Annotated in this window: 51 protein-coding genes (1 of these 51 running past the window's edge); 16 read left to right on the forward strand and 35 right to left on the reverse strand. The window is 44.9% G+C overall.

The genetic code is table 11. The features are described from left to right. Nucleotides 1–479: 479 nt before the first annotated feature. From AACW75_RS09525 to AACW75_RS09540, 4 genes are all read right to left on the reverse strand, one after another. Nucleotides 480–683, reverse strand: a complete 204-nt coding sequence (locus AACW75_RS09525; RefSeq protein WP_017090521.1) for a hypothetical protein — start codon at nucleotides 681–683, stop codon at nucleotides 480–482. Nucleotides 684–887: 204 nt separating this feature from the next. Further along, a complete protein-coding gene (locus AACW75_RS09530) occupies nucleotides 888–1,370 on the reverse strand; it encodes an arsenate reductase/protein-tyrosine-phosphatase family protein (protein WP_048606608.1) in 483 nt (160 codons plus the stop codon). 410 nt (nucleotides 1,371–1,780) lie between these two features. Further along, the gene (locus AACW75_RS09535) at nucleotides 1,781–3,409 is read right to left on the reverse strand and encodes an ABC transporter ATP-binding protein (RefSeq protein WP_145571420.1); all 1,629 of its coding nucleotides are present in this window, start codon (nucleotides 3,407–3,409) and stop codon (nucleotides 1,781–1,783) included. A 12-nt stretch (nucleotides 3,410–3,421) separates the two neighbouring features. Next, nucleotides 3,422–3,916 carry a hypothetical protein gene (locus AACW75_RS09540; RefSeq protein ID WP_017075296.1) on the reverse strand — a complete coding sequence of 165 codons (495 nt, stop codon included), beginning with the start codon at nucleotides 3,914–3,916 and terminating at the stop codon, nucleotides 3,422–3,424. Between the two features lie 240 nt (nucleotides 3,917–4,156). Between AACW75_RS09540 and AACW75_RS09545 the strand changes: the two genes are divergently transcribed. Further along, a complete protein-coding gene (locus tag AACW75_RS09545) occupies nucleotides 4,157–6,517 on the forward strand; it encodes a Lon protease family protein (RefSeq protein ID WP_017075295.1) in 2,361 nt (786 codons plus the stop codon). 158 nt (nucleotides 6,518–6,675) lie between these two features. Here the strand turns inward: AACW75_RS09545 and AACW75_RS09550 are convergent, their stop codons facing one another. Next, on the reverse strand, nucleotides 6,676–7,422 hold the full coding sequence (locus AACW75_RS09550; protein WP_135458829.1) for a flagellar brake protein: 747 nt from the start codon (nucleotides 7,420–7,422) through the stop codon (nucleotides 6,676–6,678). A 270-nt stretch (nucleotides 7,423–7,692) separates the two neighbouring features. Here AACW75_RS09550 and AACW75_RS09555 point away from each other — a divergent pair, with 270 nt between their 5' ends. Continuing rightward, nucleotides 7,693–7,977 (forward strand): GNAT family N-acetyltransferase, encoded by a 285-nt coding sequence (locus AACW75_RS09555; RefSeq protein ID WP_029225088.1) that lies wholly within the window; start codon nucleotides 7,693–7,695, stop codon nucleotides 7,975–7,977. Between the two features lie 10 nt (nucleotides 7,978–7,987). After that, nucleotides 7,988–9,133, forward strand: coding sequence for a phosphotransferase (locus tag AACW75_RS09560; RefSeq protein WP_145571422.1), 1,146 nt, complete (start codon nucleotides 7,988–7,990; stop codon nucleotides 9,131–9,133). Nucleotides 9,134–9,214: 81 nt separating this feature from the next. On the opposite strand, the gene dsbD is transcribed toward AACW75_RS09560, so the two are convergent. The 18 genes from dsbD to AACW75_RS09650 form a co-directional block, all read right to left on the reverse strand. After that, nucleotides 9,215–11,011 (reverse strand): protein-disulfide reductase DsbD, encoded by a 1,797-nt coding sequence (gene dsbD / locus AACW75_RS09565; protein ID WP_237297788.1) that lies wholly within the window; start codon nucleotides 11,009–11,011, stop codon nucleotides 9,215–9,217. Next, nucleotides 11,008–11,967 carry an FAD:protein FMN transferase gene (locus AACW75_RS09570; RefSeq protein WP_145571426.1) on the reverse strand — a complete coding sequence of 320 codons (960 nt, stop codon included), beginning with the start codon at nucleotides 11,965–11,967 and terminating at the stop codon, nucleotides 11,008–11,010. Before AACW75_RS09570 ends, dsbD begins: the two co-directional genes overlap by 4 nt. Beyond that, a complete protein-coding gene (locus AACW75_RS09575) occupies nucleotides 11,957–13,183 on the reverse strand; it encodes a DUF3570 domain-containing protein (RefSeq protein WP_004732807.1) in 1,227 nt (408 codons plus the stop codon). The genes AACW75_RS09570 and AACW75_RS09575 overlap by 11 nt, the downstream gene beginning before the upstream one ends. A gap of 51 nt (nucleotides 13,184–13,234) precedes the next feature. Next, nucleotides 13,235–13,726: a DUF4266 domain-containing protein gene (locus AACW75_RS09580; RefSeq protein WP_145571428.1), complete on the reverse strand. Its 492-nt coding sequence runs from the start codon at nucleotides 13,724–13,726 to the stop codon at nucleotides 13,235–13,237. Next, the gene (locus AACW75_RS09585; RefSeq protein ID WP_004732809.1) at nucleotides 13,726–14,190 is read right to left on the reverse strand and encodes a TlpA family protein disulfide reductase; all 465 of its coding nucleotides are present in this window, start codon (nucleotides 14,188–14,190) and stop codon (nucleotides 13,726–13,728) included. Before AACW75_RS09585 ends, AACW75_RS09580 begins: the two co-directional genes overlap by 1 nt. Nucleotides 14,191–14,274: 84 nt before the next feature. Then, on the reverse strand, nucleotides 14,275–15,489 hold the full coding sequence (locus AACW75_RS09590) for a VWA domain-containing protein (RefSeq protein ID WP_145571430.1): 1,215 nt from the start codon (nucleotides 15,487–15,489) through the stop codon (nucleotides 14,275–14,277). Continuing rightward, nucleotides 15,482–16,042 (reverse strand): tight adherence pilus pseudopilin TadF, encoded by a 561-nt coding sequence (gene tadF / locus AACW75_RS09595; protein ID WP_054541441.1) that lies wholly within the window; start codon nucleotides 16,040–16,042, stop codon nucleotides 15,482–15,484. Before tadF ends, AACW75_RS09590 begins: the two co-directional genes overlap by 8 nt. Further along, on the reverse strand, nucleotides 16,029–16,478 hold the full coding sequence (locus AACW75_RS09600) for a TadE/TadG family type IV pilus assembly protein (RefSeq protein WP_004732812.1): 450 nt from the start codon (nucleotides 16,476–16,478) through the stop codon (nucleotides 16,029–16,031). Before AACW75_RS09600 ends, tadF begins: the two co-directional genes overlap by 14 nt. Further along, nucleotides 16,478–17,218 carry a tetratricopeptide repeat protein gene (locus AACW75_RS09605; RefSeq protein WP_145571432.1) on the reverse strand — a complete coding sequence of 247 codons (741 nt, stop codon included), beginning with the start codon at nucleotides 17,216–17,218 and terminating at the stop codon, nucleotides 16,478–16,480. Before AACW75_RS09605 ends, AACW75_RS09600 begins: the two co-directional genes overlap by 1 nt. Next, entirely contained in the window at nucleotides 17,215–18,066 is an 852-nt protein-coding gene (locus AACW75_RS09610; protein WP_145571434.1) for a type II secretion system F family protein, read from the reverse strand. Before AACW75_RS09610 ends, AACW75_RS09605 begins: the two co-directional genes overlap by 4 nt. Next, nucleotides 18,063–18,977, reverse strand: a complete 915-nt coding sequence (locus AACW75_RS09615) for a type II secretion system F family protein (protein ID WP_145571436.1) — start codon at nucleotides 18,975–18,977, stop codon at nucleotides 18,063–18,065. The genes AACW75_RS09610 and AACW75_RS09615 overlap by 4 nt, the downstream gene beginning before the upstream one ends. Continuing rightward, nucleotides 18,977–20,320 carry a CpaF family protein gene (locus AACW75_RS09620; protein WP_102496183.1) on the reverse strand — a complete coding sequence of 448 codons (1,344 nt, stop codon included), beginning with the start codon at nucleotides 20,318–20,320 and terminating at the stop codon, nucleotides 18,977–18,979. The genes AACW75_RS09615 and AACW75_RS09620 overlap by 1 nt, the downstream gene beginning before the upstream one ends. Beyond that, on the reverse strand, nucleotides 20,320–21,480 hold the full coding sequence (locus tag AACW75_RS09625; RefSeq protein ID WP_104214405.1) for an AAA family ATPase: 1,161 nt from the start codon (nucleotides 21,478–21,480) through the stop codon (nucleotides 20,320–20,322). Before AACW75_RS09625 ends, AACW75_RS09620 begins: the two co-directional genes overlap by 1 nt. Beyond that, a complete protein-coding gene (locus tag AACW75_RS09630; RefSeq protein WP_102496181.1) occupies nucleotides 21,477–22,100 on the reverse strand; it encodes a CpaD family pilus assembly lipoprotein in 624 nt (207 codons plus the stop codon). The genes AACW75_RS09625 and AACW75_RS09630 overlap by 4 nt, the downstream gene beginning before the upstream one ends. A gap of 7 nt (nucleotides 22,101–22,107) precedes the next feature. Next, nucleotides 22,108–23,505 (reverse strand): type II and III secretion system protein family protein, encoded by a 1,398-nt coding sequence (locus tag AACW75_RS09635; RefSeq protein WP_145571438.1) that lies wholly within the window; start codon nucleotides 23,503–23,505, stop codon nucleotides 22,108–22,110. Next, on the reverse strand, nucleotides 23,498–24,379 hold the full coding sequence (gene cpaB / locus AACW75_RS09640; protein WP_145571440.1) for a Flp pilus assembly protein CpaB: 882 nt from the start codon (nucleotides 24,377–24,379) through the stop codon (nucleotides 23,498–23,500). Before cpaB ends, AACW75_RS09635 begins: the two co-directional genes overlap by 8 nt. 30 nt (nucleotides 24,380–24,409) lie before the next feature. Beyond that, nucleotides 24,410–24,589: a Flp family type IVb pilin gene (locus AACW75_RS09645; protein WP_145571442.1), complete on the reverse strand. Its 180-nt coding sequence runs from the start codon at nucleotides 24,587–24,589 to the stop codon at nucleotides 24,410–24,412. Between the two features lie 64 nt (nucleotides 24,590–24,653). Beyond that, entirely contained in the window at nucleotides 24,654–29,498 is a 4,845-nt protein-coding gene (locus AACW75_RS09650; protein WP_145571444.1) for a DUF1566 domain-containing protein, read from the reverse strand. A gap of 242 nt (nucleotides 29,499–29,740) precedes the next feature. Between AACW75_RS09650 and AACW75_RS09655 the strand changes: the two genes are divergently transcribed. Both AACW75_RS09655 and AACW75_RS09660 read left to right on the forward strand, forming a co-directional pair. Further along, nucleotides 29,741–31,726 (forward strand): hypothetical protein, encoded by a 1,986-nt coding sequence (locus AACW75_RS09655; RefSeq protein ID WP_237297789.1) that lies wholly within the window; start codon nucleotides 29,741–29,743, stop codon nucleotides 31,724–31,726. A 206-nt stretch (nucleotides 31,727–31,932) separates the two neighbouring features. Continuing rightward, a complete protein-coding gene (locus AACW75_RS09660) occupies nucleotides 31,933–33,114 on the forward strand; it encodes an MFS transporter (RefSeq protein WP_145571446.1) in 1,182 nt (393 codons plus the stop codon). Nucleotides 33,115–33,224: 110 nt separating this feature from the next. On the opposite strand, the gene AACW75_RS09665 is transcribed toward AACW75_RS09660, so the two are convergent. From AACW75_RS09665 to AACW75_RS09680, 4 genes are all read right to left on the reverse strand, one after another. Continuing rightward, nucleotides 33,225–34,571 carry an MATE family efflux transporter gene (locus tag AACW75_RS09665; RefSeq protein WP_004732825.1) on the reverse strand — a complete coding sequence of 449 codons (1,347 nt, stop codon included), beginning with the start codon at nucleotides 34,569–34,571 and terminating at the stop codon, nucleotides 33,225–33,227. Nucleotides 34,572–34,672: 101 nt separating this feature from the next. After that, entirely contained in the window at nucleotides 34,673–35,515 is an 843-nt protein-coding gene (locus tag AACW75_RS09670; RefSeq protein ID WP_108175139.1) for a helix-turn-helix domain-containing protein, read from the reverse strand. A gap of 272 nt (nucleotides 35,516–35,787) precedes the next feature. After that, a complete protein-coding gene (locus tag AACW75_RS09675; protein WP_145571447.1) occupies nucleotides 35,788–36,705 on the reverse strand; it encodes a DMT family transporter in 918 nt (305 codons plus the stop codon). A 265-nt stretch (nucleotides 36,706–36,970) separates the two neighbouring features. Then, a complete protein-coding gene (locus AACW75_RS09680) occupies nucleotides 36,971–37,873 on the reverse strand; it encodes a LysR family transcriptional regulator (protein ID WP_145571449.1) in 903 nt (300 codons plus the stop codon). Nucleotides 37,874–37,987: 114 nt separating this feature from the next. Between AACW75_RS09680 and AACW75_RS09685 the strand changes: the two genes are divergently transcribed. Both AACW75_RS09685 and AACW75_RS09690 read left to right on the forward strand, forming a co-directional pair. Continuing rightward, complete coding sequence (locus tag AACW75_RS09685; RefSeq protein ID WP_145571451.1) at nucleotides 37,988–38,296, forward strand: putative quinol monooxygenase; 309 nt, start codon at nucleotides 37,988–37,990, stop codon at nucleotides 38,294–38,296. After that, nucleotides 38,296–38,691: a RidA family protein gene (locus AACW75_RS09690; RefSeq protein ID WP_017096165.1), complete on the forward strand. Its 396-nt coding sequence runs from the start codon at nucleotides 38,296–38,298 to the stop codon at nucleotides 38,689–38,691. Before AACW75_RS09685 ends, AACW75_RS09690 begins: the two co-directional genes overlap by 1 nt. Before the next feature lie 107 nt (nucleotides 38,692–38,798). Here AACW75_RS09690 and AACW75_RS09695 read toward each other — a convergent pair whose 3' ends face one another. The 4 genes from AACW75_RS09695 to AACW75_RS09710 all read right to left on the reverse strand — a co-directional run bounded on the left by AACW75_RS09695 (nucleotide 38,799) and on the right by AACW75_RS09710 (nucleotide 43,175). Beyond that, on the reverse strand, nucleotides 38,799–39,452 hold the full coding sequence (locus AACW75_RS09695) for a hypothetical protein (RefSeq protein ID WP_121602792.1): 654 nt from the start codon (nucleotides 39,450–39,452) through the stop codon (nucleotides 38,799–38,801). Between the two features lie 73 nt (nucleotides 39,453–39,525). Further along, complete coding sequence (locus AACW75_RS09700) at nucleotides 39,526–41,043, reverse strand: hypothetical protein (RefSeq protein ID WP_108214136.1); 1,518 nt, start codon at nucleotides 41,041–41,043, stop codon at nucleotides 39,526–39,528. 170 nt (nucleotides 41,044–41,213) lie between these two features. Beyond that, nucleotides 41,214–42,137 (reverse strand): LysR family transcriptional regulator, encoded by a 924-nt coding sequence (locus AACW75_RS09705; RefSeq protein WP_076647319.1) that lies wholly within the window; start codon nucleotides 42,135–42,137, stop codon nucleotides 41,214–41,216. Nucleotides 42,138–42,281: 144 nt separating this feature from the next. Further along, nucleotides 42,282–43,175 (reverse strand): DMT family transporter, encoded by an 894-nt coding sequence (locus AACW75_RS09710; protein ID WP_017083049.1) that lies wholly within the window; start codon nucleotides 43,173–43,175, stop codon nucleotides 42,282–42,284. Between the two features lie 123 nt (nucleotides 43,176–43,298). On the opposite strand from AACW75_RS09710, the gene AACW75_RS09715 reads away from it, so the two are divergent. Both AACW75_RS09715 and AACW75_RS09720 read left to right on the forward strand, forming a co-directional pair. After that, nucleotides 43,299–43,781: a MarR family winged helix-turn-helix transcriptional regulator gene (locus AACW75_RS09715; RefSeq protein WP_004732835.1), complete on the forward strand. Its 483-nt coding sequence runs from the start codon at nucleotides 43,299–43,301 to the stop codon at nucleotides 43,779–43,781. Between the two features lie 364 nt (nucleotides 43,782–44,145). Continuing rightward, nucleotides 44,146–44,583 (forward strand): DoxX family protein, encoded by a 438-nt coding sequence (locus AACW75_RS09720; protein ID WP_145571453.1) that lies wholly within the window; start codon nucleotides 44,146–44,148, stop codon nucleotides 44,581–44,583. Between the two features lie 122 nt (nucleotides 44,584–44,705). Here AACW75_RS09720 and AACW75_RS09725 read toward each other — a convergent pair whose 3' ends face one another. Continuing rightward, nucleotides 44,706–45,146 (reverse strand): GlcG/HbpS family heme-binding protein, encoded by a 441-nt coding sequence (locus AACW75_RS09725; protein WP_016795812.1) that lies wholly within the window; start codon nucleotides 45,144–45,146, stop codon nucleotides 44,706–44,708. 103 nt (nucleotides 45,147–45,249) lie between these two features. After that, nucleotides 45,250–46,875, reverse strand: coding sequence for a malate synthase A (gene aceB / locus AACW75_RS09730; protein WP_145571455.1), 1,626 nt, complete (start codon nucleotides 46,873–46,875; stop codon nucleotides 45,250–45,252). Between the two features lie 314 nt (nucleotides 46,876–47,189). On the opposite strand from aceB, the gene gcl reads away from it, so the two are divergent. The 5 genes from gcl (at nucleotide 47,190) to AACW75_RS09755 (ending at nucleotide 53,164) form a co-directional block, all read left to right on the forward strand. Then, nucleotides 47,190–48,962 (forward strand): glyoxylate carboligase, encoded by a 1,773-nt coding sequence (gene gcl / locus AACW75_RS09735; RefSeq protein ID WP_145571457.1) that lies wholly within the window; start codon nucleotides 47,190–47,192, stop codon nucleotides 48,960–48,962. Between the two features lie 117 nt (nucleotides 48,963–49,079). Further along, complete coding sequence (hyi, locus tag AACW75_RS09740; protein ID WP_145571459.1) at nucleotides 49,080–49,856, forward strand: hydroxypyruvate isomerase; 777 nt, start codon at nucleotides 49,080–49,082, stop codon at nucleotides 49,854–49,856. A 37-nt stretch (nucleotides 49,857–49,893) separates the two neighbouring features. Next, nucleotides 49,894–50,790 (forward strand): 2-hydroxy-3-oxopropionate reductase, encoded by an 897-nt coding sequence (locus AACW75_RS09745; protein WP_017111423.1) that lies wholly within the window; start codon nucleotides 49,894–49,896, stop codon nucleotides 50,788–50,790. A 252-nt stretch (nucleotides 50,791–51,042) separates the two neighbouring features. After that, nucleotides 51,043–52,353, forward strand: coding sequence for a glycerate kinase type-2 family protein (locus AACW75_RS09750; protein WP_145571461.1), 1,311 nt, complete (start codon nucleotides 51,043–51,045; stop codon nucleotides 52,351–52,353). 193 nt (nucleotides 52,354–52,546) lie between these two features. Further along, nucleotides 52,547–53,164, forward strand: coding sequence for a TetR/AcrR family transcriptional regulator (locus AACW75_RS09755; protein ID WP_017111425.1), 618 nt, complete (start codon nucleotides 52,547–52,549; stop codon nucleotides 53,162–53,164). A 93-nt stretch (nucleotides 53,165–53,257) separates the two neighbouring features. Here the strand turns inward: AACW75_RS09755 and AACW75_RS09760 are convergent, their stop codons facing one another. Then, on the reverse strand, nucleotides 53,258–54,508 hold the full coding sequence (locus AACW75_RS09760; protein WP_145571509.1) for a sensor histidine kinase: 1,251 nt from the start codon (nucleotides 54,506–54,508) through the stop codon (nucleotides 53,258–53,260). Between the two features lie 56 nt (nucleotides 54,509–54,564). After that, nucleotides 54,565–55,263, reverse strand: coding sequence for a response regulator transcription factor (locus tag AACW75_RS09765; RefSeq protein ID WP_145571463.1), 699 nt, complete (start codon nucleotides 55,261–55,263; stop codon nucleotides 54,565–54,567). Between the two features lie 232 nt (nucleotides 55,264–55,495). Between AACW75_RS09765 and AACW75_RS09770 the strand changes: the two genes are divergently transcribed. Together AACW75_RS09770 and AACW75_RS09775 are read left to right on the forward strand one after the other, a co-directional pair. Beyond that, entirely contained in the window at nucleotides 55,496–56,329 is an 834-nt protein-coding gene (locus tag AACW75_RS09770; protein ID WP_145571465.1) for an efflux RND transporter periplasmic adaptor subunit, read from the forward strand. A gap of 2 nt (nucleotides 56,330–56,331) precedes the next feature. Further along, nucleotides 56,332–57,671, forward strand: partial view of an efflux RND transporter permease subunit gene (locus AACW75_RS09775; RefSeq protein ID WP_145571467.1) — the beginning only. It continues 1,681 nt past the right edge of the window; the window shows 1,340 of its 3,021 coding nt (coding positions 1–1,340); the start codon lies at nucleotides 56,332–56,334; its stop codon lies off the right edge, out of view.

Here is a 57,671-nt window from a genome sequence, read left to right on the forward strand (position 1 = left end):
TCCCTGCAATTAACAGCACCGAGTTAGATAGCTTATTTGAAAAGTGGAAAGAGCAAGGAGTGAATTTTGCTCAAGAGCGCGAAGAGTCTGTATATGGTATCAATTTTGTTGCGTTAGACCTTGATGGACATCGATTGCGAGTATTTGCTTAACGTTACCTTGTTTTTCTTAAAAGCCAGCATCATTGCTGGTTCATCTAAGTCCAGAACCTTCATAGGTCGAATTTTTACCCGTGGCACTTTCTAGCTCAAAAGTGCCCCATTACTGGTTACGGCTGCACGTTAGCGTTTTTAGACAATCTGGATTTCCCCAAATACAATTCATGTGAGATCCAAAATTTATAAAGCGTCAATTATAGGCCGCATGATGTGTGTAAGCGCAAAATTGTAATGTCCAGTCAAGCTAGACACTTCACTAAGCGATATAGGTTTTATATAAACATCTATTGAAATATAGACACTTAGTTTATGACGGTCGTCTTAGAGGTTCATGAGGCTTTCAATGGACTCCTCAATCGAATCAAAATGATAGGAGTGAATCTCATAACCATCACTAGCATCTATTTTAACTTTAGAAATACCATTGTTAATTTCAGTTTCAAGAAGGCCGAGAGAATGCTCGACTGATTGACAAATAAAGATATTTTGATTGGTTAGAGTGATGCGGCATGATTGTAAAACCATAGTGTGTCCCTTTCTAGCCTAGGCGACAGAATCTTTGTGTTCTGATTGCCAGTTGATGACATTGTTAGAAGAATCCTTTCTATTTTTAACAGTAGACTAGATTGTAAAAAAATGTAGTTTATTTTTTAGTGGACACCGAAAGTGTGACATTGGAAAAAATAAGGCTCTATTATCGCGGGGTTTAACACGCTGTTAAGCGAAGCATTATTCGGTACCTTGGCTTTTTATTGGAGTGCTTGCTACGAGTTGCCCCACTTCAAAGGTTATTTGGTCTACGACTTCTTTTATAAATATGGTTCTGTCATTCCCTGATAGTTCTAGGGCGGCTCCAAGGTTGGGGATACTCCAGCGAAGCCTATTTGGTATGTGTGAACAAACCACGTTTACGCATTCAACAAACAAATTACACTGCTCATTACTTATTTGGTCACATAGTGTAATCACGTAATCGAAGTTTTCATTTGTCTTTTTGTGTTCAAAAATAGTTTTGCTTTCGGTCTGTATAGGTACATCAAATAAGTTAGACAATTCGTCTAAGATAGCTTGGGGTGTTTCTCCGGGCTCAAACCCTGAGCAAGTTGCTTGTATCATCCCATTAGATTGCTGCTCCACAATTGCTTTAGCGATAGCCGCCCTCACGCCTTTTTTAACGCAAACAAATAGAACTTTAATAGGGGGTGTATTCATACCAAAAATAGTCCTTACAAATTAATATCGTATATTAAACATAGATATTTTAAGGGACTTTTCAACATAGTGATTTACCATACCTGTAGTTATCCATGAATTGCTAATTTAGAATAACCACTGACACGTTTCTGTCCAAAAACGAGTTGAACGAAGCCACTCTGCGACTGTGACCCGACTACCAGCTAACCCTGTTTAAAGTCCGTCAATTTTAGCAAACCTTCATAATCACTGGCATGAATCACTGCGTTGATTTTTCATATACGCCAGAAACGAAAAATGTCGCATCCATGCGACATTTTTCTTTTGGCGGCCAAACCAGTTTTTGCTATATCCATTCTAGATTTCAATCCATTAGGAGATTATTCAGAATGTAGTTATAAGACGCTGTTAATGTTGATTAGTTCCCTTTACGCTGCATTTTTTTTCGATTTATTATCCAGGTCGAACGACGCTGAGATTAATTTCTTGGTGTAGTCGTTTTTCGGGTTGTTAAAAATGTCTTCTGCTGTCCCTTCTTCCATCACTTGTCCTTTTTGCATTACCAATACACGATCCGACAGCGCTTTTACTACCGAAAGGTCGTGGCTGATGAAAAGGAAGCCGATGTTGTGCTTGGCTTGAATATCTTTCAACAGGTCGATTACCGTGAGTTGCACCGAGCGATCGAGTGCTGAAGTGGGTTCATCGAGAAGAATGAAAGAGGGTTCAAGAATTAGCGCACGAGCAATCGCGATACGTTGTCTTTGCCCGCCAGAAAACTCATGCGGATAACGGTTAATTGAACTCTGTTCTAAGCGAACTTCAATCAGCGCTTTACGAGCTCTTTCTAATCTTTCTTTCTTGGATAGATGAGGTTGATGCACCGTTAAGCCTTCGGTGATGATTTCCCCAACTGTCATGCGTGGTGACAAAGAACCATAAGGGTCTTGGAACACCATTTGTACATCTTTCTTAAGTTTGTGACGTTCTTTATCAGTCAACAAACTGACATCTTGGCCTTTGTAGACAATACGTCCGGTACTTGGTAACAAGCCTATTAATGCACGTCCTAGTGTTGATTTACCTGACCCTGATTCACCCACAATACCCAAGGTTTCGCCTTGCTTTAGGTTGAGCGAGATGCCTTTTACTGCCTCGAAATACTGGCTTTTGCTCTTGATGAAGTGCGACTTAACTAAGAACTGAACTCGGATATCATCTGCGGACAACAACTCCGAAGCTGACTCATGGACTGGAACCTTAGCACCTGTTGGAATTGAATTGATCAACATGCGCGTGTAATCGTGTCTTGGGTTGTCGAACAAGGCTTGAGTCAATCCCTCCTCCACTAGTTCGCCTTTACACATCACCAGAACTCGGTCAGCAAAGTGTTTTACGACACCAAGATCGTGGGTGATGAACAAAATCGCCATGCCCATCTTGCTTTGAATCTCTTTGATCAAAGAAAGCACTTCAGCCTGAACCGTTACATCTAATGCTGTGGTGGGTTCGTCGGCAATCAAAATGTCGGGCTCGTTAATCAGTGCCATCGCGATCATGATACGCTGCAGCTGGCCGCCCGAAAACTCGTGCGGGTATTTGCTATATGCTTGCTCTGGCATGGGTAAGTGAACCAGTTCAAATAGTTCCAGCACACGTTGTTTTGCCTTCGACTTCGATACCTTACGGTGACACATAATCGCTTCAGCCACTTGAGTCCCAACACGCAGGTATGGGTTCAATGATGTCATCGGCTCCTGAAAGATCATGCCAATCCTGTCGCCGCGAATTGACTGCATTTCTCGCTCGGTCTTTCCAAGAACCGATTGCCCCTCAAACACAATTTCAGATTGAGCATCAATAATGGCGTTGTCTGGCAGTAAACGCATGAGTGCGTTGGAAGACACTGATTTGCCAGAACCCGACTCACCAACAATGGCCAAGGTTTCACTGGAATTAAGGGTAAAACTAACCTTTTTAACCGCATCAATGATTCCATCATTGGTTCTGAAACTAACGGAAAGGTTACTGACTTTGAGAATGGCCTGGTCCGACATGATATATCCTTATCAATTTAAGACATTAGGTGAAGATTGAACTTCTGACGTAGATTTAAGCTGCCCGAAATGGTGATGAGCACGTTGAATTTGTTCAAGCTCAAGCATCCAGTGTGAGCTGCGCTGAGCACTGCAAAAAGCAATCAAGTGATTGAGTAAATCTTCACTCTGCTTCTCTAAAAGCGAATAGGTCCGTTGAATCAGTTCAGTGTTTTCGAGGGAGATGAATTGCATCAGCGCGTATGACTGGTTCAAAGTGTCGAAAGCTTTCTGTTGTTGGCCTAGGCGGTTGAGAATCTCTGATTGGGCAACGCTTGCATCTCTAAGCCCTGCAAGTAAGCAAGCAAACTGGCAAGGTTTGATGTCGCTTTGATATGCAGCATCTTGGATGTGATGGGGAAGGGAAATAAGAACATCATTGTAAAGACGCTGTGCTTCTGGCCAGTGGCCTTGTTCCATTAACTGTTCAGCTTTTAGGTAGTGCATCCAGCATCGTTCAATTTCCATATCCACATCCTCAATCTATAGTAAATGTAAATGTTAATGATATTTATTATCAATTGCAAATTAAAATCATTTACATGTTAAGTTGATGAATAAAATGGTCTCTTATTAGTAAAAATGGCTCAAATTGTGTGTTATTTGTTCGGTTGAACAGCGGTGCAGCGTAAGTCACTAAATTGATAGGAAATTACATCTACACTGATTTTATCTACACCCAAGTAATGAAGGATTAAGGAGGCGGCGATGGCGATGCAAAGACTCAATACAGAACAGCTGTATAAGGTAGCCGATCTAGAAAAGCTACCCTGTAAGTCGACCAAAGAACTGGCTCCAATTGACGAAATCGTCGGGCAGGAACGGGCACAAAAGGCCGTTGAGTTCGCGATGTCAATCAAGGAAAAGGGTTACAACATTTATGCGATAGGGCGAAATGGTCTTGGTAAACGCACCATGATTTTGCGTTATCTAAACCGACACCCTCACGAAGTTAAGGAACTTTTTGATTGGTGTTATATCGCGAACTTTGAAGACATTCGTACACCGAAGGTACTTAAGCTTCCCAGTGGTGTAGGCAGCAGCTTAAAGCAAGATATTGAAAAGCTGATGCGTAAACTGCTCAAAGCTATGCCACTCGCATTCGACAATGAGATGTACTTTAGCCGCGCCGATAGACTTAAAAATCAATTGGCTGCTAAACAGCAAGCTGCACTAGAAGCGATTAGCCAAGAGGCAAAAGACAAAGGTATTAACCTGACGATTACTACTCAGGGTGATTATCAGTTTGTCGCGATGAATGGTGATGACCTTCATACCGAAGAGAGCTTTGATTTGCTTTCACAGGAAGAACAAGATCAGTTCGACAAAACCATTGATGGATTAGAGATTGGCTTGAGAACCATTTCTCGTGAATTGACGGAGCTTGAAGAGACCTACACAGAGAAAATCGAGAAGCTTAACGATGACACCGCGAGAGACGTAATCACTCACTTCATCAAGCAATTGAAAAAGGATTACAGTCAATATCCTGAGATCAAAAAGTACCTCACTGCGCTTCGTAAAGACATTGTTGATAACGCTGATATTTTCTTAGAGGAAAGCACGGAGCAAGCTGAAATTGCCACGGCTTCTCTTGATAAGAAAATGCCACGTCGTTATAAAGTTAACGTAATTGTTACCCAAAAAGAGCAGTCCCTGCCGATCGTGGTAGAAGAGAACCCTAACTACCATTCTTTGTTTGGTCATGTTGAAACCGCGACGTTTAAAGGCACGGTATTTACCGATTTCTCTTTGATTAGAGCGGGCAGTTTGCATCGAGCTAATGGCGGTGTATTACTGATGGATGCGGTGAAAGTTCTCGAACAACCTTATGTTTGGGAAGGCTTGAAGCGCGCGCTACGTTCGCGTCAATTGAGCTTCACTTCATTAGAAAAAGAGGTGACGTTGACAGGTGCTGTTTCACTCGATCCAGAACCTATCCCACTGGATGTGAAGATCATTCTGTTTGGTGATTACCGTACTTATCAACTGTTGCAACACTACGATGCCGAGTTTGGTGAACTGTTCCGTGTAACTGCTGATTTTGAAGATGAGATGAAGCGTACTGCGGATTCTGAAATGCATTATGCGCGCTTCATTTCAAGCATCGTACACGACAACAACATGCTGCATTGTGATCGTAAGGCGATTGCTCGCATCATTGAACACAGCTCACGTCAGGCAGGCGACCAAGGTAAGTTATCGTTGCACTCTGCACACATTGCTAATCTGCTTCGTGAGTCAAACTACGTAGCGAGAGGCTCAAAATCGAACTTGATTCGTGCAACGCACGTCGACCAAGCGTTATCTAACCAACAGATGCGTGTCGGACGACTGCAAGACAGCGTAATGGAAACCTTCACTAACGGTACAACCCTGATCCATGTCGATGGTCAAGCGGTTGGTCAAGTGAACGCTCTGTCTGTGTTAAGTACGACGGATCATATGTTTGGCGCTCCGAACCGAATCACGGCTACCACGGCTTACGGTGACGGTGAAGTGATTGATATTGAAAGAAACGTAGACCTAGGTGGCAGTATTCACTCGAAAGGGGTGATGATCTTGTCTGCTTATCTTTCTTCAGTGTTTGGTAAGACAGCGAAAGTCCCGCTCACTACCAATATCACCTTCGAGCAATCGTATGGTGGTGTGGATGGTGACAGTGCGAGTATGGCTGAGTTCTGTGCGGTAGTGTCGGCATTTTCTAAACAACCAAACCGTCAAGATATCGCAATTACTGGTTCGATGAACCAATTCGGTGAATCTCAACCTATTGGTGGGGTGAACGAGAAAATTGAAGGCTTCTTTGATGTATGTGAAATCAAAGGACGTTCAAATGAACAAGGGGTGATCATCCCGCGTTCGAATGTTCATAACCTAATGCTGCGTAGTGACATCGTGAAAGCGGTTGAAAAGGGTGAGTTTAATATCTGGGCGATTGACCATGTGACAGAAGCCATTGAGCTGTTCACTGGTAAAGCAGCAGGTGAAGCTAGCGACGAGGGAAGCTACCCTATTGATACTGTCTTTGGTATTGCTCAGGCTAAATTGAATGCTCTACGTAAATAGATAAATAGATAAATAGATAAATAGATAAATAGATAAAACGCAAAAGCCATCGATTTAGAGTCGATGGCTTTTTTATTTGGTGGCGACTTAGCGCGCGAATAAGCGGGTTGTACTTGGTCAGCTAACTGCATTAAATAACGATGTGGTGTTAAACGAAGTTATGCGTTTCGTAAGCAGAGCTTGGTTCCATTAAACTTCAGTTTTGCCAACAAGTGCTTAGCATTTGCTCGACCAATATCATCAAACTCCACGCCATATCGAGCGTAGTGCGTCGACTTTTGCAAGTTACAGATAATGCCTCTCAATGGTGGAATAAGTGGACCATTGTAGTTCTCAGGCGTTATCTCTATCGACACTCGGTCGGCAATTTGAATCGGACGAGAGGTTGGTGAAGTAACAAAGCGACAACCACTTTTAGATAAATCTCTTATCTCACAATTTGCTCGTTGGTCGTTGAAGATAATTCTTGAAGCTAAGTTCACTTCGTAGCGTGTTTCTTTACGCAGTTGAGTCACTTGCATCGTACTTGGTGTTGAAAGTACAAGGATAGGGAAGGGTTCACCAATTTTATGGTGAATTTGGCTCCTAAAGTGGATAAGCGCGCCTTCGCCTCGTAGGGAATAAGCACGAGCTGTCATCCAAAAACCTTCTTGAAAGAAAAAGTTCAGGTCTTCGTTAGATACCTCGGGTAACTCAACCACAATACAGTTATCACTGTGCGTACCAATAAACTTAGTGGTCGCGAGAAACTTAGTGCCAACCGGAGTCGAGACATTCAACGTCAGTTCACTGCCGTGTTCAATCATGGCCAGAGCATCAGTGCTGTTAATCGTAGAAACGGTGCGGTTACGAGGGTCTTGAAGTGCCTGATTATGCTCCAAAGGCTTCTTCAGTGGTGCGTTCATTTTGTGTTCTCCATGCGCCAACATGCGTCTGTTAGATATTGATAACTTGCTAACAAGGGGTTGTTACGTGCTAGATTTAATGTAAGTACTTTGAATTATTTATAGAGTGTTATTCTTTGCTTTTGATTTTATGTAAATCAGCGATCTCTAAAAATATCCGTTGTTTGAAGTACTTAGTTTTGTTTATATGCACTTGCGTTAGTTTATTACATGGAACTCATACTTCAAACTTTAATTGTTTGTCGTATCAATTATTTGTAGGAGTTGAGAATGAAGGCCACAAAATGGGTTCAAGACGAGAACCTGATCACAGTTGAGCTCGAACCAAACCAATTTGCAGTCGTTAAGTACCAAAAACAGGGTGATGTACTCCATATAACTTCGACTCGTATCCCTGATGAACTGCAAGGCAAAGGCTTTGGCAAAGTAATGATGGAGTCTGTATTAATTGAGATTGAACAGGCGGGTTTTAAAATTGTGCCAGTGTGCAGTTATGTGGTGCACTACATGAACAGGCAAAAGCAATGGTCGCATCTTTTAGCATCTGAGGCATAAAACAGTATTTATGTCTCGAACGATAGTGTCTCAATCAATGTCATCAAAACAGCTTAACCAAACTGAAGCCAGTTCGAATAAATCACTTCCTGCCCTTTATCAAAAAATAGCGGCTTCACTGGGCTGTCATGAGGGAGTTGATGTTCAAGTCATTCAACGTTTGTGGGGCGGATATGGTGAGTTAGTTCGCTTAGTCTTTTGTTACGAAGGCCATGCTGAACTGAAGAGTGTGATTGTTAAACATGTCGCACTGCCAGATAAAGCCGAACACCCTAAAGGTTGGAACACCAAGTTATCTCACCAGCGAAAGGTGCACTCTTATCAAGTGGAAACGGCTTGGTATCAGTCGTTCACTCAACAGTGGGATGAGCGTTGCCCTGTACCTGTAGGGCTGCATTGTGAGTTACAAGAGAACGAGTGGTTGATTGTGATGCAAGACTTAGCCGAAATCGGTTTTCCGTTAACTTCTCAGTTTGATGTGCTTGCTGTTTCTGACAATCTAGCAATCAAAGGTACTCAGTCTGAACTGGCGTCTGGTTACACACGAGAAGAGCAAAAACAACGCGATGCTTGCCTTAAATGGCTCGCTAATTTTCACGCAAAGCACATCAGTGACGATCAAGAACAGTCAGCCTCATTGTGGCAAGTCGGCACATACTGGCATCTAGACACACGCCCTGATGAGTTTAATGCCTTGGCTGATTTACCATTGAAGAACCAAGCCAAGCACATCGACCGTTTACTAAAAGAATGTCCGTATCCAACTTTGGTACATGGCGACGCCAAGCTTGCCAATTTCTGTTTTGATTCAGAAAGCCAAAACGCAGCTGCCGTCGATTTTCAATATGTGGGTCATGGTTGTGCGATGAAAGACGTAGCTCTGTTTATGAGCAGTGCGGTGAGGCCGCAAGATTGCGCAGAGCTTGAATCACAGATGTTAGAGATTTACTTCCGATACTTGGAAGAGGCATTGGCGTACTATCAGCCACAGCTTTCGTTTGATGAAATCAAAGCCGCTTGGCGACCAATGTTCTATGTGGCGTGGGCTGATTTTCAACGTTTTGTAAAAGGTTGGAGCCCAGAGCATTGGAAGATCAATCCGTATACTGAGCATTTGACTCAAACGGTTATTGAGCAGCTAGAAAGCCCAGAATAAATTGCCTCATATCTGCAAACCAAATAAGAAAAAATCGCCCAATTTATGATTGGGCGATTTTGATTTTATCTAGCGTAGGCCTTAGTTCGTTTGGCTATCAGCTTCTGTTGTTCGTGTGTAAGCGAGCTTATTGGCAAGTTTGAGTTTTTTATTGAACCCCTCTTTATCAATATCCCCCATGACTCGCGCAGGCTCTATTTCACCGCTGGCGGGTGAGTAAAAGAAAATCGCTGGAGGGCCAAATACATTCTTATCATTGAGCCACGCCATTTGCTCTGGAGAACTTTCTGTCACATCAAGCTTTATTGTCTTCCACTCTTTAAGTTTTTGGCTCACTTGTTGGTCGTTGAACACGTTGGTTTCAATCACTTTACAAGACACACACCAATCTGCGTAAAGGTCGATAAGCACCTTTTGGTCGCTGCTCGCTGCGGTTTGTAACTGTTGCTCTAGCTGAACAATAGAGTCTGTTTTTTCAAAGGGAGTGACGGCAATGGATTGAGTAGATTCTCTATTCGCAAGCGGGTTGAGAGGGTCAGTATTACCCAAGAAGAATCCGAAAAATAGAATTAACCCGTAACCCAGTGGCAGCAAAGCAGAAAACTTACGAGTACGCGCCCAACCCGGTTGTGCGGCTTCTAAAGCACCGAAATGCACACCGGAACCGATAGCAAGCAGCGCCCATAAGATCATAATAATCGATGGAGCGACAAAGCGGCTCAACAGGACAATAGCAACAGCTAACAACAGCACGCCAAACACTTGCTTAACTGAAACCATCCACGCGCCACTTCTTAATAACAGACGTCCACCACTTGCGCCGATAGCGATAAGCGGTATGCCCATACCAAGCGCCATAACGAACAGAGTCGCTCCGCCAAACACCCAGTCTTGAGTTGTTGAGACGTACAGCAACGCACCAGCCAATGGAGCACTGACACAAGGTGACACAACCAAGGCTGATATTGCGCCCATGGCAAAGACACTGGCGATCTTACCGCCTCCAAGCTTGTCTGAGCCGCTGTTGAGCTTTTGCTGCAGGGCGGCAGGCAGTTGGAGTTCATAGAATCCGAACATCGCCAATGCGAGCAGAACAAAAACCGCTGCAAAGCTACTTAACAACCAAGGCTGTTGCATCGCAGCTTGCAGGTTAACCCCTTTTGCCAAAGTGGTGACTAAGATCCCCGTCATGGAATAGCTGGTCGCCATACCCAAAACGTAAGAACTGGAGAGTGCCGCGCCTTTCTTGCCTGTCATCGCTTTTTCGCCACCGATGATGCTGGCTAAGATTGGAATCATAGGGAGTACACATGGGGTCAGTGATAAACCTAATCCAAGTAGGAAGAATACTAGGAGTGCTTGTAACTTGCCCGCTTGGGATAGGAACGAAGATAAGCTATTGGTATCTTCACTGATCTCACCTAGGGTTTGATATAGAGAGTTTGATGTCTCCTCAACTTGGGCTTCAGCTACGGTTTCGAACATCGGCAAATCGAGCACTAACTTTTGCGGCAGATAACAAAGTCCTTTGTCTGCGCAGCCTTGATAACGCACGGTGAGTTTCCCACTTCCTGAGTAAGGAACAGTAACGGTAACGGGCTCGTGAAATACGATGACGTTACCAAAGTTAGGATCCTCTTTCTTTTCACCTGGCAGCGAATAACTCGGTTCTAACGTAGATAATGACGACTCACCTTTGAACGAAAATCGAGATTGATACAGGTAGTAACCCTTGTGGGTATCAAAGCTGATTACCGCGCCTTGGTCTGTGGCTTCCCATGTGACGGGGAAGGCCTCTTCAACGGGAAGAAACTCGTTTTCTTGAGCATGTAACAATCCGCTAAACAATAGAATTAACGTAAGTAGGTAGCACTTCATGGATGAAGGAACTCCGTGTTTTGGTGAATGTGTAATTGATCGTCGATGTAGATAACAGCGCTATCTTCAGGCACTGATATGTTGGGATTCAATGTCAGTGAAGTGCTGAGCACGCCCGCTTCCAATGTGGACGACGCGATAGCAGTAACAGACATGATTTTCTTTTCAACATCCCGTTTCGACAGAATATGAGAGGTGGTCTTGTCACCAAATTGCACTTGGCGTTCACTGTGAGCCGAAGTCGTGAGCGCTGCGTTTGTTAACGGAACGGCGAAAAATGGGGTCTTGTTGTCTCTTGGATCCAATACAGCAATGTTGAATGCCGAGCCGTCCGGTTTGGTTCCCAACGCATAGATGTCACCACCAAAATTCACTAACATCGACGTCGCGCCGAGCTGTTTGCCGATCTCTACCGCTTGGTCGACGGCGTACTCTTTGATGACGCCGCCAAAATCGAAACGAGTGCGTGAGTCAGGGACGTGTAGCCTTGTCCTTTGTAGATCGAGGGTCCCTTGTAGATCTACGGTTCCTTTTTGATCCATTGTCCCTTTCAGCTCCCAAGCTTGCTTACCCAAAGCTGAAGACAAGGCTTGGAAGGCGTGACTGTGCAACATCTTCGGTTTCTGTTTTAAAAGATGTTTGATGCTGCCGACCGTGGTATCAAAGGTATCGAACGTCAGTTGACTTAATCGGTCGAGGTGTTGGAAAACCTCGGCAGATTCAGAATCGAGTTCGACATCACATGATGCTCGCTGATTAATGCGCTGTGTTAGCCACGAGTCGTCGCAGTAGAAGTTATATTTGTCTTCCAATCGGCGTGTGTTTTGCTCTATCTCAGTCGCTATTTCTGTTGCGCTTGCCTTTGGAAAGTTAGCCAAATCCATCGACAAAATTTGCACTTCACACGGTACGGTCATGGCATGAAAGCGATGTACAAAGGGCAAGTTAGAACTCATAGGTTGCTCCAACAGCCCACCACTGTGCTTCAAAACCGTTGCTTTGTTCGTAGTACGCAGCAAGCGCATTTAAGCGTAACTTCTTATGTACCTTGATACTCGCCCCTAGTTCATAGGCATTGGCCGTGAAGTTGCCTAAGCGAAGGTCTGAAGTCGCGTAGCCTGACGATGCAAAAGAAGGATCGGCACTACTTGGATCGCGATAGAAATCGGCTGCATCTTGCGTGTACCAGAAATAGCCCGGTGCCAAGGTTAACCATTCACTCACTCGCCAAGATAATTTACCGCCTAACTGGTGAGACATTACGCCCCAATCATCCATAAACCATTTGTATCTTGGTCGGATTTTTAGACTGTCGGACAATGAGTAAAAAGCTTGGATATTAATACCGCCAGAGAGTCGCGTATCCGGTCGAGAATCTTGTCCCAAGAACACTTCATCATCATCGATCTTTCCGTCGTCGTTGATATCGACTTCACGCAGAACCGTTAAATAGTGATTGCTCAAATAGCCACTACGGTAACCCGTGTAAGCAGTAAAAATGCTGTATAGGTTCGGCGTGAAGGTTTGTGATAATCCGGCTTCTAAACTGCCCGTGAAAATGTCTTCCCAGCTCTGGCTGTTTGATGAAGCCAACGAGTATTTGCCGAACGCTTGAGTCTGATCGAAAAGGGCAGAGCCACCTAGACTGTAAGAGCGGTTTTTAGTGCTATCGGCATAGACCAAACCTTTGGCATTGATACCAAGGCTTTCGTAATCTTCTTCTTGAGAGGCGTTACCACCGAGAGTCCATTCATTACGTAAGGTATCGCGATAGGTCGCGCTTAAGCTGATGGATTTTCTAGTGTCTTCAAGGCCTACTTTTTGGATTTCATAGCCACTGCGGTGAGGATCATAGCCTGCACGAATAACCTCGTCGGTTTTATTTTGTGCTTGTTGAGTTTTCAGGGCGCGGTTTACCTGATCCGCATTCGAAGCGGGAGGTGTCGTTGGTCCCCACGCTGGAGAGGCGCCTGAAACACTGTCGTAGCTTATCTCTGCGTTGAGTGTCCAATCTAAGCCGATACTTTTCTCAATCGAAACCATGGTGTCATTGGCTGATACTCTGTCATCGTATTCCTCATAGCTAAGGTAATGAACAGAGATATGATCTTCAGCTAATGCCACGTTAGCCACTGCCGCTGCACTCAGCAGCGTAATTGGTAATTTTTTCATTTTTTTCTTATTTTGTTTTTTTAAATACTGATTTGTTCGTTGATGGATCGGTTAGTTACAACCACAGCCACCGCCACCAACACCACTGCCGCCGACGGAACCTTGTTTGTAAGCGAACACCTTTTCAGAAAAGACGTCGAATTCAGGCACCGTGCCACCGGGTTTCATCTCTTTTTGAGCCAATGTGCCTTTTTCCCAAGGCTTTACGGGTTCAATACCAAGAAACTCATCAACGAAAGCCAGGGCAGAAGGTTTGTTACTCTCTTCTGGTGCTTCCTGTTCGATAACCAGTTGCTTTGCCTTGGGTTTAACCATTTCAATGTTTCGTCTGGTTGCACGTTTTACTTCTTGGTTTGAATAATCACCGCCACTTGAATAAACGGTGCTGGAGATGATCTCTTCTTCAACGATAGGACCTTCGTTTTTGTCAGTGGCTTGCTGCTCAACGGGCTTTTTGCCCAGACCACTGAGGTCGAGTTCTAGCGTGGCATTAGCCGTCATTGGAATAGCGAGTAGCCCAACAAGGGTGACTTTGATTAGCATTACAGTTGCACTCCCATCTTGGTGAGGTCGTCAGTAATCACGTCACTAATGTGGTTAATGGCACCAAAACGAATCTTGATAACCTTGCCTTGATAGATGTAGTAAAGCGCAGGCATGCCGATAGGTTTAAATTCTGCGATCAACGCTTGTTCAGGGTCGTTAACAACAGGGAACTCCAGTCCGAGTTGTTTTTGAAACTCCAAGCCAACCTCAACATCTTCATCCACATCAACGCCTTTAAACGTGACGCCTGTGCCTTTGAGTTCGGTGTAGAGTTGATTGACTTCTGGTAGCTCTTCGCGGCAAGACACGCACCACTCTGCAAAGAAGTCGACAATGGTCAGTTCATCCTTGTTGAGTTGAAGTTTTTCGATGACGTCTGGCGACAACGAATCCCCTTCTTGATAAGCCAATGCAGGTAAAGAAAGGCACAGCGCCAATAGCGCTAGGGCTCGTGTAAACATGTTTTTCTCCATATTGTTTTTAACTTGTTTGTTTTTAATTCAATGCTTAAATTCAGGTGTTTCGAATCAAACGCTTTGTTTGGATTAGCGAGTGAGTTTGATGGTTGCCGAGTATTCAACGGCTAAAATGTCGGAAAAATACTCGTTGAGTTGGGTGGTATTCGTGGCACTAAACACACGTGATGGGTTCCCTGCACAACGCTCGAACTGGGCGATTCGAGATGAGCTGACGCGATAGCCGATGAAGTTCATTTCGATGCCATATTGATTGATTGCGGTAGTACAGAACCCTGCGTTAACCAGTTGGTCAAACGTGTCTCCTTCGTCAGCACCGTCGGTGAAGAGCACTAGCTTTCTTCTGGTTTCAGGTACTGTGCTGACGTTGATTCCCCATGCTTGTTGCCAGCTAGGGATCAGTTGTCTCACTCCCCATAACAAGCCGTGAAAAGAGCGAGTACCGCCATTTGCTGTTAGGCTGTTTATCGAGTTTCGGACGCGAGAAAAGACGCTGGTTAATGGCAGCATTGGTGAGCTTTGGTTACAGTCAGATAACCAGCCGTTGGGCTTCGCAAACTTCACGGGCTGTTGCGAATGCAGAGTCGCGAGGTTATCGACGGTCAGAGCTGCAGAGAAATTGCCATTACGATAGTTAAGCCCATCGATACAGTAGATACCGGCTGCTTCTTTGGATAACCAAGGTGGGCGCTGCGCTGCGACTCCAGAGTCGAAGGGAACAATTGAAATACTCACAGAATCTAAATCGTTAGCGTTATTGCTCTGAGATTGAATCGTATTCAATGCATTGGATAAAATGGATTTCAACGACTGGATGTTTGAACCCATCGACCCAGACACATCAAGTACTAAAACCAGCTCCGTTGGAATCGAAGATTGCTTGCTTTCAACCACACTTTTATAACCACCACCCGTCGCCGTTACCTTGGTTGCATAGCTCTCATATTGGAAGTTGGGCAGTAAGGGTGACAATGAATAACCTAGGCTAATACGGCATTCTGAGCCTATGATTTCTGGTTCTAAGCCACTCACACCTTTTAGGGTTGGCTGATAGTACTCTTGGTAAGCCCGCATCATTGGGAGTGTGGCTGTATCAGCAAAGGCACAAGCTAATGCGGCCGAATCGGCGGCTTGCGCTGCTCGGTTTGAAACCATTACTTGAGCCGAGATCATCAGGGTGCCAACGGCAATGAAAAGCGCTGGAAACAGTAACGCCAACAATGAAATGGTCATGGAGCCTTGCTGTTTTTTAAGCGCAATGCTGCCGAATATTGGTTTAACCATAATGCTTTCCTATCACGGCTGATGAACTTGAGAGTGTTTTAGGAAGATTGAGTCGCTTGTAGTCAAACGGTGTATTCACACATAAAGTGAGTTGAACCAAGGTGGATGGTCTTCCAACTAACGCAGGGTCGCCGCTACCCTCAACGATAAGTGTCTCTAGTTGATCGATGGGTGTGTACTTTTGACAGATGATCCCGGCATGGATGTGCTTGTATTCCCAGTTCGAAGCAGTGGTATCAAATACACGGCTTTCAAGTACCAACCCAATATCGCTGCGCTTGATGTCTTGCGGAAGATAACGTTCGGCGAGATCGAGAAGCTGATCCTTTAACGTATTAGGTAATCCGTTTGGGCCTTGCTCTGGTTTCAGTTGCGTTAGTGAAACGGCGTTGACTAGGTTATATGTTACGTTGTCGAGCTGAGTCTGTAGGTTGAATAAGCGGTAGGTAGCAACAAGCCCCCACAAAATGATCATGAGTGCGAGTACAACGAAGGGGAATTCAATTGCTGCTGAACCCGCTTGTTTTTTTCGAGGTGTTTTATTTGTTGTCATAACTAACCAGTACCTTTCTTTTCAAGGTTGTCATGTTGCCGATAGACTCAGAAAACTGAGTTGATAGATTAGGTAATAAGGCAAATGAAAATGAGTAAGACACCTTGTACTCGCCTAACACTGCTCTGCTTTTGGATACCGGTTTCTCATTAACTAAATCTGAGAAGTTTTCGGCGTATAGCGGCGATGGATCCAAGACGAGCTTGCTCTTATCTATCAGTGGGAACTTTGCGATAGTCTCGGCAAAAGCTTGGTCTGAAATAGGACTAATCGGCCGTGTCTTGGCCTCACGAACACCCGCATTAACGGCTACATCAAGGATGATGTTGACCAACAGCAGGCGGCAGATCTCAAAGAACCCGATGATCAGTATCAGGAACGGTACCACCAACATTGCAAACTCGACGGTCTGTGCACCTTTTTGACGTGAGAGCATCACTGTTCTCCTTGCTCAGTTTTAGCAGCAAGCTCTTGGTAATACAGACTATTGTTGGCGAACTCAGGTTGAGATAGATGTGCACGAGCGATACTTTTCGCGGACGCACTGTCTCCAGAAAGCGCATAAGCCAGTGCTAGATTGAGTTGCAGTTTTACGCTCGCTTCACCTCGGACAAAGATTGGGTGCAGAATTCGGACCCCTTGCTCTGGTTTACCATCGAGTATCCAAGCCATGGCTAAGTTGTTGCGATACTCATTACTGGATGGCATCAAGCTGAGGGCATGAGAGTAAGATTCACGCGATTTTGAATATTGCTTATTGAGCGAGTAACTTACGCCTAAACTGTTGTGGGCGACATCATCAGTTGTAACTAATCTGACAGATTCTTCGAGTGCTGATGTGGCTTGTTCAAGCTCACCAAGCGCCAACCACGCGCGGCCAAGTTCTCTGTAAATCGCGCTCGATTGATTAAGCTCGATACCGTGCTTTAGATAATGCAGTGCCTCATCATAACGACTGGCTTGATTCGCAGCGGACCCCATTAGCAATAGTAACTGTGGGTCATCAGGCTTCGATATCAGCATCTTTCGGTACAGATCCATGGCACTTTCTGGTTTGCCATTCATCAGTGCAACCTCGGCGACTTTCATATCTTCAGAGGTCTCTTTTTCAACGTTATTCGTTGACTGACAGCCAACCAAAATCAGCGCTAAACCCAAGAGAATAATCTTGTTCATAAGCCCCCCAGAGTTTGTTTAAGGGATAACATGATTGGCACGACAATAATGCCCACGACAGGTAGCATGATGAAGACCACTAAAGGGAATGACATCTTGGCTGGTATTTTTCCTACCCACTCTTCAAGCTCTAAGAAGTGATATTGGCGGCTATCAGAGGCAATCAGCTTTAACGCTTCAGCGAGAGGCGTACCGTATTGAAGCGCTTGATTCATGGTGGTCACAATATTGTTGATGTCAGGAAGCTGGACTCGTTTGTCTAGGTTTGAAAGTGCCGTTTGTGGTGAATCAAGAACCGATATCTCAGTCGCAGTGAGTAGCCATTCTCGTGACAATGCTGGAGAGATCGCACGCATCTCTTCACCGACACAGCGAAATACCGCTTCGAGTGTTAGACCTGATGCGACACATACCACCATCAGATCGACTGCATCAGGAATAACGCGGCTAATTTGCATTCGGACTTGGTTCACGCGCCAATCTAGAATGCGGTCGAACAGGATGCCAACCACAATGGCGATTGCGATACATTCGGCCACAGAGTTCATGTTAAGCACTTGGATTCGAGTGACATACCAAGCAATAGATCCCGTCACCATCGTCAGTAGTCTTAAGCCAAGAAGATAGATCTCTGCATTAGGACTCAACCAGCCAATGAGGATTAACTTCTGGCGTCGTGGTTTTGCACCTTGGAAGCGCCATTTGCTAGAAGCGGTCGTGTACTTAGAGGAGTAGCTCGATACGCGAGTCAGTCGCTCAGCGACAACATCTCGTTTGAAAGAAGACAAGTGTGCGACGGCTGTCAGTAGTAATGCACACCCCAACAGAAGCAAGGCAACATACATCATGATGAGAACCTTTTGTTACGAGTCAGAGCGTTCAAAATGAGTGTACCTGAGCTGATGCTAATGACGGCGTAGGTTAGTACACGCTGTCCCGATTCTGTGTTGAACAATTGGATTATCATGGTGGGTTCCATCAAATAGATACCACTCAATAACCCCAAGGGTAAGATAGAAAGAAAGAGGGCTGTCATACGAGGCTCCGAGGTTAAGCTCTTGACCTTTTTTCTCATCGCTCGATTGTCATGCATGGTTCTGCTTAAGCTTTGAAGAATGTCGCGCAGTTGGCCACCATTGGATTGATTCAGGATCAACGCGACCGAGAAGTAGCGAAAACTGCTGTAAGGAAGGCGAACGCATGCATCATCGAGGCTTTGGCGAAGGCTTAAACCGAGCGTTAAGTTGTCGCGAATATAGGAGAACTCACGTCCTAATAGCCCTGGTTGGGTTTCTGACACTTGTTCAATCGCTTGTGGGACTGAGAGCCCCGCAGCCACCGCTCTAGAAATTAAGCCAAGTACATTGATGATGCCTTGTTCGAACTCTTCTACCTGCATTTTCCGGCGGTACATCACTAAGGCACATGTGCATACAAACCAAAGTCCAACAGCGGCGAAAAGTTGATGATGCATTGCTAGTTGGGGAAATAACATGTGGCCTGATGCTGGGAAACCGATAGCTGATAAAGTAATGAAGTACTTATCCCAAACTGGCAGCAATGCATTCATTCGTAAAAAGAAAGCATGCAGTTTGTTGCTGCGCTGGTGGTTGGTTTTTTTGATTGAAACGTCAGCTGTAAGCGAGCGTTGACTGCCGCTTACCAATAACAGCCGTTTATTGACGATGGCTTGCTTTGAGCTCAACCTGATTAACCCGATCGCGATAAATAAAACGAAAACAGTGAGAACTAAGATCATCAGGCTTCAAGCTCCATCGCAACTCTGAGTTGAGCATCGAGTTGGTGATACTTGGCTTTTTCATTGAAGCTTGGTACGCACTTAGCACTCTTATATTCGCCAATCAGGTTACCTTGTTGATCTTCCGATAAAGGTTTGAATTTGAACAAGTCTTGAGTGATGTATTGTTCTCCTTCTAACCCTTGCACCTCGGTGATCGAAACAATGCGTCTTTTTCCATCACGCATTCTTTCGACTTGTATAACCACATCGATGGTGTCTGCGATTTGGCGGCGTAATGAGAACAGAGGCAGAGTCGCTTGGCTCATCATCAACATGTTTTCCATACGAACGAGTGCGTCAGTTGCCGAGTTTGCGTGCAATGTACACAGTGAACCATCATGGCCGGTGTTCATTGCCTGCATCATCTCAAAGGCTTCATCACCACGAACTTCGCCTAAAATGATGCGATCTGGTCGCATACGTAACGCATTTCGCACCAACTCTCGCTGGGTAATTGGCGTTAAGCCTTCGGCATTGGCTGGGCGGGTTTCTGCTCGTACAACATGAGGTTGTTGTAGACGCAGTTCTGCGGTGTCTTCAATGGTAATGATGCGTTCTTGAGGTGAAATGCTAAAAGACATCGCATTGAGCAGTGTGGTTTTACCTGCACCAGTGCCTCCCGCAACAAGCACATTAAGGCGTGAGCGAACAATAATATCGATAAGCTTAACCATCGATTTCGACATTGCGCCAAACTGAGCCAATTGGCTCAGTGTTAGCTTATTCTCATTGAATTTTCGGATGGAAATGTAGGTTCCATCAAGCGCTAGCGGTGGGATCATCACATTGACACGGCTACCATCATCCAACCGAGCATCGACTAATGGATTCGATTCATCGATTCTTCGTCCAACCTTGCTGACGATGCGTCGCGCTAGGTTGAGAAGTTGTTCTTCATTGCGAAATTGAACGGCCGTTTTTTGCAATTTTCCTGAGCGTTCTACGTAGACTTCACGGTACCCATTGACCATGATGTCGGTAATGCCTTGGTCTTCAATTAAGGGCTGTAGTGGACCTAATCCTAGAAACTCATTAAGCAGTTGTTCCACCGAATGAGCGACATCTTTGTGACCAAGCGGTAACTGCTTAGAGACCACGATATCTGACACCATTTCGGCAATTCTAGCTTCAAGATCGGGTGCGCTTAAGCTCACTACAACCGATGGGTCGATCGCCTTGATGACCTCTTCATGAATCACATGATAATGCTCACGAACTGAGGGTGTTGATGTGAGAGCTTCATGCGATCGAGCTCTATTCGTTACAATCGGATCAATGGCTTGTGTGTTCTGACCAAACATTATGCGCCTCGCTTCCAAAAACGGCGGTTGCCTTGTTGCGGCTCACCAGTGACTAGTTCAAGTAGAGAGTTAAACGCGAGCTTCACTTTCCTATTGCCTTTATGGGCAGGCTGACCAAGCGATGACTTGCTCAAGAAATGGTTTGGCAAAAATGGAATCATGACGTCTACAGATGTACCAAGTGATTTCTTAACATCATGGGCTGAAATAAGGGATGCGGAATCGGACTTACAATGGTTCAACACCACAATGGTTTGCGAAGCTGCTTGGTTTTGAAGTCGTTTGATTATCTGGCCTGCATTGCGAATGGAGCTGAGTGTAGGCTCGACCACAATGATTCGGATATCGGCACTTTTAAGCGCTTCAAAGCCAACCTGGTCACGCAATGAATAGGTCGGAATGTCGATCAGTAAGTAGTCTGAACTTTGCAGGCAGAACTTTGTAAACTGATCGAATGCACTCTTTTGTGGCCAAAATGGTGTGGTGTCTAAAGGTAGATAACCGGTAAAGAGCGTGTGCTCGGGTGACACACTGATCCCACTGCGCTCAAACACGAGAGGTTCTAATCTTTCTGGGTATTGTAAAAGCTCTACCAACGCCGTGTTGCCTTCGACATTGAGTAGCAAATCTAAATCACCCATCGAAAAATCGAGGTCCATACAAGTTACTCGTTTATCGAGTTCGGCAAGCTGCTGCGATAGCGTCGCTATAATGGTGCTGCTTCCTGAGCCACCTTTTGCACTGACAATGGAAACGATTTTTTCATTTCGTTTTTCGTTGTTGAGTTGCAAAGCAGCAAAGGAGACGTGTTCAAGATCTTGTGGTGTCACAGGGTTGACTAAATAGTCACTGGCACCGGATGCGAGCATTCCACGGTAAGCAAAAATTTCAGTTGAATGACCAATCGCGATAACTTGGCACCCAGTACGTTGTATTAAACGTTGCACAACCTGTTTCGACTCTGGCAATTCGCTATTCAATACATCGAGGAAGATGGTTTTAACGTCATTCTTAAGTACCTCTCTCACCACGTCATCTTCTTGATTCGAAGAGGTTGTGATGTTGTTGATACCGAAATCATTCAGTGTGTATGTGAGCGCTAATGTATCGAGTTGCTCCGATGCCGCGATCAGTACCGTTAAGTTGTGTACTTGATTCATTGCGAACCTCCTAGCGTGGTATTCGAAGAGCCAGAGTTTGTCTGTTGGTTTTGTGCTGGTGGCGCAAAGTAGTTATCGATGCTAGACACCGCTTTTTGTCCTTGTGCACTGTCGATGGGCTGACCAACTATCAGGTCTTTTGGATTTGCGACCATTTGCGCCAGTGCATTGGCATTCGCACAGCCAAAATTGCGCTGAGTACGATAAGCGTTGAGTGTGGTTCTTGGTGTTTTACCCGCGTCACATGCCGTTACTTTGGCACGATAAGATTCAACAAAAATCGTGAGATCACCTTGACCTTGTGCGGATGGATTCGATACTGAAATTTGAGAAGGGTAGAGCCCTAACTCGATCAGATGAAGCCTAACTTTTTCGCTTTGGTTTTCTCCTTTCTGAGTCGTATTTTCAATCTTAACCATTAAGTTGGATAGCGTGCCTCGACGAGCAATAAAATCAGAGATGTCATCTTTCTCTTGAGCCGATAACGTTTTACCCGACAGTGTTAAAGTCAGCTTGTTTGTTACGGACACCACATCCACAGAAGGTTGTTGGGTTGTAGGCGTTGGCGCGCAACCCGCAAGCGCAATGAGAGCGGGCAGTAATAAGGATAATTTGTTCATGATGTCCTCAGTAGTAGAACCCGTTGTCACCCAGTAAGCGAGGCTTCTGGTTGTCGGTGTATGTGTCTTGACTAAACGTTCTTTTACGTTGAATTCTCGGCAGTGCCAGTAATCGTTCAACATCGCTCAATGGGATTAAGCCATCGGTTGGCAGTGGCATTGAGTCCGAACGAGTTGGCTGAACTAGGTAAGCCGTTACAATGATGATCAGCTCTGTTTCTCTACGAGTGAACTCAGTCGATCGGAATAGGCTACCGAGAACCGGTATTTCACCGATAAGCGGTACTTTTTGTAGCTGTTCAATGTCTTCCGACTTCAATAACCCGCCTAAAGCAAAGCTCTGCCCACTGGCCAATTCAATGGTGGTGGAGGCGCTACGAGTGGTAAAAGAAGGGAAGTTAGTTCCGTTTATCACTTGTTGGCTCTCGATTGAGATGTTACTGACCTCGGGATTTACTTTTAAGCTGATACGGTTTTGACTGAGCACGGTTGGGGTGAAGTTCAGTTTTACACCGAAATCCTTGTATTCAATCTGAGTGGTGTCAGCCGTAATCAGTGGTAGCGGTACTTGTCCACCAACCAAAAACTCAGCATCTTCACCTGACATTGCGGTCAAGTTAGGTTCAGCAAGCACAGACATCATGCCGTTGGTTGCTAGCGCATCAATCAGAGCAGTAATGCTCGGTTTGCCCCAACTACTGACATTAGGCAGCTTTGAAAACGAAAATTGCCCCACACCGCCAGCGATTGAACCCCATTTTATCCCCAACTTATTGGATACATTTCTTGAGACTTCAGCGATTTTTACACGAATGTTGACCTGATTTGGCATGGTGACAACCAATTGATTGATCAGCTCATCATCATTGGGTTGAGTCTGCTGATTTTGATTGGTTGAATTACTGCTGTTGTTACTGTTTCCCTGTGAATTTGAGCTCTCTTGTTGTTCGGTAGAACCGACAATAGGGGATAAGTAGCCTTTCGCGAGCGACACGATATTGTGTGCCATCATCGGAGAGGGAACACGACCTTTAAGCCATAACTTTCCGCCCAGAGATTCCGCGTTGACTGACGCTTCTGGGAACTTGTTTTTAACCAGTTCATTGAACTCACGGCTGTTATGCGTCACGCGAATCTTGTTGGTATAGATCACGCGCTCCTGCTCGTTTAAAACGGTGATCGTAGCGCTGCCCGCTTGCTTACCGAATATCATCACCTTGGTATTGGTTAAGGTTTGGTAGTTAGCGATATGGGTGTTAGAGATGAAAATGGATTTCGCTTTTTCAGGTAAGAGAATCATTCTCGCCTCATTGATCGTGACATCAAATGTTGATGCTGCAGATGCAAAAGAGACACATAGGCTTGATAGCAGGAGAACACCCCACCAACGACAGATGTTAGCCATTGTTATCAGCTCCAGTTTTATTATTGACGGTTTTATTTTCGGCTCTAAATTCCACCAAACCCACGTCAGGTAATACCTGAGTTGTGTCTGGAGAAATGACTTTCAGCGTCACTGCATTTGCGTGTTGTGGTTGATGTTGAACCTCGTTTTGCCCACGCAATACAAGCGTTAACTTTCCTAATTGTTTCGCAAGGACCACTTGGTTTGCTTGTTCGGGAGTTACCTCTAAAGAGACACTGCTGTCGTCAGGGATACCATCTTCGAAGCCATTCGATTCCCGAGCCTTTTGATAAGATTCTGCCGTTTGCTTGTTATTAAATGCCAAGACTCTTGCGTCATGCACTATCGTTGTAACGTACAATCCTTGAGATGAATTGCCATAACGAAGTAGCTCACCATCTTGTGAACCGAGTAGGAGAATATCCACTCTGTCTCCCGGTTCAATGAAGCCTGAATTAGACGTGACTTGATCGACAGGAACCGAAATCGCGCGATAGCCCGGTTGCAACTTCAATGAGAGCGAGTAGCCACCTTCGGGTTCGGTAATGTCGGCTTTCGACAATATTGAGTCTTTGACGAGTTTGGTGCGTGCAAGCCCTGACATCGTATGAGCGGCAGAAATATCGTCCGGTGTCACGTGGTCGATGTAGTTCTCTAACTCTTGCTGTGGAACTTCTTTCCATCGAAACGAGTTTGGCGTGTAGGTTTGGCCTATCTCAATCGTACGAGTTGGAACCAGCACTTTGACCGTTTGCTTAGCGGCTTGTTTAGAAGAGGTGGTCGCAGACTCGCTATTGGTTTGGCTCAACAGTAAAACGGACAATCCGAGCACCGAGCAAAATAACGACAGCAACATGAGTCGCTTGGCAGTCATAACTATTCCTTTAATTTACGGTAAACGGGCTTATTCTGATTTTTGAGCGTCTTTGAGCTGCTTGACGACAGTTTGGTAAGCGTCAGTAATGGCTTCGGTTAGATCACCATTCTCGCCGCCTACAAAATTAAGCAAGACCACAGACATTGCTGCTGCGAGAATTGCGTATTCGATAGCGGCCGCGCCGCGCTGCTTTTTCTTGTTAAACATGTTGTTATTTCCTAAATGAAAGCAGCCTCAGCTGAGGCTGCTGTGATAATTAATAAAGGTGTCGTTAGTCTGAAACTAATCGATATAGATAAGCTGATGAATAGCTCGCGGTAGACACATCAGTCTCCGCCATCGTCGTCATATTTAACCCTTTGAAGCGGCCATAAGGTGCTGGGTCGCTGGTGATGTAGTAGCCATAGCTACCGCCAGTTGCTTCGTTGAACTCGAACACTTCGTTGTTAAGTGGCAATAAGCTATAGAGTTCAGCTTTTGTCGGGTAACGCCAATTGGCTTTGCCACAAATACTCTTGGTATTTTGTGCTGTGATAAGAGGGGCAATATCTACGTATTTCTTGAAACGGCTACTATCACCCCGAGAGAAGAGTTGCCAAACCAAGTTGCTGTCTGTGTCTTGAGCACATACTGCATTTTGTCGATTGGTTACTACCGTTCCTTGCGCATTTAGATACTGATAATTAGCAGACTTTTCTCTGAATAATCGAGCTAAGACGACTTTGTCTTCAGAACCATCGGTACGAGCTTTAGTTAGGGTTTGGCTACTTTCTTTAGTGTCGTAACTTGTGATGTATTGTTGATCACCGCTTGCTGCACTAGACCAGTAATAAAACGTGGTTCCATCATCGAAATAAGATTTGTCGTATTCTGGCTTTAGTCCCAAGTAATTTGGAAATACGTCTGTATCCAAGGTCATTTTCGAATTTGAACCTTCGACAGCTTTGGTGTTAATCGACAGCAACTGCGCTAAGTGCGGAACTGCCCAGTCACTAAAACCACACAGCTTGTTGTTATTCGTGCTAGCGAGTAGTTCGTTGCTGCCTAGTATGCTGGCGTATCCGGTCGCTGAAGCATCATAGGCAAGATCGTCAGCACCATGCGGTAGCCCATCTTTGAGCAGTGCCCATACTCGACGTTTTCCTGAAATTTTCGTGTCTTCAACACAGCGCCAACCTTGTTGATAGGTTGTGTCGCTTGGCAGGTAGTTTCCTAGTTCATCCAACTTGGCGAAGCGATTACTTACCATTGCGTTGGCTTGAGAAACACTAAACCCATTGTCTGCCGCTTGTTTTAGTCCATCTTTTGCTAACACCTTAGATTGAGCGAGATCGTGGAGTGTGGCTGTTGTGCTCATCTCTTTGATAAGTGTTTGATATAGAGCGATGAGCGAATCAAACTCAGAGCTAATTCCGTTAGTTGCGGTATTCAGTTGGTTAATGAAGTCGGTGACTTGCGCATATTGGCTCTCTAATACTGAAATGGCACTGTAGAGGTCCAAACTTGCTTGATGCAGCTCTGAAGCCAATGAGGCTGAGCCTATTGCACTTGTGGCATCGGTTAGCATTACCGAGTTTTTCTGGATGAATGCCATTTTTTGAGCAAACTTAGCACCTTCAACTAGTGCATTTAACCCGTTCGAGTTTTGCTGTAGTTTCGCTGCTTTTTCTTTGTAAGCTTTTACTTTGGTAATGAACTCAAGGCTCTCCGCATCAGTACGGCTTTGAGCAACCGACACCTGAAAGTCGTAAATAGTGAGCTTCGTGGTCACTGCACTCAATTCGTCAAGCCATGGTTTAGTAAAGGCCGCCAGTTCAACAGCTTTAGCTTGTGCTTGGGTTTCTAAAGTCGCGTAGCTTTGCGCTTTTTTCTGATTGTTCGCTAGCCATGTTGTTAGGTAAGCCTCAGCCGCCTTTACTATTGAACCTTGTGTACTGAGTAGGGTTTCAATAGCAGTTGTTGAAGCATCAATGTGACTGACTAGCTGCGCCCCAGACGGCAACTGCCATTTAGGGTATGCGTATTTACCGTAATACTGTTCAAGGGATTCTTGGCCTTTGTTTATGGTGACAGCGACGCCATTTTTATCCGCTAATGCATTCTGTGTCTGATTCGATACTAAGTAACCTCTTAAGTTTGAAGGCAGTGTTGCGGGGTCTCGTTGTGATAGCGTGATCACTTCACTGCTCTCTGGAAGATTCCAACCTGCGATACCACAATCATCCAGCTGTGTGACTTTATCGAATACAGTATCGATTTCTGAAGAGAATCGTTCCGCCCAAAACGTCGGTTCCCCTTGTCCTTTGTCATCGTATTCAGCAATACAATTTAGGGAGTAGGAGTTCCATGAGCCACCGTAACTAAAATCAGCGGCCTGCGAACGGGTTTTCATCGGTACGAATTTTAATGCAGTGAAGCGACTACTAGCATCTGTAGCCCAAAGGGTGTCACTGATTGAGTTTGATACACCTTGTTTAGCATTCTTTTTTAATCGAACACCGACATTGGCTTTGTCGTACGCTTCTGGGCCAATAAATTGAGGTTTTGAAACAACAGGGTGCCAAGTGACACCTTTATCGTTGGTAAACTCATAGTATTCCGCTTGATCAAAACGAACCGATTGACCCTCAACGTTGGCGGTTAAGTAAGCCCATTGAAATCCATTTGTGTTGACTGGATTGCTGCCTGTGAAAGTATTTACAATTTCAGGCGAGGTTGGCGCGGGTATTTCAAACACTTTGGTAAAGGCTTGTGTTGTTAATGCTGACGCGCCGTGAGGCATGCCATTGTTAGGGTTTGCACTTACTCGTAATTGTACTTCAGCGATGTTCTTGTCGATATTGCCAATCACTACAGGCTTAGCGGTTACTTTTGTCCAAGTTGAGCCGGAGTCGAGCGTGACTTCGAAGTGCTCGGGCTGAGTGAACTCGCCGAAGTATGTCCAATCGAGCGTGTTGTCGGTGTCGTTAACCACCAGACCAGTCGGGGCACTTGGTGCTGACGGACGAACAGTAAACGCGACATCGTTGGTTAACTCTGAACCGCTAGGACGACCCGTAATCGGATCTCGTTTAACGCGTACTTGGATTGAATCAATAGCGTAAGCTTGGTCATTTAGCTGATATGGCTTTGTGGTAACCACTGCCCAGCCGGTGTTGAGTGTATTGATCTCGTAATCCGTTACCTCTGAAAACCCGGTAACAAATGTCCAGTCAAATGTATCTAATCCATCATGAGAGATTGGTGATGTCGGTGCGGCAGGCATACTAGGAGTAACAGAGTAGCCCTTGTCTGAACACAGCGCTTCGCCAGGATCATGTTGAGGATCTGTACCTGCTTTTACTCTTACACAGATTTGCCCTTTGGCAAACGCCTCATCTGGGATAGCTTGTGGGTTGCTAGTTACAGGGGTAAAAGTAATGCCTCTATCGAGAGAGTATTCGTAGAAATTACTTCCCGTAAATCCTTCAACGTCTGTCCATGCGAATGTGTTTTCTGCGTCGTCAACAATCGGTGAGGTTGGTGCTATAGGTTGATTTTCTGAGCGAGTGAATACAGAGCTAATAACCAACGGAACTCCCGCGGGGCGGGCATCCAGTGCATTTGACTTAACGCGAACCGAAATCGTGTTTCCAGGAAGTGAAACATTGCCAACAAGATACGGCAGTGCGGTTACGCCCTGCCAACCATTACCTAGATTAATCTCGTAGAAAGACGGATCCTTGTATCCATTAACCCAAAGCCAGTTGATCTGATTGGTGCTGTCGTTAGCAAATTCCAATACCGGTTTTACTGGTTGGATTGGGGTTACCGTCATCGATTGTTCTGATGCTGAACTTAATCCTGTTGGGTGACCTAGCGAGTCATCTTTGGCTACACGAACTTTTAGATGTCCAACTGGAATATCTAGATCTGGAATGTCTTGAGACTTTTCAGTCACTTGCGTCCAGCTTGAGCCATTATCTAATGAATATTCATACAAACCTAGTTCATTAAACGAATCGACAAATGCCCAATCAAATTGATTGATCGCGTTATTCACCGTAATCCAGGCTGGAGCAGCAGGCACTGTCGTTAGCGTAAACGCTTTGTCTGAAAGCATAGGCTTTCCGGCAGGGGTATTACGAACGTTAGACGCAGCAACTCGAACTTGAACGGCTCCTTTGTCGAACGCCAGTTTCCCTACAACAATCGGCTTACGAATTACCGTTGTCCAAGTCTTCCCTGAATCCAATGAATATTCGTAATCTGTGTTGTGAGTGAAGCCACGCACAAGCTGCCAATCGAAGGTGTCTGAGGCATCATTGACTTGACCGTGCTTAGGCGCTGGCGGTCTAGTGATGATTTTATTGCCATCGATGTCTTCTTGGGAAACTTTGAGTTGGTCTCGGTATTCCTTACCAAGTTGTTTCAATGCGCTATCGGTTCCTGATGCGCCATGAGACAGCAAATCGGTCTTGGCTTTAAATTCTGCTAAATCAAGCTCTGCCAGCTTGTACATAGATCCTTTTCGAGCATTTACTTGGTCGACACCTGCATCAACAGAAGCCATTTGTGCTTCCTGAAGTACGCGAGTAACACCGCGCGCAAACATGTGTACTTCACGGCTTTTGGTTGAGTTTGATGCGGAATAATCACCAACAGCCAGTTGTTTATCGATGCCTAAGTCGCTGGCTACAAGCTGGGTTGCTTCATCAAAACTGATTCCACTGGTTCTCGATACACTGGCAATGAGAGACGTCACGGGGCTAATCACGTCCGAATTGCTACTCGGTACTTCTAGCGTAAATCCGGATTCAATAGGCTGATTCGGTGAATCCATATCGATAGTTATACCGGCAACCGCTTCGACCAATATTGGGTATTGGGCGACATCATTGTCGACGTCTAGTTGGAATCGTCCTTCGGCGTCCGTAGTGGCAATTTCTCCATCAGCAGAATCACACATGGCATTGCTGTTTCTGTCTAAACAAACCTTCGCGTTGCGTAAATAACCATCCAAAGCTATGCCCGAAATATTCTGAGAACTTGGCTTAGTTTGTGACTGTTTGAGCTTCGGATCTGACTCTGCTCCGCCACAAGCAATCAGCATTGTGGAAACGAGTGAAACACTCATTAATTTGTATGGATTCCTTACCACCTGAACTCCAAATAATTTATAAATTACCCATAGGAAAGGCGGAGGATATTAATTTAAATGATAGTAATTATCAATATCATTTGATCTTTTATTTCGTTAAGTGATTTAATAGCAAAATAAAATACTATCAATCAAATCATAAACTAGGTGAATCGGTCGAAAAAATGCACAATAAATTTTTAATATGCAAGCTGTCACTAGCAATATCTGGTGTCTTAATGGTCTCTGGATGTGGTGGCGGTTCGGACGGGGATAGTTCGGTTGGAACATCGGCTTCAGGCTACGCCTATCAAGGTTCATTAGTATGTGCTGATGCAGATCTGAACGGCGTATGCAGTGACCAAGAGAAACAGCTTGAAGAGGTTTCTGGGTACGCGAAACAGAGGCAATATGATGGTGCAATTTTGACCGCTTCTCCCAATATGGAATTGGTCACACCTTTCACGACCTTGATTCATAGTGAGATGATGTTTAATCCCGGCGTAAGCAACGATATTGAACAAGCAAAATCATCACTTCAAAGTAAGTTGGGTGATCATGTTGGTATCAATTTCAGTACGCTCGATACCACCTATGGCCCTAAAGATTCATCTGATTTGTTGCTAAATTCTTTGAAAAAGGCACAAAGTGACGGCAAGCAAGCGCCTTATACTAATATTGCTCACGCGTTAGATCTAATGATTGAGCACAAGACTCTAGATTTATCAGCTATCGATGTGGCTGGGGCGGTTTCTAGACATCTGCAAATTGAAGATTCATTGATCGTGAGAGGCTCCCAATCAGTGCCAGAATTATATGGTGCTAAATCGATAGCGTTGAACCCTGCGAACAGTCAGATTGTGTTTTTAACGGCTAATGATGTGGTTATGCAAATTGATAGTTCTTCACGTAATAAGCCGGTGACAATCAATGGTGATCCTGCATCTCAAACGGCTTCTGGTTTAGTTAGCATCCGTTCGCACGACGACGATGATGATCACGACGACCATGATGATGACGACCATGGAGGTGACACTGGAGGCGGAGAAATACCGGTAGACTCGAGTGAAATCATTCAGTTAGTTCCTACGTTAAATGGTGTTCAGGCATACAAGGTTTACAAACCAACCGCTTACGTTTCACCCACATCGAGTGATATTTGTAATAGCCAAGGCGCTAATGGTGTTTTCCTCACGAGCCTCAATGGTTCGAATAACAACAATGTTGGCGTGAAGTCTTTTGCGATTGATACATACAGCAGCCGTAGTGGAGGCACACTTCCGCCCATTCCAAAACCTAATCCTGCCGTTCCGCCTAAATCAAGTGAGTCGTGCATCAATGATAACTTCGCAGCAGTGGTTCCTCTGTTACAAAGCGGCTCGTTGTTGGCGATTAAGAATACCGGAAGCTCGATATATTCGCAGCAAGAGCTCAAATCGTTAAGTGCTAATAAGCTCAACATGAAAAGTTGGCGTCATGAGTTGAAAGCCTCTTCGCCTCAAGTCATGCCATCTTATGACGAAAGTGAAGCATTGATTGTCTATAAGAATTACTTTTCGAACAGTAATTTAGCGGCAGAAGTTATCGACACGGCTAACCTATCCACTAAGATGACCATTGATAAGTTAAACCTTAATACAGCCAATATTGTCGTGAATCAGCAGATATTGTTGGGGTTGGATAGCAATAAGGTTGAGTGGGTGTCTAACTCGATACAACAAACCGTACTTGGGGAGCTGACCGTTGATGCTGTTATTAGCAAGATAGCGACATCGAGAGACGGAAAAACCAGTGCTATTACCACCGCAAGTTCTCTTTATATTGTAGATAACATGACGAGAACCTTACTTGTAACAGAGTCTCTGAGTAACAATGCCATCGAGTCTTTGTATGTGTTAGAAGATAAGGTGATTGCCTTAACCTCTTCAGGAGCCGACTACTACCAATTCCGAAATATTAGCGGTCCGGCTCTAAAAGTTGGCAGCCAATTGGTGACCAAAGAACTTCTTAAAAAGTGGGAAGACAGCGGGAATTCAAGCTGGAGTTCAACCAACTTGGGTTACATTCTTTCTCAAACGGGCACTGAAAGTGAAATCTCCGATAATTTTAAAAATGTAAACTTGTCATTCTTGCCAACGAATGCAACGGCCTCGAATAGTATCACTGGGGTACATGTGAGTGGTTTGGAACGAGGTGAGTGGTTAACCTTCTATAAAGGCCTTTAACGGTTTTTAGTTTCAAAGAAGGGAGGTTTCCTCCCTTCTTATTTTAATGTCCTTCTCTACGCGTAACTGCCTATTCCCCTAGCTTATTGCTTTCTGTATTTTCTATTTATAGCCTTTATATACATCAGAAAAACAAAAGTTAATCGTTTGTTAATCGCCGTAAAACCGGAGTATGATACTGGATTACTATTTAGGATTTGGCTGTCATGAGTGTATCAACAGCGAGCTGGAAAACGCCGCAAAACTTTTTATTACTGATTTCGATTGTTGTCCCTGTCGCGTTTTCAAGCTGGATGGCTCTGCTGAATAACTTCGTGATAGAGAAAGCGAACTTTGATGGTGCCGATATTGGCTTGTTGCAAAGCGTTCGTGAGATTCCTGGTTTCTTAGCGTTTACCGTGGTGTTTGTTTTGGCATTCATTCGTGAGCAACGCTTTATGTTGATATCGCTGGCGATGCTGACCGTAGGCACGGCGATTACCGGTTTATTTCCTACACTCACAGGCTTGTTACTAACTACGATTTTGATGTCGACGGGCTTTCACTATTTTGAAACGCTTAAGCAATCTTTATCTTTGCAGTGGCTGAATAAAGAAGAAGCACCAGAGATGCTGGGTAAAATGATCTCTGTGGGCGCGCTCGCGTCATTGATAACGTACGGATCTATCTGGGTGATGTTGGAACAGCTTAAGCTGGATTTCGCTTGGGTGTACGGCATTACTGGAGGCATTGGTTTTATTCTGGTTTTAGTGATGACCTTTGGCTTCCCTGAGTTTCAAACCAAGACTCAACAAAATAAGAAATTGGTGCTGAGAAAGCGTTACTGGCTCTACTACGCACTCACGTTTATGAGTGGTGCAAGAAGACAAATCTTCACGGTATTCGCAGGCTTCTTGATGGTAGAGAAGTTCGGTTACTCGGCTGCTGATATAACGCTACTGTTCTTAATCAACTATCTGTTTAATTTCTTGTTTGCCAAACGTATTGGTCGATTTATTGGTGTAGTCGGTGAGCGTAAAGCGCTGATCTTCGAGTATGTCGGTTTGATTGGTGTGTTCGTTGGGTATGCTTTAGTACAAACGGCGGAGTGGGCAGCCGCGCTGTATGTGGTCGATCATCTGTTCTTTGCGTTGGCATTAGCGATCAAAACCTACTTCCAGAAAATTGCAGATCCTGCTGATATGGCCTCAACCGCGGGTGTCTCTTTCACCATCAACCATATCGCCGCGGTTGTTATTCCAGTCGCGTTTGGTGTGATTTGGTTGTCTTCCCCTGCGACAGTTTTTTACATTGGTGCAGCAATGGCAGTGGTTTCTCTGGCGCTGTCTTTAAACATTCCTAAGAAGCCTGAAGAGGGTAACGAAGTCCGGATGTTTAGCTGGCGCTAATGTGCATTTCAATCTGATGAGATAAACAAAAAGCTCCAATAGCGATATTGGAGCTTTTTTGTATGTGCTATTTGGTAGTCAAAGGCGTGACGTTCTAAACGGATTACTTCCTATGCCGCCTGTTTTTCTAATGAGCCAGAAAAGCGCTTCTTGTAGCTGCGTAACATACTTAGGCTGAATATGGCTGTTACGGTTTCCGCGAACAGGATACTCGCCCAAATCCCTTGTTCTGGGAATAGCTTTGGCAAAATCATGATGCCCAATGCGACGAACACAAAGCCGCGGCCAAGAGATATCAGTGTTGCTTGTTTAGGTTTGGCCGTTGCCTGAAACAGGTTGGCGATCACTAAGTTGATGCCCATCAGTGGTACAGCAAAGAAGAAGAACGTTAATGCCGTGGCTGACAGTGCAATCAAATCACTTGAATCACCCAAATAGAGGGCTGCGATTTGAGGCGCAAGCAGGTACACAATAACCATAAACACCAAGCCGCTACCAATGGCACTTTTTAAACCTAAGCGAAAAATCGCTTCGATTCGGTTTGGCTGGTTGGCACCATGATTAAAGCTGATGATTGGCTGGCAGGCTTGAGCGATTCCGACCATCACAAACAAAGCGAATACCCCGATATTTGCCGTTAAGCCATAGGCGATAATATGATTCTCACCAAACTGATGCAGCAACACGTAGTTGAACAGCAAGATTGTCATCGCGGCGGTTACCTCAATAAAGAAGGTCGGTGTACCTATTTTTAGGATGCTTGGCAGTTTGTCCAAACCAATTCCTTTTAGGCTCAGTTCCAAGGTGCCTTGTTTACGTACAAAGTGGCTCAATAGAATACAAGCGATAACACCTTGCGCAATGGCTGTACCGTAGGCTGCCCCTTTCATACCCCAGCCCCACTTTAAGACGAAGAAGTAATCCAACACTAGATTGACCACAGCACCTATCGACATCGCGTAAGTCGCCAGTTTTGGGTTGGTGTCGTTACGAACAAAGCACGACATGACCCAAGCTAACGAGTACAACACAAAGAATGGCAGCATTACAGCCAGGTAATCGTGAGTCAGTTCAGCCATGTATCCAGAAGCGCCCATTAACGCAATCATGTCGTCTAGAAAATACAGAGCAATGCTGACTGAAATGGTGCTAAGCACGGCGGTACTGAGCATTGATTGACTAAAGAGGGTTTGACCCGACGCTGAATTGCCTTTACCAACTTCGATAGACATAAGCGCTGCGCCGCCAATGCCAACCATCATCGCGATAGCGGTAAATATCGAGAAAGCAGGGATGGTCAAAGCGATAGCACCAAGCCCATCAGGGCCAACACCACGTCCGACGAACCATGCGTCTCCCATGATGAAGAGAGACTTGATCACCATGCCAGTTAGCGCTGGCCAAAGGTACTGATAAAAAGATTTAGATATAGGATCGGTTTTAAGGTTGATGGCCATTCGAGAGTGCTCCCAACAAGTTGGATGTAACCAATGTGGATGAAATAAAGAGGGAGCATTATCCGAACTTAACTGGGCTCTAAAAAGGGATGATCTGCGTGTTATGTTGCACTATCTGCACATCGAGTTCGAAACTCTGCTGGCGACTCATTCATCTGGCCACGGTAAAAACGGCTGAAATAGGCGGGGTCTTCGAAGCCAAGTTCAAAGGCGATGGTTTTAATTGTCTTGGTCGAAAAAATCAATTCTCGGTTCGCTTCCAAGATGATTCGATCGTGGATCAATTGGGTGACCGTCTTACCTCGTTCAGCCTTCACGATCTCATTGATGCGCTTGTTAGTTATCGATAGCGCTTGCGCATAAAACTCACAATGTTTGTGGGTAGTGTAGTGTTGCTCAATCAAATCGACCACTTGGTTTACTCGGCTGTCGCGCACTTCGCCTTTCAATGATGATTGGCTGGCGAAACGTAATATGTAGCGCAAAAAGCTATTCATGAGGGACTCTACCAAATCCCAGTCGCTCTCTTCTCGTGCACACTCCTCTTTAATCATAGTGAAAATAGGCAGTAGGTAGCGGTTGCCTTCTTCACTGCAATCTAAGTAGGGAGGACGACTTTGATGCATGGCAAAAACGGTGTCGACCAGCTGTGTGTTGCGATGGTTGGTTTTGACAAAGCCTGGCGTAAACACCAGTAAACGAGCGCTTTCTCCCACTAGTTCAGATCGGTGAACCTGACCCGGAGCAATGGTAAAAATACGGCCGACCTTGTTGTCATAGTCTACAAAATCAATGCTCTGACTGCCTAAGTTATCTACGCACCACACCAACTCCCAGTATTCATGTCTGTGCGGTTCTAAGAATGCGTCGTCGCTGTTCGTCAGTTCCTCAACCCTACAAGGTTGACCTTTAATCAGGCGCATGTGTTTGATGGGAGTTCTCATGACATTCCTTGGTTGAAGACAGATGGTGCAATTAAGACTAGAGTCGGTTGTTCTCGGCGTTTCTAATGTAGTTGATAGTGGCTTTTAAGTCATTCGATTGATGCGTTATTGGCTATCTGATATGAGCAGTAAACCAGTGCTCGTGTTGGAACAGACTGAAGTATATGAGGTGGACGTGAGAGAGGTTCAAGTCGGAGTCGTAACTAAATAAAACCCTAGAGACTCATTGCGAGCCCTAGGGTTATATATACAGATTATTAGTCTAGCTTAGCCTAGTTGCTACTTACTGTTTTCAAAGAAGAGCGTAGCTTGAAGATTCCCTTAGGTGCCTTGGTCAGCAAGATGCCACAAAGTAGAGGGATCATCATAAGCAGAGACTGTTCAGATAGAACCTCACCATTGATGTAGCAAGAGATCAGCAGCGCAACCACTGGGAAGATTAGGAAGCAGATAGACGCTTGGAACGGCGTCGAAACCTGTCCTAATTTAAAGTAAGCCACAATGCCGCCAACACTCGCCACAAAACCTAGGTACACGACAGCTGAGATTGAATCCCAAGTGAAGGATTCAACATTAACGCTTTCACCCATTGCAGAAACTGCGAACAAGAATAGAGAAGCAATTAAGCTCGGAACGGCGTTGTAGGTAAGTACTTCGATGCCTTTACAGTGCTTTTGAACTAAAACATACATCACTGCGTGAATGGCAACAGCAAGGCCTAAGCAAACCGTGCCAATAAGGTAGTCATCACCACCCATTTGCATTTCATTGCCAAGGATTAAACATAGGCTCACAACAGCTGTGACCAAACCAAAGATTTGATGTTTCGCCAATCGTAGACCTAAGAATAAACCCGACATCAGCATGACAGCGACTGGCATGTTGGCGAAGATGATCGACGCTAGACCAGAAGAGATGTATTGCTCACCATAGATCATCAAAGTGAACGGAATAGCAAAATACATCAGTGCCACAATAAGCAGCCATTGACGTTTACCTTTAGGGAAAAGCAAAGGTTGGTTGAAGATTTTTGCTAATACCGCAAGCAGAGGTGCTGCAAGTAAAAAACGTAACGCAGTGGCAAAAATAGGTGGGATAGAATGCAATGCCACTTCCATAGCGAACCAAGTGGTTCCCCAAATTAAGCAAACAGAGACAAAAAGCAAGATAGTTAGCGACTTCGAATTCATGGTGACTACTCATTAATAATTATTTTAAATCATAGGCTTGTGGCGCCTTAATGACGTGGCACAGTATAGAAAGGTAGTCGGAGAAAAGTTTTGCCTTTTTATCTCTAATTTGAGTTTTTTGTGGAAATTAAATCTATAATGTAGTTATTTTGAAGAAAATTATTTCATTTTAGATAGCCTAAACAAAGTCATTATTCTTTGTGAGGTTTAATGTTGGTCGATAAATCGCCAGTTTAGCGACGTATGGCAATTTGGTTGAAAGATATTAAGAATAAGATTCAGCGTGTTGTTTTAGGTGTTCAATAAAGGCGCGAATTCTGGCTGGCACCTGTAACCCATAATTATGTACGACATAGAAAGAGGCTTTAAGAACTTGATCTTTGGGCAAGATGTTTACCAATGTCCCTTTTGTCAGGTCTTCTTCAATAGCTTGTTTAGGTAAACAGGCAATCCCCAACCCATTTAAGGCCATCATGCGGATGGTCGGAACGCTATCTCCGATTCGACTTGCCCTGAATTGATACGTGCTTACTTTGCCCTTATTAATTTCAAAGCTTCTTTGGCTGTTGATTCCTTCCCACTGATTGGCAATGTAGTCATATTGGGAGAGGTCACTTGGCGTGACTGGTTGCGGTATTTGCGCCTTAGTAAGATAATCTGGGTGACAACACAGTACCTGATGAAGCTCTCCGAGCTTGATTGCACGAGACGTTGAATCAGGAAGAGCCCCAACAGTGACCGACAGGTCTATGTATTTCTCGATAAGATCTACGCGCATATCGTTGGCCAATAGTTGAGGCTCGATACGAGGGTGGCTTTTCATAAACTCACACATTGCAGGTCCAATAAGATGTGTCATCAATGTGTGTGGGGATGTGATGGTGATAGTGCCTGCAAAATCAGAACAGGACTCGCGTACTTCTTCTTCTGCAAGCGACATTAATTTTCGCATTTCTAAGCATCGTTGATAAAAACGTTGTCCAGCGTCGGTTAAGGATTGGCGACGTGTTGTTCGAGTGAGTAGTTTTACATCAAGGTATTGCTCAAGTCCTTGTAAATGGTGACTAACGACAGACTTTGATAGCTCTAGCTTATCAGCCGCTTTGGTTATAGAGCCCGATTCTACAATTTGGGCGAACACTTGCATGCGATGCAATTCGTTTTTCATGGTGGTTTATTGTCTTATTAAATCGAACTATGTTTCAAATATTACTGTATTTATCTATTTTAACAAACAAGTAAGATTCTCCTCGTACCTTAACAAAATAAGAAAACGGAGAGAATGATGACTATTTTAGTGCAATTTACCTTGAGCCATACTGAAAATAAAACGGCAGAGATCGGTGAGTTTTTTAACGAAATATTGCCAGATACTCGTACTTTTAACGGCAACCTTTCTGCGGAGCTTTATCAAAAAGATTTGGCAGAAAATGCCTTGGTTTTATGTGAAGAATGGGAAAGTACCGCTCACTTTAATGAATACATTGCTTGGCGCAAAGATATTGGTGATTTTGACCGTTTAGGCGCGATGCTTACGGATATGCCAATTATCACCGTCATGTCAAAAATCGTCACAGCCTCTGAGGGGTAATGATGAATAAGATATGGAGCCCTTCTTCAGTACCCGCTCCAGCCGCTAATTATCATCAATGTGCGTTGATCCCCGCAGGTTCAACGCGGTTGCACATCGCTGGGCAACTAGGGATTGATAGCGAAGGGATGGTGGCTGAAAGTGCGGAACAACAGATTGTACTGGCTTGGAAAAATCTGAGAGGTGTGCTTCAGGCAAACCAAATGGATATCGAAGATTTAATCAGTGTAAGGCTGTACTTAGTCGACCGGAATGATATGTCTGACTATCAAGCCGCAAAGCAGCGATTGCCTTTCGATGTTGGTGGTCTCCCAACGACATTACTGTTTGTACAAGGGCTCTTTGACGAGCGATGGAAAGTTGAAATTGAGGCTGAAGCGGCGAAACTGATTTAAGTCGATCGCTGTATGCTCAATTGATACGAAAGACATGATATGAAGCAAAAAGCCCCTTTATTTAATCAGACTATAAAGGGGTGAGAGCTACCACACGAAACGGTAAACTAAAAACGTAGGTTGAAGCCTAACTCGACGATGCCATCAGAACGGGTACGGTCACTTGGACTAACGCGCTTTTGACCGAATGTATATTTCACATACGGTTCCACCCATTTGGGTTTCAGCGTAAAAGTGACGTCTTGGCTGTTGTAATAACCTTTTGACCCCGTTAATTGGCGGTCATGACTGAATGAATAAGCAAAGTTCATAAACTGTGTGGGAGAGTAACTGGTCCCAATGGTACTTTTCCATTCTCGGCTCGCATCACTTAAATCGAATAAAGGGAATTTTCGCCATTCATGGGATGTGTTACCAAATACCATTATGTTGTTGGTTAGAGCTGTTCCACTGAATAAGCCAACATCATAAATATCAAAAAAATCGGCACGACCATAGCTGATGAAAGCTTCTGTGTAGTAATCACCTAGCATTACGCCATAGCCTGTACCTAGTTCTAAATATCCTTCAGAATCTATTTCTGCACTGATGTTCACCTCTTCAGTTGCTTGAATTACGCCGGATACTGTACCTATCCAGTTGTCTCCAGCTTTAGCTGTTTGAAAACTTAAACTCGGATCGTGGTAGCTTAATGTTTGTAATTGATGGTCGTTTGCATATACGGTAAGGGGCATCAATAAAGTGAATAGTAGTCGTTTCATCGTGTTCTCAACTCTCAAATAAAAAGGAGCCGCTAATAAGCGGCTCCTTTGCTTTTATCTTTATTATTTTTTATTAGCTACGACTAGCGCGGTCTTTTACTGCTTGTTTAATTTGCTGACGTTGCTCTTGAGAAAGAGATTGAAGGTTACTTTTTAAGTCATCGATTGTGTCTTGTGTGATAGTTTTCGCACCTTCAATTTGTACTAAACCTAAAGCGTTCTTCCTTCCTTGGACAATTGTTATGCCATGCTCAGTTTTAATTAGAGAGTACGTTAGGCCATAGTTAAGTTCTTTGCTTTTTAGAGTACCTACGGTCTCTCCTTCAGGGTTTTTGATAACTACACCTGTGGTTTCTTCAGTTATACGGTACCCAGAGTCACCCTTAATCATTTCATTCTCGACAATAATATGGCCACGATTATTAATTGTTATATCTATTGATTCACCAATGTTTGCGTGATCAATAATGCCATCGCGAATTGGTTGAGAAGGGTCTAATTCAATTGGATGCGTTGGTGTTCCTTCAATAGGATGTTCAATCGGTTTGCGGGTTAATGCTGCGAAAAGGCGTCCATCGTCATTACGGAATGTAATTTCAGCGCCATTATCTAAGCTAACAACAAAACCGAGTTCTTGCATCTCACCATGTGCTATTACTTTTCCATCCATGTTGGTGATAGTACCGTCAGCATTAAATGCTGCGCCACTGTCTGATTTAGGGTGATATAAAGCTCCATCTTTTAAAATCAGGGTTTCACCGTTGTCCAAAGTAATGATAGTTGTGCCTAAAACATCATCTATATCACCGTAAGTAGGCGCGGAATCAGGGCCTTCGTGTTCATGACCGTGGCCAAAAACAGTAGCGATTAAACGGCCGTCTTCATGGCGAATAATAATTTCTTCACCGCGAGGAGTATTGAATGTTAAATGTGTAATTTGACCATCAGTACGATGAGTTTCTACCGTGATCCCAGTGCTTTCACCAGACATCGTTAGCACTTCACCATCTACGATTTTGTGAGTTGGTTTAGCATCTGAACCGTTGATGTTAAGGTAATAAGCATCCTCTCCTTGTATGACCCACATGTAGTTACCGTTGTCACCTTCGATAAGCGCTACAGGCATTCCAAGGTCGTCTACAACCATGTAATTAGCAAAGAATTCATTGCCAGCAGAAGGCCCCCATTCGTCATCGCCAAATTCTGGGTCTAACACTGAACCTTCGATGACCAACCGGCCATTTTCAACCGCTAATGTATATGATTTGTCGTTGATATAAACGGTCGCAACACCATTATCTGTAACCACAGTACCAACGATGTCGCCATTCGCGTTGACCACAACATCACCTTGAATTGTGAATATTTCACCGTTTACAGTTACAATCGCATTTCCTTCGCCATCACCAATAACAACAGCATTGTTACCTTCGTCACCCATAATGTAAGCAGTATGAAGTTCTTCGTTATAAACAACATCAGCTACACCAGTTTGTGGTCCTGGGGTTGTACCATTATCGCTGCTACCAGAAGAAGAACAGCCAGCAAGAAATGTCGCCGCAATAGCAGCACTTAGTAGTTTTAGTTTCATGGTTTACTCTCAAATATTGTATAGGAACAAAGGTTGCTTCTTGCAGTGTTATGTGGCGTTCCTAGCCGATGAGAGAAGTATAGGGATGGAACAAAAAAGCCTCTAATCCCTTAAAAGAATAGAGGCCTTAACGATGAGTTATTAATGAAACAGAGTAAAGAGGGTGATAACTACTGGTTATTATTGAGTTGGAGAACCAGTATTTTCTTAAGCCATAGTGTCATTGGACTATTTCTATTTTTATGGTGGTAATAAGCACAAACGGTTGGTTGATAATAGTTACTATCAAACAATAACTTGATAGTTCTTAATGACGTCTCTTGCTCAACTTCTAAGAATTTAGATGCTGGGAATAACATGTCTGAATTTTTGACGACATCAATAACTGCAGACGGCAATTCTGAACGGAAACCAATGTTTGCTTTCAAGCCTTTTACTTTTAGTATTTTCTCCGCTTGTGATTGGTGTGAATTCCAATCAACCGCAATGACTGAAGCCAATTCAAAGTTAACTCCGTCTTTAACTTCCAAAGACTCTTTTTCGTATGGGTGATCTTTCCTGACATACCCTTTGAAAGTATCTTGTGCAATGGGCTTTTGCAGTAGCTCTTTAGGTGCGTGGTTGATCTCGTAGTTCAACCCGATGTGGACTTCATCATTAATAATGTCAGTCATGGTGGTACCAGACCAATTCAATAGCTGAATTTGCACTAATGGCGCTTCAGAACGAATGGCATTAAAGAGCTTGCTTGAAAGGGACGACAGCAAATATGGGGATAGTGCGACTTTTACCACTCCTTGTAGTTCGGCGGGGTTAAAATCATTGCTGTTATTAATGGCAAAAGAAAGTTCATCAAGTATTGGTGAAATGCTTTCCGCTAACATTGTCGCGTGATCAGTCGCGCGCAAGCCATGGTGTGTTTTTACAAACAGTTCATCGTCAAAATGGTCACGCAGCCTTTGTAGGGCTTTACTGACCGCTGGTTGAGATACAAAGAGACGTTCAGCTGCTTTTCGCATGTTTCGTTCTTGATGCAAGATGATAAAAGTGCGAAGAAGATTTAAGTCTAAGTTGGAGAAGAGATCTTTTGCCATATCGAACGCCTGAATTGATGATTGAATTCATAATAAGGTGTGCGTCGTTAGAGAACAAATAGATATCTTATATAGATGTGAAGTCGGTAAAATAAAACCCGCTCTGGGCGGGTTTTTGTATAGGTCGTGACTATTATGTAAATTCTACTGCGTAACAGGCTTAACTTGTTTGGTTTGTCTTACTGCAAGGATAAGCTGCGGTAGTAGTGACATCACGATCATGCCAGTCATTAGTGAATATTGGACTGGAGTAAACGATTCGCCCATTAACACCATACCGGTCACGATGCCTGCAACTGGGTTTGCAATACCACCGAAGGTGAAATCAACCACTGACATACGTTGTAGCAGCCACACATACATGCCATAACCCAGAGCTGTGTTTAGTCCAATCACCCACAATAGCCCCATAGCATTACGAGAATCGAAATGAGTGACAGCGTTAACATAAGGCTGCGGGTCGATGAACGCATGAACGCCAGATGCGACAGATAAAATCGTACCGCCTAGAATCAGCTGCCACGTTAATACTTTCCACCAGTGCATGCGATTACCCAGTGATTTGGTAATGCTGCTGCCGATAACGATACACATGATTGCCGCGAACATGGCACCTAAACCGATCGGGTTTAATGCGATCTGACTTGGATTAAACAATATCCACGCTAAGGTGATCAAGCCAATACCAGACAGGGCTTGAATCAGATGTGGGCGTTGCTTTTTCACTACCCAGTGGAAGATCATCGCGAACACCGGCACAGAGATCATACCCACGCCAGAGATCGCCGAAGGTAGCGTTAGCGCCATTACGAAGATCAAGCCAAAGAAGGTCGCAATATTGATAAGGCCCAATGTGAAAATGATCTGCCACTCGCCTTTTTTAGGCAGCGTTGGTTTTACCGCTAGCAATAACAAACCAGCAGGTAACGCACGCAAAGCACCCAATAATAATGGTGGCCACTCCTGTAGCGTAAATTGCGTTACTGCATAGGTTGTTCCCCAAAAGAATGCGGGGATCATTGCTAATAATATGTTCATCTGAAATATCTTTACGTTAAGATAACTATTGTGTGAACTGTATACTGAGAACTAGTGGTTGTAAAGTATCTTTATGTTAAACTAGTTTGAAGTAATCAGACTAATAACGGAGCGAGATCGCAAATGGATGCTATCGACCGCGTAGTAGAGCAATGGGCAAAGGAAAAGCCTGAGCTAGAAACTGAGCCTATGGCAATGATGGGCCGGATTATGCGTATTGCCAAGTATATGGAGACGCAAGTTGCCGAGCTTCATAAAAAATACGACATGAAGCTGGGTGAGTTTGATGTGCTGGCGACGTTGCGACGTTCTGGAAAGCCTTACCGACTGACTCCGTCAGAACTGATCGGGTCGATGATGCTGACATCAGGCGCGATGACCAATCGCCTTGATAAGCTAGAAGCCAAAGGGCTGATCAGTCGTGAGCACAGTAAAGAAGATAGACGCAGCGTGAGTGTTCAGTTAACAAAAGATGGTCTTATTTTGATTGATCAAATGATGACAGAGCATGTCGAAACGCAAAAAAAGCTCGTTAAATCACTGTCTACTAGTCAGAAGAAAAATACTAACCAGTTGCTTAAAACATGGCTGAGTGCTTACGAGTAATTGACTGGCTGGATCGGCTTGCTGAATTTATTGAACTGAGCTAACTCAAACTGATTTGAAAACCGAAGTGATGAGCTTCGGTTTTTTTGTGCTTGTTAAACGGGGTTATTTCTCTGACTCATTTAGATGACTTAGGCTGAGCCGAGGCTCTTCAGCACTTCTCTAGCTTTTTCAAAGCGAGTGTTTCAATGAATTTAAGACAATGGTAACAGCATTGAGGTTGTTCAATCTTCGGATTTAGTCAGTAATTTGCATGTGAGTATGTCTACTAAAATTTCAAACAAGTTGTTCTATTTTTCTCGTTATCATCTTAATGCTAAGTCGAATAACCTATAGGTAATGAAACTTATTAAGGCTTAGAACTATGAACACCAGATTGAACGACACACTGACTTTTTTCGCTCGTATTTTATTGGCTTACTTGTTTATTCAAGCGGGTTGGGGAAAGCTATTTAGCTATGAAGGAACTGCGGGATATATGGCATCTCAAGGAGTTAGTGCTCACTTGTTGCCTTTGGTTATCTTGCTTGAACTCGGTGGCGGGCTTGCAATTTTAGCTGGATTTATGACTCGCTTTACAGCGTTCTCGATTGCATTTTTCTCTTTAGTCTCTGGTGTTATGTTTCACTTCGACCCAAGTTCATCGGGGCAAATGATTCACTTCTACAAAAACGTCTCTGTTGCTGGTGGGTATTTGGCGTTAGCGGTACTTGGTGCGGGATCGTTTAGTGTTGATTACTGGTTGTCTAATCAGTTTAAGCAAGACGCCAAATGGACGCGCTTAATGGTTCTTGTTCGCTAGTGGTTTTTGTCTAATCGCAGTTTATTCGTTAGTGTTGTTGGCGCAACTTATGAATAAAAACCGAAGCTCAGGCTTCGGTTTTTTGTTTCTGTTTAAGAACTTCAGTACAGTGAATTGGCTAGTTAAGCTTGTAGCATCTCATCGCTAAACAGTTCAGCACAGCCAATGCCATTAATGGCGCAGCTTTCGTCGATATCTGATATATCGCCGCTAACCCCGATAGCGCCCAGTACCGTTTTATCTTTGTCTCGAATCAGTAGCCCCCCTGGTACTGGCACCATGTTTCCGTGTGCGAGCACGTTTACGGCGGAGATGAATGCTGGTCGGTTGTCAGCATCTTGGGCGAGTTTTCTAGAGGAACAGCCCAGTGCGAGAGCTCCCCACGCTTTAGCAATCGCGATGTCTGGTCGCATCATGCTAGAACCGTCTTGACGTTGCAGGGAAATCAGCTTGCCACCACTGTCTAAGACGGCGACCGTCAAAGGTTCTGTGTGGATCTTACTTCCTGCTTTTAAGGTTCCATCGATGATGGTTAACGCTTGTTGTAGAGTCAAACTTCCCATGTTATCTCCTAGTTTTTCAAGGGGCATACGTACCAAGCTCAGCCAGCCAATCATTACTCTTGTTGGTGAATATCATTGACTGATTCAGCTCGGTACAAGAGTCCTAACTGGACTCTTGTAACAGCCCATAGCTGGGTAAAGTTAGGAAGGCAGCGAACTCATCGGCTGTAGAAAGTTGATAGAAAAGATCAGCTGTCTCTTCAAATCGACCTGCTGCATAGCGCGAGTCTCCGACTTCATGTTTTATGGTGTCTATCTCTTGGTAAAGCCAAGAGCGGAATAGTGATTTGGTAAAGGTTTGGCCATCATCGAGTGTTACCCCGTGGTGGATCCATTGCCAGATATTGGCTCTCGAGATCTCAGCGGTCGCGGCATCTTCCATAAGGCCGTAGATAGGTACACAGCCATAGCCTTGAATCCAAGCTTCGATGTAATACAGCGCGATGCGTATATTCTTACGAACGCCCGCTTCGTCACGACTGCCTTCACAAGGTTTTAGTAACGAGTCTGCATTGATCACATGCTCTGGGCTTTGGAAATCCATTTGGTTTACTTTGCCATCAAGGTGCTTATCGAATATCGACATCGCTAAATCAACCAGTGCAGGGTGCGCGACCCAAGTCCCATCGTGTCCGTTTTGAGATTCTCTCTGTTTGTCTTCAATTACTTTGGCAGTCACACGCGCCATCTCTTGCGGGTCTTTCGCTGGAATAAAGGCCGACATACCACCCATCGCCAGTGCACCGCGAGCGTGACAAGTACGTACCAACAGCTGGCTGTAGGCATTTAGAAACCCTTGATCCATGCCGATCCCGTGGCGGTCAGGCAGGATGCGGTCTTTATGGTTTTTCAGCGTTTTGATGTAGCTAAAGATGTAATCCCAACGGCCACAGTTCATCGCTACGATATGATCACGCATGGCGTACAAGATCTCTTCCATTTGGAATACGGCTGGAAGTGTCTCAATCAAAACCGTCGCACGAATGGTGCCTTTGGGTACGTGGAAATAGTTTTCGGTGAAGCTGAAGATATCGTCCCACCACTGTGCTTCTTCCATACTCTCAAGTTTGGGAATGTAGTAGTAAACCCCTAAACCTTGTTGTGCACGTGATTGATAGTTGTGGAAAAAGTACAAAGCGAAGTCCATCAAGCAACCGCCGATAGGCTGATTGTTGAATTGGATGGATTGCTCAGGAAGGTGGATCCCTCGTGGGCGTGCGATCAGCAGTGCAGGATCGTCGTTTAATTGGTAACGCTTCTGCTTCTTCTCATCGAAATAACTAATGGTGCCAAGGTTGGCATCTCTTAGGTTGATTTGCCCTTCGACCATATTGGCCCAAGTAGGAGAAGACGCATCTTCAAAGCAGCACATGAAGACTTTCGCGCCTGAGTTTAGCGCGTTGATCACCATCTTTCTTTCGATAGGCCCGGTGATCTCTACTCGGCGATCGAGTAGCTCTGGTGGTGGTGTAGACACCTTCCATTCTTTATTTTGGCGGATGGAAATGGTGTCTTTTCTAAAATTGGGTAACTCACCCTTGTCATATTGAGCTTGTTTTATGTCGCGATCATTTAGCAGGGCATGACGGCGATCTCCAAACTTACTAACAAGGGCTTCTAAGAACTTTAATGCATCTTTAGACAAGATCTCTTTGTACTCGGAGTTGTCCACCTTCCCAAGTACCTGCATACACAGCACATCTTCTCTCTCTTTCACGTCATTCATCATTGCTTGTCTCCTTTACACAATACGATGTCATTTTGTATACAAAATGCTCTTTTTAAGGGTATTTATATTGCATAAATTGTAAACAAGCAAAGGGTATTTAACATTTATTTATCATTTGATCTTTTTGTAATTTATTTTTACGTAAAGATATTTTATGTAAAGCAATGAATTGTAAGCTTTTCAAGGTTGGTGCTTACTCAAAGTGGCCGTGTGATGTAACAATATTGTTTCATTTTGGGGTTGATAAATAGCGAGGATGGTTCATAGTACACAAAAGTTAGTTTAATTGTATACAATCTGAACTGGAGGTTCGAATGGCAGTTATGAAAGCGATTGAAGCAGCGGTAGAAGTGCTTAAACGTGAAGGTGTAGACATCGCATTTGGTGTTCCCGGCGCAGCAATAAACCCTATGTATGCGGCTATGAAAAAGCTCGGAGGAATCGACCACGTCTTAGCTCGTCACGTAGAGGGTGCATCCCATATGGCTGAAGGGTACACACGTACCAATCAAGGCAATATAGGTGTGTGTATTGGTACTTCTGGCCCTGCGGGAACTGACATGATCACGGGCCTTTATTCTGCGACTGCAGATTCGATTCCAATTCTATGCATCACAGGTCAGGCTCCGCGTGCTCGCCTTCATAAAGAAGACTTCCAAGCGGTTGATATTGAATCCATTGCTAAGCCAGTGACTAAGTGGGCGACTACGGTGCTGGAACCTGCACAAGTGCCACGCGCATTCCAAAAAGCCTTTCATTTAATGCGTTCGGGTCGTCCGGGGCCAATCCTGATTGATCTACCGATTGATGTTCAGCTGGCTGAGATTGAGTTTGATATCGATACTTATGAACCACTAGAACCTTATAAGCCAAAAGCGACGCGCGCGCAGGTTGAGAAAGCATTAACTATGATGTCTCAATCGGAAAAACCGCTGATTGTATCGGGTGGTGGCGTGATTAACGCTGGCGCATCTGAATTGTTGCAACAGTTTGCCGAGATCACGGGTGTTCCTGTTATTCCAACCTTAATGGGCTGGGGCTCTATCCCAGATGACCATGATTTAATGGCGGGTATGGTGGGGCTACAAACTTCTCACCGTTACGGCAACGAAACCATGCTTAACTCTGACTTCGTGTTTGGTGTCGGTAACCGTTGGGCCAACCGTCATACCGGTTCTGTGGATGTTTACACCGAAGGTCGTAAGTTTGTACATGTGGACATTGAACCAACTCAAATCGGCCGTGTGTTCTGTCCGGATTTGGGCATAGTCTCTGATGCGAAAGCAGCACTAGAGCTAATGGTTGAAGTGGCGCAAGAGTGGCGTGATGCTGGCAAGCTGCCAAACCGAAATGCTTGGGCAAGTGAGTGTCAGGAACGCAAGTCGACCATGCTGCGTAAAACCAATTTCGATGAAGCGCCAATGAAACCGATGCGCGTTTATGAAGAGATGAACAAGGCATTTGGTCGTGACACTTGTTATGTGAGCACCATTGGTTTGTCGCAAATCGCTGCCGCTCAGTTCCTGCATGTTTATAAGCCGCGTAACTGGATCAACTGTGGTCAAGCTGGCCCACTAGGTTGGACAACACCAGCCGCATTGGGTGTACGAGCAGCTGATCCAAATCGCGATATCGTTGCCATCTCTGGTGATTACGATTTCCAATTTATGATTGAAGAACTGGCCGTCGGCGCGCAATTCAACCTGCCATACATTCATGTGTTGGTGAACAACTCGTACCTAGGTTTGATTCGCCAAGCACAGCGTCAATTTGATATCGATTATTGTGTACAACTGGCGTTTGATAACCAGAATGCGCCAGAGCTTGAAGGCTACGGTGTTGACCATGTAGCCGTTGTTGAAGGCTTAGGTTGTAAGGCGATTCGAGTTCGTGAACCAGACCAAATTGCCGCTGCGTTTGAGCAAGCCAAAGAGCTGATGAACAAGCATAAAGTACCGGTTGTTGTTGAGTTGATTCTTGAGCGAGTAACCAACATTGCGATGGGCGTAGAGATCAACGCCATCAACGAATTTGAGCCACTTGCCGAAAGCCGTGGCGATGCCCCAACAGCGCTAGCGTACAAGTAATCATTAAGTCATGTGTATCCGTAGAGCTGAGGTTTAGCTCTACGGAAAGTCTCCAATAGAGCGAGGCTTTACTACAAATAACCCAGATTTTTACAGATAAAGAATAAGGACAGAGTCATGGCAAAATTTGCAGCAAACTTGTCAATGTTATTCACGGAAGTTGATTTTATGGATCGCTTTGAAGCTGCCGCAGAAGCGGGCTTTCAAGGTGTGGAGTATCTTTTCCCTTACGCCTTTGATGCTCAGGCAATCAAAGCAAAGCTCGATGCTAATAACCTAGAGCAAGTGCTATTTAACTTGCCTGCGGGTGATTGGGATGCTGGCGACCGTGGTATCGCGGTAGACCCAACACGAGTTGAAGAGTTTCAAGCGGGTGTACCTAAAGCCATCGCTTACGCTAAAGCACTCGGTTGTACTCAAGTGAATTGCTTGGCCGGGATTGTCCCGCAAGGTGTTACTCAACAAGACGCGCAATCGGCGTTTGTGATTAACCTGCATTACGCGGCAAACGCGTTAGCAGCAGAAGGTATCAGCCTAGTGATAGAAGCGATCAATACCCGTGATATTCCGGGCTTCTTCTTGAACACCACAGAGCAAGCCAAAGCGATCATCAAAGAGGTAGGGAGCAATAACCTTTCTATCCAATACGATATTTATCACATGCAAATAATGGAAGGCGATCTTACGCCGACCATGCAACAGAACATTAGTCAAATCGCACACGTCCAACTGGCTGATAACCCAGGCCGACACGAACCGGGTACTGGAGAAATCAATTACCCATTCGTGCTCAATTATCTTGATGAGCTGGGCTATCAGGGTTGGGTTGGCTGCGAATACAAACCTAAAACGACAACGACAGAAGGCCTTGGTTGGCTGCACCAGTACCGTTAATTACGTCTGGTAACCCTCAAACGTTAAGGAGAACAACATGTCTAAAATTGCATTTATCGGAACTGGCATCATGGGTAAACCTATGGCGAGTAACCTTCAAAAAGCAGGTCACGATTTGATTCTGTCGGATCACTTTAATGCCGCACCTGCCGATCTTGTTGCAGCAGGCGCAACGGTCTGCCATTCACCAGCTGAAGCGGCTGAAGCGGCGGATATCATTATTCTAATGGTGCCGAACACCCCTCAAGTTGAAGATGTCCTGTTTGGTGATAACGGTGTCGAGAAAGGTCTAACAGCGGGCGGAGCAACTGGGAAACTGGTTATCGATATGAGCTCCATCTCGCCAATCGCCACCAAAGCAATTGCAGCGCGAATCAATGAAGGCGGCGCGTCATACCTTGATGCTCCGGTATCCGGCGGCGAAGTAGGCGCTATCAATGCGGCGCTGACTATCATGGTGGGCGGTGAACAAGACGCTTTTGATAAAGCTCGTCCTCTGTTCGAAATCATGGGTAAGAACATCACGCTAGTCGGCGACAACGGCGCAGGTCAAACGTGTAAGGTCGCCAACCAGATCATTGTGGCACTGAATATTGAAGCCGTATCTGAAGCCTTAGTGTTTGCTTCAAAAGCCGGTGCTGATCCAGCACGCGTACGTCAGGCTCTATTGGGTGGCTTTGCTAATTCTAAGATCTTGGAAGTGCACGGCGAACGTATGGTTGAAGGCACATTCGACCCTGGCTTTAGAATCTCACTTCACCAAAAAGACCTAAACCTAGCGCTAACGGGCGCACAAGAGTTAGGGGTTGCATTACCGAATACGGCTAACGCTCAAGAGCTGTTTGGCGAGTGTGCCGAAATGGGCGGAGAAGGTTGGGACCACTCTGCGCTTATTCAAGCGATTGAGAAACGTTCTGACCACTCGATTCGTTAATCTAATTAACGGTTCGTCTGTTTAGTGGTTAGTCAATCAACTGATTATCCATTAATTAATTCGGGCTGCTATTGATTCGTAGCCCACCAGTTTCAAACAGTTTGTTTATAAATCGCGTAGTTTCGTCTCCTTTTATACGCGTTCCTGATACGAGGCAGAGGTTGAAGTTGTTCCTTTCCAACTTGATCTTAGCAGGCACCCTTTGGCCTTGTATCGGGGTTCTTTTTTCCTCCGTCAACTAAGGAGTGGCTGATGGACATTGATGCTAAGCAGTTTCTGCAAACCCTTTTCTCAAGTGCTGTTAATCAGGCGCTACCTAAAAATCACATCGAACCTTTTCTTCCTCAAGACATTTTTTACCGCTCAGCTAACCAAGCTGGGCGAACTGTGGTGATAGGAGCAGGAAAAGCCGCCGCGTCGATGGCCGCTGAGCTAGAGGCCGTCTGGCAGGTTAAGCAACAGCAAGATCTCGCACTGCGTGACCTTGAAGGCCTCGTCGTGACCCGCTACGAACACACCGCACCTTGCGAACACATTGAGGTGATCGAAGCGGCGCACCCCGTCCCGGATGCGATGGGCTTAGAAGTGAGCCAACGTATGCTGGAATTAGTGAGTGGCCTGAGTGCTGACGATACCGTTATTTGTCTACTGTCTGGCGGCGGTTCTGCTTTGCTAAGCCTGCCCGGTGGCGACATTAGCTTGGCTGAGAAGCAACAAATCAATAAGGCGCTGCTCAAGTCGGGCGCAGCCATTGATGAGATGAACTGTGTGCGTAAACACTTATCGTCTATCAAAGGTGGGCAACTAGCGAAAGCTGCGTATCCAGCAAGAGTAGTCTCTTTAGCGATTTCGGATGTGCCGGGAGACGATATTAGTGTGATTGCATCAGGCCCAACCGTACCTGACACCACGACACGTTTTGATGCGATGGCAATTTTAGAACGTTACCAGATAGAAACACCACGCTCGGCATTTGAATGGTTAAATAATCCAGAGTCAGAAACCGTGAAGCCGGATGATGCTTGTTGGAAAAACGCAGAGCACCATATTATTGCCACGCCGATGTCGGCATTGGAAGCAGCCGCGGCAGAGGCCGAAGGTTTAGGTATACCTGCCTATGTGCTGAGTGACTGCATTGAGGGGGAAGCTCGAGATGTCGCCAAGGTTCATGCTGCGTTGGCCAAGCAAGTGGCCAATCACAAGCACCCATTTGAGACGCCTTGCGTGATACTTTCCGGTGGTGAAACCACAGTAACCGTTAAAGGCAATGGTCGTGGTGGGCGTAATTGTGAGTTCCTTTTAAGCTTGTATAGCGAGTTAAAAGGGCAGGAAAACATATTCGCTCTGGCGGCTGATACTGATGGCATTGATGGTGTTGAAGATAATGCAGGTGCGTGGATCACGCCTCAAACATGGCAACAAGGTTCGAGCCTGTCGCTTAAAGCGCAAGACTATCTCGATGCCAACAATAGCTACGACTTCTTTAAGCAAGTCGGTGTGTTGTTGAACACAGGGCCGACGCTAACCAACGTGAATGACTTCCGCGCAATATTGATTCTTTAAACTGAACAGTTCGAATAGCCGGAAAAATATTAACGTCGGAAAGCTAGCAGTATTGAATGGTCGCGTCTTTTTCACATAAGAGCGACCATTTTATTGCTATCAATGTTGTGACCTCGAGTTCTGAGATTATCTTCTGGACTAATGAAGCACGTTGATTACTATGGCTTTAGTAATGAGCTGTAAAGGATGCAACATGTCTAGGATCAGACAAAAGAATCAAGATTTAATAATCGAAGTCGCGTGTGAGCAATTCGCTACTCATGGATATGCCGCAACAAAAATGGCTGATATCGCGAAAGCGGCCGACATCCCTAAACCTAATGTATTCTATTATTTCAGCTCCAAAGATAAGCTCTACAATGCCGTTTTAGAAACCGTCACTCAGCCCTTACTGGAAGCGTCACGTCCGATTGAAGAGCTCAGCGACCCTGTTGAAGCCTTGTCTCAATATATTCAAACCAAGCTGATCATTTCTCGCGATCATCCGCACGCCTCTAAAGTGTTTGCTAACGAAGTGATGTCTGGCGCTAAAGTATTGCCGAAAGAGATTGGTGACGAGCTGTATAAGCAATCCCAGATGATCCTTGATAAGTTCTCAACGTGGTCAGCACAAGGCTTAATGGATGACGTTCCTGCACACCACCTGATGTTTACCATTTGGGCGGCCACTCAAACTTACGCCGATTTTGGCTGGCAGATTTGCAGCGTGATGCAGAAAGATCAGCTCGATGACAAAGATTATGAAGATGCCGCTGAATTCATCACCCAATTAGTGATTAAAGGGTGTGGGGTGAAAGGAAAGGCGGAATAGCTCATTCCTCAGATTCATTAAAAAAGGACATCACTCGATGTCCTTTTTTGTATACGCTGTTTCTTGTAAGAGCCGCTTTTGAATAGACGCAGTTTATACATCGTTTCGAGAAAAGTTCGCAGTGCAGCCAAAACTGTTTGATGTCGAGTTTGAATGTGCGTTATCGATCAGTGTTGATGTCCAGCCGTAACTGTCTCCGATGCGTTTTACGATGATTAGGCCAAGGCCGTGTTCAGTTTTTGTATCATCATTCAGCCCTGCGCCAGTATCAGAAACGGAAATTGTGTTTGAGTTGATGGTCACCGAGATTTCACCTTGCGTGGTAAATCGAATCGCGTTTTCAATGTAGTTCTTCAACACCATATTCACCAGAGGTAATGGCATGTTGAGCGTGGTGCTCGGCTCAACGTTTAGCTCTAACGTGACGCCAGAAGCCAACATCGTGTGGTACTTCGATAAATCGATAGTGGCATCGTCGATAACGGTGAATGTTTTTTCGGTTGAAGAGTTCTCTTGTTTAACAATGTTCAATAACACCTCAACGGTGGAACTCATGCCATTGGCCGCCCCAAGAATACGTTCGCGTTGTTTGGTTTGAAATGCTGGGTCGTTCGGCTTCATCGCTTGCAATTCGGCAGCGCCAAGAACAATCGCTATCGGTGTTTTTAATTCGTGGCTAGCGTATTTCGCAAACATCATCTCTTGCTTGGCAAGTCGGTCTTTCATTTTTGAGTAACTGTTGAGGTGTGAGGTGAGCATCTGCAATTCATCAACGGTATTCGTCGGGACATGGAAGTTATCGGACTCATGTTTGCTGAGTTGAGTGCTGAGGTTTCCAATCGGTGCTATCAGTTGGTCGAACACTCGCTTAAGGGTAATCCGCAATACAATGATCAGTCCGAGCATGAGCAAAGTTGAGATTGCCATCAATACACCCCAACTGTCGTCCCACAAATCCATATCAAAAGAGCTGATGGTGATGTAAGTCGGAATGTTTTTGCCTTGATCTTCGAAGGAGAAGTGATAGACGATCACGCCGGGAATAATAATGTCTTCTTCAGAGAGTCTTATTTCAAAACGTTGGCGATCCACGGTATCCAATGCCATGGGCGGTAGTTTTTTGAGTTGGTCGGTAAAGTCGCCTTCACCATAATAAGCCGTCACGTTGTCCGAGAGCTTTAGGCTACCTTCGGGTGAAAGGCTTTTGTAGAATTGTTCTGCCACACCTTTAAATGATTTTAGGTGGCTCTCGATTTGAGCCTCTTCCTGCCAAACTAAACGAAGCGAGAACACAAAAAATACCACGCATGAAGAAACCAGTGCGATGACAGCAAAGGTACGCATGGTGCGGATCCTGACATCCTCGATGGAGTTGCCTAGCTTGGTTCGAATCTTCATGTTTATTGCGGCTCACTTGCAGATAAGATCAATTGAAAACCGTGTTTAGGAATCGTCTTGAGCATAGGAAACTTGAATGGCTTATCGAGGACGTTTCTTAACAAATAGATATGGCTACGGAGTACATCTTTGTCAGGAATGTCATCGCCCCAAAGCATGAAGATTAAGCTTTCACGAGATACGACGCCGCCCTGAGCTTTCACTAACTCTCTCAGAATTTGAAACAAGATAGGGGTCAGAGTTAGCGTTTGTCCGTCTCTTGAAGCGGTGTGTGTTTTCTCATCAATCGTCACTTCGCCAAAGCTTAAGGTCTTTTGAGCAACCAAGCCTTTATTGCGTTTAATGAGTGCGCAAAGACGAGCTTCTAGTTCTGGAAATTTGAAGGGCTTAGTCACAAAGTCATCGGCGCCAGAATCGAAGCTGTTTAATAGATCTTCTTGGCCATTCAAGGCCGTTAGCATCAAAATTGGTGTCGTTACGCCATTTTGGCGCAGTTTAGTGGCCACTTGCATACCATCAAGCTTGGGCAGCATAACGTCTAGGATAATTGCATCGAAGTCGTTCTTCATAGCTAGCTTGAAGCCTTGATCGCCATCGGAAGCAAAGTCTGCAACAGCCTCTTTGACCTCTAAGAAGTCGGCAATAATGCCTTGTAGTTCGATATTGTCTTCAACAACTAAAATACGACTGCGCTCAAGCATCTATCTGCTCCATTAAAATATCTGCTCTCATCAAAACATCGACTCCCGGCAAACTTCGACTCCAAACAAAAACGTAGCCTATCCAAAATTATGTCGAATTTATGTCTAATTGATAGCGTTAATCAAAAAAATTCAACGTCTTCCGATTATTTTTCAATGTCGAATCGACTTCGACTTTAATTCGACAAAGACAGTTCAACAATAGCTCACATCAATAGGTGAAGGTTGAATTATGAAAACTCAAATTATCGTGCTGGCTGCACTTCTCGGTGTCTCAACGACTCAAGCATCAATAACTCAAGCAACAGAGCTGATCGGTCACGTTCAAGGGTTGAACAAACACAGTGTTGTGGCAGAAGTGCCCGGAGTCGTGGAGATGAATAACCTTGAAGTGGGCGACGCCGTCAACCAAAAACAAGTACTTGCTCAGATTAAAGCCGATGATTTTAAGTTTAGCGTGGATAAGGCTAAGGCCAATCTTACCCTTGCGCAGGCTGATCTAGCATTGCGAAAGGCCACATATAACCGCTATCTAGCCCTTATCGAAAAGAACAGCCTCTCAATGGGTGAGCTAGACACAGCACGTGCTGAATTTTTAAGCGCGAAAGCGTCAGTGTCTGTGGCTCAAATTGACTACCAACAATCTCAAGTTGATCTTGAAAATACTCAGATTGAATCTCTTATTTCGGGTTATATATCCAACAAACCCGCGCAATCGGGAGCTTGGGTAAGCGAGGGGGACTTGCTTTATGAAGTGGTCAATATTGATAAGGTCACTCTGTCATTTATGGCAAGTGAGTATGACCTGAAACACTTCACTGTTGGTCAAGAAGTGGTGGTGTGGTCTGAAACCAACCCTGAGATAAAGATGGAAGCGAGCGTGCAGCGTATTGGCGTTGAGATGCAAAATTTGACCTACCCAGTATTGGTCGAGATTACCAACCAAGGTCATCAGTTTAAGCCGGGCATGTCAGTTTACGCCTCGACGGATCTTTCTATTCAAAGTATGACAACTGCTCAAACAGCATCGAATCAAGCAATATCGGATAACAGTAAAGGGCAGTAGAGATGAACTTTTTAGCATACTTCGCGAATCGTCAGTTTTTGGCTCGTATCATCACCGTTATGGTGTTGTTGACGGGTGCTATGTCGCTAATGCAGCTCAATTTACAAGAGTATCCAGATGTTGCGATGGACACGGCGGAAATTGAAACCAGCTATCCGGGCGCGACAGCTCAAGACATTGAACTGAACATCACTAACCCGATAGAGAAAGAACTTCGTTCTGTGGATGGCATTGCGTACTTTTCGTCTGAATCCTCAGAAGGACGTTCTTTTATCGAGGTCGAATATTTGCCTGGTGAAGATGCGGCTGTGATCTTGAGAGATATACAGCAAGCCGTGGACCGAGTCGGTAATCTGCCGAAAGATATTGACTCGCCCCCGGTTGTGACTCAGCAGAAAACCTCTTCTTTTGATGTTTATCACTTTGGGGTGAGCCTAACTGAGAGCAATACAGACTCAGCGTCGTTACAGCATTATGCGTATCAATTAGAAAAGAAAATTAACAGTCTTGGTGGCGTGGGTTCTATCAAGCTTTCTGGTTTTAATGAGCGAGAGTTTTGGGTTGAAGTTGACCCTGAAAAAGCACGCCGCTATCAAGTTGCTTTCGATGATGTGAGCACCGCGATAGAGCAGCACAACCTGTCTCAATCGGGTGGTTTTGTCGAGTCATGGAGCCAAGAGCAAAAGATTGTCACCATGACGAAAGTAGAGTCGACGGGTGATGTGTCTAACATCGTGATTAAGGCGCTAGATTCGGGTCAAGTTGTCCGTGTGTCGGATGTGGCGACCGTTATTGATACCTTTGCGCGAGCAACCGAAGATCCCGTTCTGAGTGGGAAACCCGCGGTGATTTTCTCAATCACAAACAGTGGCAGTGCGGATGTCATTACCACCATCGACAGCATTAAGGCCTTGTTGGGCAAAGAAAGCGAACGCATTGGCGATCAATTTATTTTCCAGACCAGCCTCGACCTTGGCAAAGACATGGGTGAGAAATTCTCTATCGTGGCCACCAATGGTGCGATAGGTCTGGTGTTAGTTCTGCTGATCTTGAGCATGATCCTGCAACGACGCGTCGCCTTTTGGGTATCGGTTTCTATCCCGTTTTGTGTGTTCGGTGTGATGATTGTTTTGCCGATTATTGGGCTTAATTTAGACAGCATCACATTGGCTGCATTGTTGTTGGTGATCGGTATTATCGTTGATGATTCAGTGATCATTGCTGAGAGTATTTTCCAAGAGAAGGAAGCGGGTAAAAAAGGTGTTGATGCTGCGGTGTCGGGTACGTTAAAGGTGATCAAGCCGTTGATGGCAAGCCTTGTGACAACGGCTTTGGTATTTAT

The sequence above is a fragment of the Vibrio sp. L3-7 genome, from assembly GCF_963898195.1.
Lineage (GTDB): Bacteria > Pseudomonadota > Gammaproteobacteria > Enterobacterales > Vibrionaceae > Vibrio > Vibrio echinoideorum.

Coding starts and splice junctions, on each gene's coding strand:
- AACW75_RS09555 (WP_029225088.1), top strand. CDS start 7,693: ATGAAGGCCACAAAATGGGTTCAAGACGAGAACCTGATCACAGTTGAG.
- AACW75_RS09580 (WP_145571428.1), bottom strand. CDS start 13,726: ATGCTAATCAAAGTCACCCTTGTTGGGCTACTCGCTATTCCAATGACG.
- AACW75_RS09545 (WP_017075295.1), top strand. CDS start 4,157: ATGGCGATGCAAAGACTCAATACAGAACAGCTGTATAAGGTAGCCGAT.
- AACW75_RS09585 (WP_004732809.1), bottom strand. CDS start 14,190: ATGTTTACACGAGCCCTAGCGCTATTGGCGCTGTGCCTTTCTTTACCT.
- AACW75_RS09660 (WP_145571446.1), top strand. CDS start 31,933: ATGAGTGTATCAACAGCGAGCTGGAAAACGCCGCAAAACTTTTTATTA.
- AACW75_RS09665 (WP_004732825.1), bottom strand. CDS start 34,571: ATGGCCATCAACCTTAAAACCGATCCTATATCTAAATCTTTTTATCAG.
- AACW75_RS09655 (WP_237297789.1), top strand. CDS start 29,741: ATGGTCTCTGGATGTGGTGGCGGTTCGGACGGGGATAGTTCGGTTGGA.
- AACW75_RS09550 (WP_135458829.1), bottom strand. CDS start 7,422: ATGAACGCACCACTGAAGAAGCCTTTGGAGCATAATCAGGCACTTCAA.
- AACW75_RS09750 (WP_145571461.1), top strand. CDS start 51,043: ATGGACATTGATGCTAAGCAGTTTCTGCAAACCCTTTTCTCAAGTGCT.
- AACW75_RS09670 (WP_108175139.1), bottom strand. CDS start 35,515: ATGAGAACTCCCATCAAACACATGCGCCTGATTAAAGGTCAACCTTGT.
- AACW75_RS09530 (WP_048606608.1), bottom strand. CDS start 1,370: ATGAATACACCCCCTATTAAAGTTCTATTTGTTTGCGTTAAAAAAGGC.
- AACW75_RS09645 (WP_145571442.1), bottom strand. CDS start 24,589: ATGTTTAACAAGAAAAAGCAGCGCGGCGCGGCCGCTATCGAATACGCA.
- AACW75_RS09685 (WP_145571451.1), top strand. CDS start 37,988: ATGATGACTATTTTAGTGCAATTTACCTTGAGCCATACTGAAAATAAA.
- AACW75_RS09765 (WP_145571463.1), bottom strand. CDS start 55,263: ATGCTTGAGCGCAGTCGTATTTTAGTTGTTGAAGACAATATCGAACTA.
- hyi (WP_145571459.1), top strand. CDS start 49,080: ATGGCAAAATTTGCAGCAAACTTGTCAATGTTATTCACGGAAGTTGAT.
- cpaB (WP_145571440.1), bottom strand. CDS start 24,379: ATGACTGCCAAGCGACTCATGTTGCTGTCGTTATTTTGCTCGGTGCTC.
- AACW75_RS09690 (WP_017096165.1), top strand. CDS start 38,296: ATGATGAATAAGATATGGAGCCCTTCTTCAGTACCCGCTCCAGCCGCT.
- AACW75_RS09630 (WP_102496181.1), bottom strand. CDS start 22,100: ATGAACAAATTATCCTTATTACTGCCCGCTCTCATTGCGCTTGCGGGT.
- AACW75_RS09760 (WP_145571509.1), bottom strand. CDS start 54,508: ATGCGTACCTTTGCTGTCATCGCACTGGTTTCTTCATGCGTGGTATTT.
- AACW75_RS09635 (WP_145571438.1), bottom strand. CDS start 23,505: ATGGCTAACATCTGTCGTTGGTGGGGTGTTCTCCTGCTATCAAGCCTA.
- AACW75_RS09600 (WP_004732812.1), bottom strand. CDS start 16,478: ATGCTCTCACGTCAAAAAGGTGCACAGACCGTCGAGTTTGCAATGTTG.
- AACW75_RS09715 (WP_004732835.1), top strand. CDS start 43,299: ATGGATGCTATCGACCGCGTAGTAGAGCAATGGGCAAAGGAAAAGCCT.
- AACW75_RS09620 (WP_102496183.1), bottom strand. CDS start 20,320: ATGTTTGGTCAGAACACACAAGCCATTGATCCGATTGTAACGAATAGA.
- AACW75_RS09695 (WP_121602792.1), bottom strand. CDS start 39,452: ATGAAACGACTACTATTCACTTTATTGATGCCCCTTACCGTATATGCA.
- AACW75_RS09675 (WP_145571447.1), bottom strand. CDS start 36,705: ATGAATTCGAAGTCGCTAACTATCTTGCTTTTTGTCTCTGTTTGCTTA.
- AACW75_RS09615 (WP_145571436.1), bottom strand. CDS start 18,977: ATGATCTTAGTTCTCACTGTTTTCGTTTTATTTATCGCGATCGGGTTA.
- AACW75_RS09605 (WP_145571432.1), bottom strand. CDS start 17,218: ATGAACAAGATTATTCTCTTGGGTTTAGCGCTGATTTTGGTTGGCTGT.
- AACW75_RS09710 (WP_017083049.1), bottom strand. CDS start 43,175: ATGAACATATTATTAGCAATGATCCCCGCATTCTTTTGGGGAACAACC.
- AACW75_RS09700 (WP_108214136.1), bottom strand. CDS start 41,043: ATGAAACTAAAACTACTAAGTGCTGCTATTGCGGCGACATTTCTTGCT.
- AACW75_RS09650 (WP_145571444.1), bottom strand. CDS start 29,498: ATGAGTGTTTCACTCGTTTCCACAATGCTGATTGCTTGTGGCGGAGCA.
- gcl (WP_145571457.1), top strand. CDS start 47,190: ATGGCAGTTATGAAAGCGATTGAAGCAGCGGTAGAAGTGCTTAAACGT.
- dsbD (WP_237297788.1), bottom strand. CDS start 11,011: ATGAAGTGCTACCTACTTACGTTAATTCTATTGTTTAGCGGATTGTTA.
- AACW75_RS09755 (WP_017111425.1), top strand. CDS start 52,547: ATGTCTAGGATCAGACAAAAGAATCAAGATTTAATAATCGAAGTCGCG.
- AACW75_RS09625 (WP_104214405.1), bottom strand. CDS start 21,480: ATGAATCAAGTACACAACTTAACGGTACTGATCGCGGCATCGGAGCAA.
- AACW75_RS09525 (WP_017090521.1), bottom strand. CDS start 683: ATGGTTTTACAATCATGCCGCATCACTCTAACCAATCAAAATATCTTT.
- AACW75_RS09590 (WP_145571430.1), bottom strand. CDS start 15,489: ATGGTTAAACCAATATTCGGCAGCATTGCGCTTAAAAAACAGCAAGGC.
- AACW75_RS09570 (WP_145571426.1), bottom strand. CDS start 11,967: ATGAGTTCTAACTTGCCCTTTGTACATCGCTTTCATGCCATGACCGTA.
- AACW75_RS09770 (WP_145571465.1), top strand. CDS start 55,496: ATGAAAACTCAAATTATCGTGCTGGCTGCACTTCTCGGTGTCTCAACG.
- AACW75_RS09540 (WP_017075296.1), bottom strand. CDS start 3,916: ATGGAAATTGAACGATGCTGGATGCACTACCTAAAAGCTGAACAGTTA.
- AACW75_RS09720 (WP_145571453.1), top strand. CDS start 44,146: ATGAACACCAGATTGAACGACACACTGACTTTTTTCGCTCGTATTTTA.
- AACW75_RS09705 (WP_076647319.1), bottom strand. CDS start 42,137: ATGGCAAAAGATCTCTTCTCCAACTTAGACTTAAATCTTCTTCGCACT.
- AACW75_RS09575 (WP_004732807.1), bottom strand. CDS start 13,183: ATGAAAAAATTACCAATTACGCTGCTGAGTGCAGCGGCAGTGGCTAAC.
- AACW75_RS09745 (WP_017111423.1), top strand. CDS start 49,894: ATGTCTAAAATTGCATTTATCGGAACTGGCATCATGGGTAAACCTATG.
- AACW75_RS09560 (WP_145571422.1), top strand. CDS start 7,988: ATGTCTCGAACGATAGTGTCTCAATCAATGTCATCAAAACAGCTTAAC.
- aceB (WP_145571455.1), bottom strand. CDS start 46,875: ATGATGAATGACGTGAAAGAGAGAGAAGATGTGCTGTGTATGCAGGTA.
- tadF (WP_054541441.1), bottom strand. CDS start 16,042: ATGACAACAAATAAAACACCTCGAAAAAAACAAGCGGGTTCAGCAGCA.
- AACW75_RS09610 (WP_145571434.1), bottom strand. CDS start 18,066: ATGATGTATGTTGCCTTGCTTCTGTTGGGGTGTGCATTACTACTGACA.
- AACW75_RS09725 (WP_016795812.1), bottom strand. CDS start 45,146: ATGGGAAGTTTGACTCTACAACAAGCGTTAACCATCATCGATGGAACC.
- AACW75_RS09535 (WP_145571420.1), bottom strand. CDS start 3,409: ATGTCGGACCAGGCCATTCTCAAAGTCAGTAACCTTTCCGTTAGTTTC.
- AACW75_RS09680 (WP_145571449.1), bottom strand. CDS start 37,873: ATGAAAAACGAATTGCATCGCATGCAAGTGTTCGCCCAAATTGTAGAA.